This is a genomic window from Bacteriovorax sp. BAL6_X, assembly GCF_000443995.1.
GTDB lineage: Bacteria > Bdellovibrionota > Bacteriovoracia > Bacteriovoracales > Bacteriovoracaceae > Halobacteriovorax_A.
In genome coordinates this window covers 633198-690868 of sequence record NZ_AUMC01000010.1, presented here as the reverse complement: position 1 = coordinate 690868, position 57671 = coordinate 633198, and the positions used below count along the sequence as shown (strand labels likewise).

The 57671-nt window shown below is 37.1% G+C and carries 53 protein-coding genes (2 of these 53 cut by a window edge); 19 read left to right on the top strand and 34 right to left on the bottom strand.

The genetic code is table 11. The features are described 5' to 3' along the window. The 10 genes from M902_RS13970 to M902_RS13925 all read right to left on the bottom strand — a co-directional run. Positions 1-2259, bottom strand: partial view of an efflux RND transporter permease subunit gene (locus M902_RS13970; protein WP_021268658.1) — the 5' portion only. 858 nt of this gene lie to the left of the window's left edge; only the first 2259 of its 3117 coding nucleotides appear in the window; the start codon lies at positions 2257-2259; the stop codon falls past the left edge of the window. Continuing rightward, a complete protein-coding gene (locus M902_RS13965) occupies positions 2252-3601 on the bottom strand; it encodes an efflux RND transporter periplasmic adaptor subunit (protein WP_021268525.1) in 1350 nt (449 codons plus the stop codon). Before M902_RS13965 ends, M902_RS13970 begins: the two co-directional genes overlap by 8 nt. Continuing rightward, positions 3594-4802 (bottom strand): TolC family protein, encoded by a 1209-nt coding sequence (locus tag M902_RS13960; RefSeq protein WP_021267882.1) that lies wholly within the window; start codon positions 4800-4802, stop codon positions 3594-3596. The genes M902_RS13965 and M902_RS13960 overlap by 8 nt, the downstream gene beginning before the upstream one ends. A gap of 8 nt (positions 4803-4810) precedes the next feature. Further along, entirely contained in the window at positions 4811-5092 is a 282-nt protein-coding gene (locus M902_RS13955; protein WP_021267828.1) for a metal-sensitive transcriptional regulator, read from the bottom strand. After that, positions 5089-7287, bottom strand: a complete 2199-nt coding sequence (locus M902_RS13950; protein ID WP_021268341.1) for a cation-translocating P-type ATPase — start codon at positions 7285-7287, stop codon at positions 5089-5091. The genes M902_RS13955 and M902_RS13950 overlap by 4 nt, the downstream gene beginning before the upstream one ends. Before the next feature lie 8 nt (positions 7288-7295). Then, entirely contained in the window at positions 7296-7520 is a 225-nt protein-coding gene (locus M902_RS13945) for a heavy-metal-associated domain-containing protein (protein WP_198011909.1), read from the bottom strand. A gap of 161 nt (positions 7521-7681) precedes the next feature. Then, positions 7682-8098, bottom strand: coding sequence for a hypothetical protein (locus M902_RS13940; RefSeq protein ID WP_021267894.1), 417 nt, complete (start codon positions 8096-8098; stop codon positions 7682-7684). A gap of 144 nt (positions 8099-8242) precedes the next feature. After that, positions 8243-14398 (bottom strand): pyocin knob domain-containing S74 family peptidase, encoded by a 6156-nt coding sequence (locus M902_RS13935; RefSeq protein WP_021267928.1) that lies wholly within the window; start codon positions 14396-14398, stop codon positions 8243-8245. A 135-nt stretch (positions 14399-14533) separates the two neighbouring features. Further along, positions 14534-15994, bottom strand: coding sequence for a hypothetical protein (locus M902_RS16200; RefSeq protein WP_021268528.1), 1461 nt, complete (start codon positions 15992-15994; stop codon positions 14534-14536). Positions 15995-16123: 129 nt separating this feature from the next. Continuing rightward, positions 16124-18103 carry a BCCT family transporter gene (locus tag M902_RS13925; RefSeq protein WP_040314869.1) on the bottom strand — a complete coding sequence of 660 codons (1980 nt, stop codon included), beginning with the start codon at positions 18101-18103 and terminating at the stop codon, positions 16124-16126. Between the two features lie 190 nt (positions 18104-18293). On the opposite strand from M902_RS13925, the gene M902_RS13920 reads away from it, so the two are divergent. From M902_RS13920 to M902_RS13910, 3 genes are all read left to right on the top strand, one after another. Next, positions 18294-18734, top strand: coding sequence for a CBS domain-containing protein (locus M902_RS13920; RefSeq protein WP_021268542.1), 441 nt, complete (start codon positions 18294-18296; stop codon positions 18732-18734). 33 nt (positions 18735-18767) lie between these two features. Next, complete coding sequence (locus M902_RS13915) at positions 18768-20060, top strand: Na+/H+ antiporter NhaC family protein (protein ID WP_021268324.1); 1293 nt, start codon at positions 18768-18770, stop codon at positions 20058-20060. Between the two features lie 67 nt (positions 20061-20127). Next, positions 20128-21186, top strand: a complete 1059-nt coding sequence (locus M902_RS13910; protein WP_021268350.1) for a hypothetical protein — start codon at positions 20128-20130, stop codon at positions 21184-21186. Here the strand turns inward: M902_RS13910 and M902_RS13905 are convergent. Further along, complete coding sequence (locus M902_RS13905) at positions 21175-21969, bottom strand: hypothetical protein (RefSeq protein WP_021268409.1); 795 nt, start codon at positions 21967-21969, stop codon at positions 21175-21177. The genes M902_RS13910 and M902_RS13905 overlap by 12 nt on opposite strands. Before the next feature lie 99 nt (positions 21970-22068). Here M902_RS13905 and M902_RS13900 point away from each other — a divergent pair, with 99 nt between their 5' ends. Both M902_RS13900 and M902_RS13895 read left to right on the top strand, forming a co-directional pair. After that, positions 22069-22455, top strand: a complete 387-nt coding sequence (locus tag M902_RS13900; protein WP_021268147.1) for a hypothetical protein — start codon at positions 22069-22071, stop codon at positions 22453-22455. 32 nt (positions 22456-22487) lie between these two features. Continuing rightward, positions 22488-22847: a hypothetical protein gene (locus M902_RS13895; RefSeq protein WP_021268002.1), complete on the top strand. Its 360-nt coding sequence runs from the start codon at positions 22488-22490 to the stop codon at positions 22845-22847. A 29-nt stretch (positions 22848-22876) separates the two neighbouring features. Here the strand turns inward: M902_RS13895 and M902_RS13890 are convergent, their stop codons facing one another. Beyond that, positions 22877-23326 (bottom strand): CBS domain-containing protein, encoded by a 450-nt coding sequence (locus M902_RS13890; RefSeq protein WP_021268605.1) that lies wholly within the window; start codon positions 23324-23326, stop codon positions 22877-22879. Positions 23327-23508: 182 nt separating this feature from the next. Between M902_RS13890 and M902_RS13885 the strand changes: the two genes are divergently transcribed. Then, complete coding sequence (locus M902_RS13885) at positions 23509-24567, top strand: CNNM domain-containing protein (RefSeq protein WP_021268196.1); 1059 nt, start codon at positions 23509-23511, stop codon at positions 24565-24567. Positions 24568-24577: 10 nt separating this feature from the next. Here the strand turns inward: M902_RS13885 and M902_RS13880 are convergent, their stop codons facing one another. Beyond that, the gene (locus M902_RS13880) at positions 24578-25444 is read right to left on the bottom strand and encodes an MBL fold metallo-hydrolase (RefSeq protein WP_021268735.1); all 867 of its coding nucleotides are present in this window, start codon (positions 25442-25444) and stop codon (positions 24578-24580) included. Positions 25445-25549: 105 nt separating this feature from the next. Here M902_RS13880 and M902_RS13875 point away from each other — a divergent pair, with 105 nt between their 5' ends. Then, positions 25550-26287, top strand: a complete 738-nt coding sequence (locus M902_RS13875) for a sulfite exporter TauE/SafE family protein (protein WP_021268731.1) — start codon at positions 25550-25552, stop codon at positions 26285-26287. Here the strand turns inward: M902_RS13875 and M902_RS13870 are convergent. From M902_RS13870 to M902_RS13850, 5 genes are all read right to left on the bottom strand, one after another. After that, on the bottom strand, positions 26279-26785 hold the full coding sequence (locus M902_RS13870) for an SRPBCC family protein (RefSeq protein WP_021268572.1): 507 nt from the start codon (positions 26783-26785) through the stop codon (positions 26279-26281). The two genes, M902_RS13875 and M902_RS13870, sit on opposite strands and share 9 nt — an antisense overlap. A gap of 18 nt (positions 26786-26803) precedes the next feature. Then, positions 26804-27178 carry a hypothetical protein gene (locus M902_RS13865; RefSeq protein ID WP_021268526.1) on the bottom strand — a complete coding sequence of 125 codons (375 nt, stop codon included), beginning with the start codon at positions 27176-27178 and terminating at the stop codon, positions 26804-26806. Continuing rightward, on the bottom strand, positions 27175-27531 hold the full coding sequence (locus M902_RS13860) for a hypothetical protein (RefSeq protein WP_198011908.1): 357 nt from the start codon (positions 27529-27531) through the stop codon (positions 27175-27177). Before M902_RS13860 ends, M902_RS13865 begins: the two co-directional genes overlap by 4 nt. Positions 27532-27556: 25 nt before the next feature. Continuing rightward, on the bottom strand, positions 27557-28522 hold the full coding sequence (locus M902_RS13855; RefSeq protein ID WP_021267864.1) for a deoxyhypusine synthase family protein: 966 nt from the start codon (positions 28520-28522) through the stop codon (positions 27557-27559). 72 nt (positions 28523-28594) lie between these two features. Continuing rightward, a complete protein-coding gene (locus tag M902_RS13850; RefSeq protein WP_040314866.1) occupies positions 28595-29749 on the bottom strand; it encodes a hypothetical protein in 1155 nt (384 codons plus the stop codon). A gap of 136 nt (positions 29750-29885) precedes the next feature. Between M902_RS13850 and M902_RS13845 the strand changes: the two genes are divergently transcribed. The 3 genes from M902_RS13845 to M902_RS13835 are packed head-to-tail and all read left to right on the top strand — an operon-like array spanning position 29886 to position 32847. Next, complete coding sequence (locus M902_RS13845; protein WP_021267974.1) at positions 29886-30974, top strand: imelysin family protein; 1089 nt, start codon at positions 29886-29888, stop codon at positions 30972-30974. Then, positions 30968-32332: a di-heme oxidoredictase family protein gene (locus tag M902_RS13840; protein WP_021268402.1), complete on the top strand. Its 1365-nt coding sequence runs from the start codon at positions 30968-30970 to the stop codon at positions 32330-32332. Before M902_RS13845 ends, M902_RS13840 begins: the two co-directional genes overlap by 7 nt. Further along, the gene (locus tag M902_RS13835; protein ID WP_021267775.1) at positions 32332-32847 is read left to right on the top strand and encodes a hypothetical protein; all 516 of its coding nucleotides are present in this window, start codon (positions 32332-32334) and stop codon (positions 32845-32847) included. Before M902_RS13840 ends, M902_RS13835 begins: the two co-directional genes overlap by 1 nt. 28 nt (positions 32848-32875) lie before the next feature. Here M902_RS13835 and M902_RS13830 read toward each other — a convergent pair whose 3' ends face one another. After that, on the bottom strand, positions 32876-34777 hold the full coding sequence (locus M902_RS13830) for a sensor histidine kinase (RefSeq protein ID WP_021268226.1): 1902 nt from the start codon (positions 34775-34777) through the stop codon (positions 32876-32878). A gap of 42 nt (positions 34778-34819) precedes the next feature. Then, positions 34820-36706 carry a HAMP domain-containing sensor histidine kinase gene (locus M902_RS16195; RefSeq protein ID WP_021267895.1) on the bottom strand — a complete coding sequence of 629 codons (1887 nt, stop codon included), beginning with the start codon at positions 36704-36706 and terminating at the stop codon, positions 34820-34822. A gap of 265 nt (positions 36707-36971) precedes the next feature. Here M902_RS16195 and M902_RS13820 point away from each other — a divergent pair, with 265 nt between their 5' ends. After that, positions 36972-37604, top strand: coding sequence for a hypothetical protein (locus tag M902_RS13820; protein WP_021267813.1), 633 nt, complete (start codon positions 36972-36974; stop codon positions 37602-37604). Positions 37605-37623: 19 nt separating this feature from the next. Here the strand turns inward: M902_RS13820 and M902_RS16190 are convergent, their stop codons facing one another. The 4 genes from M902_RS16190 to M902_RS13800 form a co-directional block, all read right to left on the bottom strand. Then, a complete protein-coding gene (locus M902_RS16190) occupies positions 37624-38118 on the bottom strand; it encodes an Hsp20/alpha crystallin family protein (protein ID WP_021268632.1) in 495 nt (164 codons plus the stop codon). Positions 38119-38245: 127 nt separating this feature from the next. Beyond that, complete coding sequence (locus M902_RS13810) at positions 38246-39595, bottom strand: NAD(P)H-binding protein (RefSeq protein WP_021268523.1); 1350 nt, start codon at positions 39593-39595, stop codon at positions 38246-38248. A 14-nt stretch (positions 39596-39609) separates the two neighbouring features. After that, positions 39610-40077 (bottom strand): DUF4442 domain-containing protein, encoded by a 468-nt coding sequence (locus M902_RS13805; protein WP_021268487.1) that lies wholly within the window; start codon positions 40075-40077, stop codon positions 39610-39612. A gap of 40 nt (positions 40078-40117) precedes the next feature. Then, positions 40118-41413, bottom strand: a complete 1296-nt coding sequence (locus M902_RS13800) for a sensor histidine kinase KdpD (RefSeq protein ID WP_021268577.1) — start codon at positions 41411-41413, stop codon at positions 40118-40120. Between the two features lie 223 nt (positions 41414-41636). Between M902_RS13800 and M902_RS13795 the strand changes: the two genes are divergently transcribed. Further along, on the top strand, positions 41637-42659 hold the full coding sequence (locus M902_RS13795; RefSeq protein ID WP_021268245.1) for a hypothetical protein: 1023 nt from the start codon (positions 41637-41639) through the stop codon (positions 42657-42659). Positions 42660-42994: 335 nt separating this feature from the next. Continuing rightward, entirely contained in the window at positions 42995-43582 is a 588-nt protein-coding gene (locus M902_RS13790) for a histidine kinase dimerization/phospho-acceptor domain-containing protein (protein WP_040314865.1), read from the top strand. A gap of 5 nt (positions 43583-43587) precedes the next feature. Here M902_RS13790 and M902_RS13785 read toward each other — a convergent pair whose 3' ends face one another. Both M902_RS13785 and M902_RS13780 read right to left on the bottom strand, forming a co-directional pair. After that, positions 43588-44661: a hypothetical protein gene (locus tag M902_RS13785; protein ID WP_021268595.1), complete on the bottom strand. Its 1074-nt coding sequence runs from the start codon at positions 44659-44661 to the stop codon at positions 43588-43590. A 110-nt stretch (positions 44662-44771) separates the two neighbouring features. After that, positions 44772-45197 (bottom strand): OsmC family protein, encoded by a 426-nt coding sequence (locus M902_RS13780; RefSeq protein ID WP_021268473.1) that lies wholly within the window; start codon positions 45195-45197, stop codon positions 44772-44774. 220 nt (positions 45198-45417) lie between these two features. On the opposite strand from M902_RS13780, the gene hemN reads away from it, so the two are divergent. Next, positions 45418-46752, top strand: a complete 1335-nt coding sequence (hemN, locus tag M902_RS13775) for an oxygen-independent coproporphyrinogen III oxidase (protein ID WP_021268722.1) — start codon at positions 45418-45420, stop codon at positions 46750-46752. Here the strand turns inward: hemN and M902_RS13770 are convergent. After that, the gene (locus tag M902_RS13770) at positions 46747-47523 is read right to left on the bottom strand and encodes a ZIP family metal transporter (protein ID WP_021267853.1); all 777 of its coding nucleotides are present in this window, start codon (positions 47521-47523) and stop codon (positions 46747-46749) included. The genes hemN and M902_RS13770 overlap by 6 nt on opposite strands. A gap of 187 nt (positions 47524-47710) precedes the next feature. On the opposite strand from M902_RS13770, the gene M902_RS13765 reads away from it, so the two are divergent. Beyond that, positions 47711-47896 (top strand): hypothetical protein, encoded by a 186-nt coding sequence (locus M902_RS13765; RefSeq protein WP_021268045.1) that lies wholly within the window; start codon positions 47711-47713, stop codon positions 47894-47896. An 8-nt stretch (positions 47897-47904) separates the two neighbouring features. Here M902_RS13765 and M902_RS13760 read toward each other — a convergent pair whose 3' ends face one another. After that, entirely contained in the window at positions 47905-48867 is a 963-nt protein-coding gene (locus M902_RS13760) for an alpha/beta hydrolase fold domain-containing protein (protein ID WP_021267910.1), read from the bottom strand. 236 nt (positions 48868-49103) lie between these two features. On the opposite strand from M902_RS13760, the gene M902_RS13755 reads away from it, so the two are divergent. Beyond that, complete coding sequence (locus M902_RS13755; RefSeq protein ID WP_021268401.1) at positions 49104-49628, top strand: hypothetical protein; 525 nt, start codon at positions 49104-49106, stop codon at positions 49626-49628. Between the two features lie 136 nt (positions 49629-49764). Here the strand turns inward: M902_RS13755 and ahpF are convergent, their stop codons facing one another. From ahpF to M902_RS13735, 4 genes are all read right to left on the bottom strand, one after another. Further along, a complete protein-coding gene (gene ahpF, locus M902_RS13750) occupies positions 49765-51315 on the bottom strand; it encodes an alkyl hydroperoxide reductase subunit F (RefSeq protein ID WP_021268338.1) in 1551 nt (516 codons plus the stop codon). Between the two features lie 73 nt (positions 51316-51388). Then, on the bottom strand, positions 51389-51955 hold the full coding sequence (gene ahpC, locus M902_RS13745) for an alkyl hydroperoxide reductase subunit C (RefSeq protein WP_021268641.1): 567 nt from the start codon (positions 51953-51955) through the stop codon (positions 51389-51391). 170 nt (positions 51956-52125) lie between these two features. Next, entirely contained in the window at positions 52126-52752 is a 627-nt protein-coding gene (locus tag M902_RS13740) for a carbonic anhydrase (RefSeq protein WP_021268499.1), read from the bottom strand. A 57-nt stretch (positions 52753-52809) separates the two neighbouring features. Then, entirely contained in the window at positions 52810-53379 is a 570-nt protein-coding gene (locus M902_RS13735) for a manganese efflux pump (protein WP_021268393.1), read from the bottom strand. Positions 53380-53463: 84 nt separating this feature from the next. Here M902_RS13735 and M902_RS13730 point away from each other — a divergent pair, with 84 nt between their 5' ends. After that, positions 53464-54450, top strand: coding sequence for a hypothetical protein (locus tag M902_RS13730; protein WP_021268052.1), 987 nt, complete (start codon positions 53464-53466; stop codon positions 54448-54450). Here M902_RS13730 and M902_RS13725 read toward each other — a convergent pair. Further along, complete coding sequence (locus tag M902_RS13725) at positions 54447-55439, bottom strand: hypothetical protein (RefSeq protein WP_040314862.1); 993 nt, start codon at positions 55437-55439, stop codon at positions 54447-54449. The two genes, M902_RS13730 and M902_RS13725, sit on opposite strands and share 4 nt — an antisense overlap. 179 nt (positions 55440-55618) lie before the next feature. Here M902_RS13725 and M902_RS13720 point away from each other — a divergent pair, with 179 nt between their 5' ends. After that, positions 55619-56398: a TIGR02147 family protein gene (locus M902_RS13720; RefSeq protein ID WP_021267801.1), complete on the top strand. Its 780-nt coding sequence runs from the start codon at positions 55619-55621 to the stop codon at positions 56396-56398. Positions 56399-56526: 128 nt separating this feature from the next. Beyond that, a complete protein-coding gene (locus M902_RS13715; RefSeq protein ID WP_021268742.1) occupies positions 56527-57030 on the top strand; it encodes a hypothetical protein in 504 nt (167 codons plus the stop codon). Positions 57031-57152: 122 nt separating this feature from the next. Here the strand turns inward: M902_RS13715 and M902_RS13710 are convergent, their stop codons facing one another. Beyond that, a protein-coding gene (locus M902_RS13710) for a class I SAM-dependent methyltransferase (protein ID WP_021268612.1) crosses the window boundary here: on the bottom strand, positions 57153-57671 show its 3' portion. The gene runs 75 nt beyond the window's last position; only the last 519 of its 594 coding nucleotides appear in the window; its start codon lies beyond the right edge, outside the window; it ends in the stop codon at positions 57153-57155.

The window sequence follows — 57671 nt, the reverse complement described above, 5'->3', positions numbered from 1 at the left end:
ACCAATAGTCATACCCCCAACCGCAGTTTGAAGTATTTTATTAATTGTACCAGTGTTAATACCGTAACGGCTTGCTGCTACACGATCAATATCAAATTCAATATAAGGTTTACCTGTAATCTGTTGAGCATAGACACCACTTGCACCTTTTATACCTTCAAGAACTTGACCGATCTCTTGCCCTATCTTTTCTAATTTTTCAAGATTATCACCAAACACCTTAACACCAATTTGTGTCTTGATCCCAGTCGAGATCATGGCGATTCGATTCTCTATTGGAAATAGCCATGCATTTACTAGACCTGGAACTTGAAGCTGCTCATCAAGTTCGGCCATAATATCGTAAATTGAAGTGCCACTAGGCCACTGATCTTGTGGAATAAGTTTAATGACAGTCTCAAACATAGCAACTGGTGCAGGATCTAATGCCGTTTCTGCTCGACCTAGTTTACCAATAGCACTTGCTACGAGTGGATGCTTAACTAGCTCCTTATCTGTATATGCTAGGAGTTCACGTGCCTTTGTCATCCCGACATCAGCAGTTGTGACAGGCATATAGAGGATCTCTCCCTCATTAAGAGAAGGCATAAACTCTTTACCAAGTTGGGAGTACGCAATACCACCAAGTATAAATATTAGTGTTGGAAAGATTGCAAAGATTTTTCGATTATCGAGCATCCACCTAAGAACAGGTTGATATGTATTAACAATTTTTAAACTAACCGGATTCTTTTCGATTGGCTTAAGCTTTCCTTTTAAAAAGAAAACACTTAATGCCGGTACAAGAATAATTGCTACGACGACAGAACCAAACATTGCAAGTGTTTTTGCCCAGGCAAGTGGTCCAAAAAGTTTCCCTTCACTCCCCTCAAGTCCAAATACAGGAAGGAATGTAACAATTGTCGTTGCAACCGCCGTTAGAATGGCAGGTCCAACCTCACGGGCCGCCTTTATTACAATTTCAACACGCTCAGATTTTGATAGGTCACGATCTTCATTAGCAAGACTGGAGTATATATTCTCAGTCATGATAATTCCCATATCAACCATTGAACCAATGGCAATGACAAGGCCTGATAAACTCATAACATTAGAGTCAATACCAATGAACTTCATAAGTATAAAGCTTATTCCAACTCCAAACGGTAGAGTTAACGAAACAAGAATCGAAGACTTAAAGTGTAATAAGAAAAGAAGGATCACAATAACAGTGATAAAGATCTCTTGCGCAAGGGCCGAATAAACTGTTCCTATCGTTCTTTCAATAACTTCAGTTCGGTCATAGAAAGGACTAAACACAACCCCTTTTGGTAAGCCTGCCTTAATGATAGCAATTTTCTCTTTTACATTATCAATAACTTCTTTAGGGTTTTCTCCAAATCGCATGGTAACAATACCACCTACGGCCTCAGTACCATCCTTATCAAGTGCGCCACGACGAAATGCTGGCCCTGTCCCAACACTTGCCATATCTTTGATACGAATTGGAGTCTTATTCTTAACGGCAACAACAACATTTTCAATATCAGCAAGTGACTTAAAGAATCCTTTCCCACGTACAATAAACTCGCGGTCTCCATCTTCAATAACTTCGGCCCCAACGTCGATATTACTATCTTGGATAGCATTAATAATTGCGGTCAAATGAATATCATATGCTATCAATTTATTAGGATCTACATCGATTTGATATTCTTTTACGAAACCGCCAATACTTGCAACTTCACTAACACCCTCAACACTTTGCAGAAGGTAGCGAACATAAAAGTCCTGCAGAGTTCTTAGCTCTTCTAGTGATAAAGGCTTATCACTATCAGCGGCATTATCAAGAGTATACATGTAAACTTGTCCAAGCCCTGTTGCATCAGGCCCCATTGCAGGATTAACACCGTCAGGAAGTTCATTTTTAGCACTAGTTAATTTTTCTAAAACACGTGATCTTGACCAATAGAAATCAACTTCATCATTGAAGATTACATATATTGTAGAAAAACCGAAAGCAGACGTTCCGCGAATATTCTTAACTCCGGGAATCCCCTGTAGCATGACACTTAGTGGATAGGTAATTTGCTCTTCAATATCTTTTGGAGAACGACCTGCCCAATTAGTAAAAACGATTTGCTGATTTTCACCAATATCAGGGATCGCATCAATTCGAGCAGTTGATAAACTAAAAACAGAAAGTAGTGCTATTAAGATAAATAGAAGAACGACAGTTACGCGGTTTCGAATAGATAATTCAATAAGATTCTTAATCATTCATATCCTCATATCCACCAAAGAGTTGTGCTTGGGCATCAAGTAGGAAGTTACCTTCAATTACAACTTGATCACCATCTCTAAGCCCGGCCTCTACTTCAACATAACCTTCTGACTCGTGACCAGTCTTAATAACGACAGATTTAAATTCTTTGTCACTCACTTTAACCCAGGCAACCTTTCTCTTACCTGTATCGATCACAGCAGAGCGGGGAATAACAAGCGGCATACCTTCTAACTCAAATGTAATCTGAGCATTGGCAACCATTCCAGGCTTAAGCTTCCCTTCTTCATTTTTGATCGTAGCACGTACCTTTAATGTACGTGACTGCTGATCCAGAACAGGACTAACAAAATCAATCTCACCACTTGTTGTTTTCCCAGGTATTGCAATAAATTCAAGCTCAACTTTTTGTCCAAGCTGTACTAGAGCAGAGTCTTGCTCATAAACATCTAACTCGATCCAAACATCACTTAAATTTGAGAGTTCAAAGAAGTTTTGCCCTTCTTTAAAATATGTACCAACAGTGGCACTTCTCTTTTGCACAATACCAGTTGCAGGTGAATAGATTGTGATCTTATTTGGAACACTTCCTTTTTTTGACCAAGCTTCATATTGCTCTTTCTTGATTCCCCAAAGCTCTAGCCTTTCCTGACTTTGAATGTAAAGATCACGAAATTCACGGCCTTTATTCTTAAGGTAAGTCTTACGAGCAAGAATATATTCCTCACCAGCAGTAATTAACTTTGGACTATAAATATCAACTACAGGATCACCAGTTTTCACAAAACTCCCTGTAGACTTCACATAAACCTTCTCTACACGTCCATCGATCCGTGCAGGAATATTACTCTCCTTCTCTTCAGACTGAAGAACTTGGCCAAGAAGCCTAATTTTCTTTGTCATCTTCATCGTCGTAACAGGAAAGTATGAAGGTGAAAAATGTTTTAACTGAGACTTTCTAAGCTTTACACTGGCAACAACCTTCGCCGCACTTTCTTTTCGTGTATTAACTCTAACCATTGGAGTTCCATCCATTGGACAAACGTCTTCTATTTCACTTGTTACGTCTGGAAAATCTGCACAACGCCAAAGTTCCTTCTCTGGCTCTGCTTGTGTCATCGTTGAATGGTCGTGATCATCCTCGACTTCAACTTTTGTCAGGTTCATATGACAGATCGGACATTTCCCAGGCTTATCTTCTTTGATTTGAGGGTGCATTGAACATGTATAATATGTTTTTACCTTAGATTCACTCTGTGTACTCACATCTTCCTTTGGTGAGCATGCAACAAACCCAAGAAGTGTTGAGAATGAAATAATTTTAAGTAACTTATTCATAGAGAGACTCTCCAAGAGTATATTTATAATCAACCTTAGAAGTTGCTAACTGAGCTTCTAACATTACTTTCTTTAATAATATTGTTTGTAGTCTTAATTCACTTTGTAAGAGTTCAATGTAAGAACTATTTCCACGGCCGTAAGACTTGGATGTAATTGATCGTGAGTTTTGTGCAAAGTTCACAGATTTCTTTGTAATGATTTCTAATTCAGATTTTAATTTTTCGATATTATCTTGAATGATATTTAAATCGCGATTCTTTTTAAGTTTATAATCTTCAAGCTTTTTAATTGCAGCGTAGCGATTGGCCACGGCAGAACCCTTAGCACCTCTCTTGTCATCTGAGACAGGGATCGGAAACGTAATTTGAGCACCGATATAGTCACCATTATTGTCGATTTCATCGGAGCGAAATGTATAACCTAGAGAAACAGTGATATCTGGAATATATGCAAGACTAGCTTGCTCGACAGCAAACTCTCCAGCGATTTTACCTTCTTCAAGAGACTTTAGACGATTATCCTTAATCACTTCTTCATTTTTTAATTTATCCAATATATGCCAAGGAACACTTTTATAGTCGAGTTTTGCAGCTTGATCACCTAGTAAGTAGACAAGCTGGGCCTTATTCTGTTTTAGCTCAAATTTTTTATTACTAAATTCACTTTCAATTTCGGACTTTCTAATTTGAATATCAAGCAGTGCTTGTTGAGTGATTCTTCCATTTGAGTAAAGTTTTTTACTAACTTTTAGAATATTATTAATCCAAGCAAGGTTTTCTTTTAGGATAAAGAGTTCATTTTCAATTCTTCGATTTCCAATGACATTTCCCCACAGAGCCTTAATCAAAGCCTGCTCATAATCTAGTGCAGAATAATTCATCGCTCTTGCTTGAGCATTCACACTTTCCTTTGCTTTCCCATACTTATTTGAAAGAGCAATTTTTTGAGAAATTCCAAGCTCTAACCCCGTCATTGGAGTTTGATTATAATCTAATGTTTCAACTGGAAAATTTTTTGCGGCAATTTTAAACATTGGGTCGCCCCAAGAACTTTTCTGTTTTGAAGATTCAACAAGCGATTTTGCACTTCCCTTAATTGCCTCAACACTATTGTGTTTAGATAATTCACTAACGGCCTGTTTAAAACTAAATGCCATCGAGCTTGTTGAAATACAAATAATTAAAAATGACTTAAGCATAATAGTACCTATGACTTTGCAGACTTCTTTAATAATTCCATAATCTCACTGATTTTTTCTTCTGAATCCTTTTCTGATCCAGACTTTATTGCCTTCATTACACAACTATTTAAATGCGACTCTAAAATCACGTGTTCTAGTCCTTTTAAAGCGCTTCTAATCGACTTAATCTGAGTGAGAATATCCACACAGTACTTGCCATCTTCGATCATATTTTTGATACCACGTACTTGCCCTTCAATACGGTTGACTCTTGTTAGTGTTGCTTTGTGATCTGGGTGTTTACTCATATTAACTTCCTTATTCTTAAACTATTTGAAACAACTGAAATACTACTTAGTCCCATGGCCACACTTGCAAGAACTGGAGGCATTGTTGGACCACCAAAAATAACAAGGACACCGGCCGCAACAGGTATAAGTAGGGTGTTATAAATCATTGATAAAAAGAGGTTCTGCTTAATGATCTTCATTGTTCCCTTAGCAAGTTCAATAAACTCAACGGCCTTAGCGATATCCCCTTTTACAATCGTCACATCTGAAGTACTAATTGCAACGTCTGTTCCTGTTCCCATGGCCATCGATAAGTCCGCCTTAGCAAGTGCTGGAGCATCGTTTATTCCATCACCAATCATTGCTACTTTTCTCCCATCTTTTTGTAAGCGCTCAATTTGTGCTGCTTTTCCAAGAGGAAGTGCTCTCGCGATAAAGTGGTCGACGCCAACTTCTTCACTTACACTTTTAGCGACAACTTCATTGTCACCTGTAATCATCCAAGTCTCAATTCCAAGAGATTTAAAGTGATCGACTGCCTCTTTTGCACTAGGTTTAATTTCATCACCAACGATAAGAGTTGCCATATGTTCTTTATTTCGAGCAACAAAGATATAGCTTCCAACTTTATCAGACTCTAAATCAATATCTCTTTTGATTCGTAGATCATCTAATAAGGATTCATTTCCGATATGATATTCAAGATCATCAATCTCAGCGATAATTCCCTTTCCCTTGATAACTTCGAAGCTATCAGGCTCATTTAACTGAATTCCTTGTTCTTTCGCAAACTTTAGAACCGCCTTAGCAAGTGGGTGCTCAGAAAATTGCTCAATCGAAGCAAGATGTGCAAGAGTTTGTTTTGAATCTTCACCCTCTTTATAAAGAGCGTCGATGACACTTGGTCGTCCAAAAGAAATTGTTCCAGTCTTATCAAAAATTACGGTGTCAATTTCAACCGCTTTTTCAATAACTTCTCCACCGCCGATAAGTAGACCTTTTAAAGATGCTCTTCCAGTAGAGACCACGACGGCCGTAGGAGTAGCAAGACCTAGTGCACATGGACAAGCAATAACAAGTACTGCAATAAAATTAGAAATAGAACTTCCCCACCTCGGCTCTCCTCCATAGAAGTACCAAGCAAAGAAAGTAGCAATTGCAATTACAATAACAACAGGAGTAAAAACTCCACTTATTTTATCTGCATATTTTTGGATATTTGGTTTAGAGGACTGGGCCTCTTCAACGAATTTAATAATTTGAGAAAGGAATGTATCACTACCAACTTTCGTTGCCTTATAGTCAATAACATGATCCCCATTAATTGTTCCAGCAAAGACTTGTTCTCCTTCACCTTTGGTAACAGGAAGAGGCTCACCAGAGATCATTGATTCATCAATAGCACTACTACCTTTGATAATCTTTCCATCAACTGCAAATTTCTCACCTGGGCGAACTCTTATCGTATCGCCAACGACGACTTCACTAATAGCGACTTCGATAAAAGAGTCATCTCTTTGAATTGTTGCCTTCTTTGCAGATAACTTAAAGAGATCATTTAGAGCCTCTTTTGTTTTCTTCTTGGCCCTTTCTTCAAAGTACTGCCCTAAGAAGACAAAAGATGTAATGAAGCCAACAGCTTCAAAATACACTCTCGTAGTTAATCCAAGATCACGACTAAGCTCAGTAAAAAGAGTAATAAAAACACTGTATAGGAATGCTGCCGTCGTCCCAAGCCCAATAAGAGTATTCATATTGGAGCGGCCACTTTTTAGAAATTGTAGAAGTGAGCGTTGGAACTTTAGGCCAATCCATGCCCAAATAGGTGTCGTTAAAACTAACTGAATATACCAATTGGCCTTCTTTGATGGCCACCCTTTGAGTGGCCCCATTTCAAACATAAAGACCGCAATCGCAAGACTCATTCCGATAACAAATTTATGGAAATTATCTTTTTCGATTGATTTTTCTGGCGCTACAGCATTTACTATTTCTTCTTCAGATTGAATTGAATAACCAAGTTCAACGATTTTATTTTCAATATTATCTAAAACGTCTTTATTATCATACTCAAAGTGACCACTTTCAATTGCGTAATTTACACTTGAAAGCTTAACACCATCAATTTTTGAAACTTCACTTTCGATTGAAGCTGCACAACTTGCACAACTCATACCTGAAATTTTTAAGTTTACACTATTTTGTGTTTCCACCTAGTCTCCTAAGCCTCAAGCTTTTTCATACTTGTAACAGTAAATCCTATTTCCCCAAGCATTGACTTGATTAGCATATTTGAAAAACCGTGTTCACCACTTACAAGAACTTCTTGTTTTTCGATATCTACATTTATATTTACCACTCCTGAAAGATCTTTTAGCTGATTCACAACTTTACCTACGCATCCTCCACATTTAATTCCACTAACAGCAAATTTAACTTTTTTCACATTAACCTCATCACTAACTAAACCATATACCCCCATAGGGTATATGAAATAATAAGTCCACGAAGGAAATAAAGCAACTAAAGATTGGTTAATTGACATAGAAATGACAAAGACCCTCTCTTGAGGGCCTTAAGTATCTAAATTAATTGATAGCTAGTAATTTACTTCTTATTTGGTAGCTTTGGGCCAACAAAACGATCGTCGTTATAGACCATATCCACACTTGATGGGCCACGAACCTCATCGACACTCTTGTGTGCAATCAATGCCACGATCATATCATCAGGCTTCATCTGGTTGAAGATATGACCAACAATAGACTTTCTAAGGTTTTCATCATCCTCACAGCAAATAAGCTCCCTTATACTAGGTGAAACGACCTCGCTTACTTTGGCCTGAATAACGGTCTCATCCTGCAGCGGTCCAACAAAGTCTTGTCCATACTCTTGAACCTCAAGACAGCGAACTTGTGCAACTTCGCTACAACGTAGCAAGCTATCCAGTTGTGAATCTTGGGCGAAACCAATTGATGAATATATTAGTGCAAAATAAAGAATTGCGAATTTTATAAAGACCATACTTTCTCCTGACCAACGTACAACTAACAAACTAGCAAGACAGTCAATAATTCATATTGTACGACGTCTTTAATAATTAAGAAGATAAGTTTATAAATGTCTGAAATTACGAAAGGTCATGAGACAACTTAGTATTAATATTGACTAAATTTTCGGGCAAAGTGGCATATCAGGATCTTTCTGACATAAGTAGGCCTTAAGAACCTCATTCTCTTCTTTTAGAGTCTCAACTTGCTCTTCCAAAGAGGCCACACGACGAGAAATCCCTTCTTGCATGAGATTTAGCATACGCCTATTTTCATCAAGCTGAGATTGCTGCTCTTTTGTCGCATTAATTAAGGCCAAGAATATTGGGTCATTATCAACAGTTAAATAATCATCAGTCGTCTTTCTAACCGCTTCTGGAATAACTTTTTGAATATCTTGAGCGATAAAACCAGAGTGTTCTCTTTCATTGAGAATACCAAGAGCGTTATTGTCTTTATAACGATACTTAATTGTATCGATGGCCATAATAGCATCTAGGCCATAATCAAATTTGCCAGTAATATCTTTTAAGCGCGCATCAGAATATGTCGCCCAAGAACCACCACCTGGTTTTGCTGCCGTTCCGTTAACCACTAATCGCTCACCATTTTCAGAAAGTTGTACCCCAGCAGAAAGACCAATTGCGACCCCACGATAATATGAATCATCTCCCACATCAGGTTGAAGATGAAGAGTTGAAAAATAATGTCCATAAGTACTAGTTGTTGTATGTCTTGCTAAAATCCATGCTTTTCGGGCGTTAAGGACTCCGCTTGTCCCAATCTCAACGGCGTTATTACTATTTGAAAATTTAGAAACGATATTTCCTTGTGTTGTATCAGTAGGATATTCAGCAGTACTTGCACCACCATGGGCATGAAAAGTTGCTGCAGGATTAGTTGTATTAATACCAAGCTGCTTAGAGGAAGTTAGCGTCATTGCATACGCATCATCAAAGTTAGAGTTCAAGTCCTTAGCGTCGTCGTCATTAGTATCAAAAGTAAAATAAAGCTTACCTTCATCAAGGCCAAGTCTAAAATCATCTGCATTAAGAGATGCATCTTCAAGAACAAGACCTGGACGATATGCAATCATTTTAACATCAGATGTATTATTAGCGGCCGTAGCGTCTTGAAAGAGCACCATTGGGCTTCCGTTATCAGAAGTTCGTCTTACTTCAAGCTTTGAGGTAGGAGCTATTGTTCCAACTCCAATATTAGCTGCTTCATTAATATATAAGTCTGGATTAGCATCACCAAAAGTTGCAGAATTGGCCTTGAATCCCAGTCCCTTACTTAGACCTGATTGAATAAGTCCTGCACCATTTCCACCGTTAAGACTTACATCAAGGCCCATGTACAGTCCTTGGTTATTATCTCTAATAGAAATGTACTTATCATCTAAACTATTATCACCAAAAATTGCAACGTTACCATCAGTCCCAACATCTAGAGTTGTACGTGGTATTGCGACTCCAATCCCTACATTACCAATAGCAGGGTTTAAAAGAAGGTCGTGAACTGCCGCCCCGGAAGACTGAGTTTGAATAATTTTCTTCCCTGCAGAATCGATATAAACATCAAGATACTCATCATTTGTCCCGTCACTATTCTTATCAGCGATTAGTCGAATACCTTCATAATTATCGGCGACTCCATTTTGTTGAATTGAAAGACGTGCAGAAGGTGCTGTTGTACCCATTCCAATCTTTCCACTAGTATGGTCAACAACTAATGCCTTCCCACCAGCGAGATCGACTTTTTGTCCCGAATAGATTTTCACATTTCTTAGATTTGCATTAGCTCTAATTTTAAAATTTGAAAGCGGTAAGCTTCCTGTATCCACAGCACCACTTGATTGTGTATAAGCACCGTTGGGCTTTGTTATCTTCCACGTGATGATATTATTCGTGATATTAACATGACCTTTTAAACCTTTTTGACCTGAAACATAAGTATGCCCAACATTTCCAAGAACAGTTGAGGCACCAGCAATAGTCTTTCTTACAGTCTGCTCATTATCACTCTCGTGTGAGACACGATAATAATTGTCACTATCTAAGCCAAATTGAAATGGGTCAGAACCAGTACTATCAAAATCAAAAGTAATATTAATTCCTGTTGCTGTTGCACCATCAGAAAAGTCGTAAGTTGTATTACTCCACTCACTAGCTGCTACAAGATACATTGGATCAATTGATTGAACACTTGTTCCCTTAATAGTTCCCACGACATCTAAAGCCGTAGTAGGTGTTGTTGTTCCAACACCAACTCTACCAACACTCTCCGCAAGGATAACATCTCCATCACCTTGTAAAGTCATCGAACTTCCTGCACCAGCATCAGAAACGTCAAAGGTTGCATTTCCACCATCCATTGCAACAATAAGATGCTCATTTGTTCCACCTTGATCAGTATCCGTTAATCTAAATGTTGGAGCTGTTGAAGCAATATTTAAAAGAGCACCTGGAGCACTTGTTCCAATACCTACATTTCCAGTGTTATCAACCGTCATCTTAGTTGTGCCACCAGTTTCAAAATTTATAGCACCAGTTCCATTAACATCAGTATCAGCAGAGATTGTATTATCTGCGATATTAGAAGATGATGACGAGTTAACACCAGTTAAGCTTGAACCATCACCAATGAAAGCCGTAGCCTTTACGTTTCCACTAACTTCTAATTTTTCAGTAGGTGTTGTTGTTCCAAGACCGAGGTTACCAGCTTTTGTATAATAAAGGCTTCCACGAATACGAGAGTACTCTTTAACATTTAAAACAGCTGTTAAATCAGCATCGTCTTCATTAATGAACTTAAAGCCATCAGCATCTGCTTGAGATCGAAAACCTTGGAATCCAATATTATTAGCATGAAACGTACTGTCCGCATCGTAGCGTAGCGCCCACCATGTTTCACCCTTATAAGTAATTTCGGCCAGAGCAATCTTTGAATCAACTCGATAAGCATTTGTGATTTCACCTACATCGGCATAGACAGAAGATGTATCAATCACAACATCAACAAAGTAAGGACGAGGGATGGCCGTGGCACTTCCACGATGTCCGTAGATGCGTCCATAGACTTTGTCTTCACTAGATGTTTTAGCAAGTAGAAGATATGAAAGATTAGTATAATCGTAATTAGCGTAAGTGACCTGTTCATTAGTATAGAATCCAGAAAACTCTGCATCACCATCAACTGATAATTTTGCAGTTGGTGCCGTTATTCCAATTCCGACATTTCCGGTTTCATCAATTGTCATTCTCGTAATATTATTTGTTCTTAATCCATACTTATGGTTCGTCATGGAACCAGAAAAGGCTTCACCTGCAATACTTGTCCCCATTGCAAACTCAATATCATTTGCGACATCTCGACCACCATAAAACGCTCCGCCACTACCTTGAACCATTACCATTCGATCAGCGGCAATACCAACAGTCGCCGAAGCTTCAGGTGTAATCCCAGGCTCTTGAAATAAAGCGATAAAATCATTTCCGTCGACTGCATCATCAGCAACAACATGAAGTTTTCTTGTAGGAGATGCTGTACCAATTCCAACATTACCACCAGTGAATGAAATATCACTTCCACTAGTCGCCCACTGAGTTGCGCGATCATCAACATAAGTCTTTATCGAACTTACCGATGGAGCTTGCCCCGTTTCTGTTCCGGCCATTGAGTTAATGACAAGGTTTGAGTTTGCAGCAATGGAAGTTGAATGAGCATTTAATTGCCCTTGAACTTTTCCTAATGCTTCTAAGATTGTATCAGTTGCCGCAACACTTGAAGCGGCACCAGTTGAGAAGCCAGTTAAAGCAACATCAACTGCAGGGTTATAATTAATAATTGAATCCGCAAGCTTATCCCCTGCTCCAACTTGAGCAATCTTGCCATTTGTTGTCCCCACATCAACCGCAAGAGTTCCAGTTGAAGTAATGGTTCCACCTGTAAGACCTGTTCCACCGGTAACAGAAGTAACAGTACCACCACTTCCAGTAGGCCAAGAAGTTCGACAGTCACCACCGATACAAAGCTCTGTCCCTTTAACTCTTCCGACAACTTCAAGCATTTCAGATGGGTTTGTAGTTCCAATACCGACTCGTCCACTAGAATTTGTTGTTAGAACCTTGCTCCATCCAGACCAAACGCCACTATAGCGATAGCGCAGGTACATATCTGTACCATTGTAAGGAATCGCATATTGAGTCATATTCCCATTACCATTTTTAGAATTGTATTCATATGAGAATGGATGGAAGTAGTATGAAGGGCCTGGCCCATTTGGCGCATCCCCCATTAGAAGTGTGTAACCACTACCTGGCCTTGCGTTACTTGCATCATCCCAATCGAGAACTCCAGAAGTCGTTCTTGCACCAAAACCACCAGTGATTTGTCCATCAACTTCAAGTGCTGTTATTGGCGAGTTCGTCCCAATACCAACTCGTCCGCTATCAAAGTAGATATCACTTGCAGAATTTGTCCACTGAGACTGATTAACACCAGCTATTTCAGTTGTAACATAATTTTTCATGGCATTTACTGAAGCGGCTTGCCCAGTTTCATTTCCTGCCGTTGAATTAATAACCAAAGTTGAATTACCAGCAATCGAAGATGCGTGAGCATCTAACTGCCCCTGAATTTTACCAAAGGCCTCTAGAACCGTATCTGTTGCCACAACACTAGAAGCAGCTCCTATTGCATACCCTGTTAACGCTACATCAAGAGCAGGGTTATAATTAATAATTGAATCAGCTAGCTTATCTCCCGCCCCAACTTGAGCAATCTTGCCATTTGTTATTCCCACATCAACAGCAAGAGTTCCAGAGGAAGTAATCGTTCCTCCAGTAAGCCCTGTCCCACCAGTGACAGAAGTAACGGTTCCAGCATTTCCTGTCGGCCAAGCTGTGCGACAGTCGCCCCCAATGCAAACTCCTGTTGCTTTTATATTGCCATCAACATCTAATTTTTGCGTTGGTGCTAAAACGCCAATACCTACTCGTCCAGCATTTGTTACTGCTAAACTTTCAATTTGAGTTGCATCCACATCGCTTACAATTCTAAATGAATGATAAGCATTATTGACGCCTTCATTTGCAATAAGAAGACCCGACATGTTAGAAAGATTAGTAAGACTCGAGATATCAGCATCAGTTGCACCAAAGCGCATAATATTTAAATCGTTAGCACTACCAACAACATGTAAAGGCCCCAAAGGAGTATTCGTTCCTACACCAACAAAACCAGTATTAAAATAAATATCCAAACCAGAATCTGTCCACTGCGAAGAAGTGATACCACCAGTTTGTGCTGTCACATAATTCTTTACAGCATTTACAGAAGGAGCAATTGTCGTTTGCACTCCACTCATATCATCAATAACTTTCGCATCTGCCGCAGAAGTTGCAAAAGTATCGACGTACGTTTTAACGACATTCTCTGTGGCAACAGCAGAAGTCGTTCCAAGAGGGCCAGCACTATTTACAGTTAGGCCAACATCACTTGGAGTTGCCCCTGTCTTGTTAATCTTTGACCAAGAAATCGCTGCGTTCGTATTGATATCAGCATCCACAATTAAGTTGTCTTGAATATCACTTGCTGTCGTTGAAGGAGGAGTTGTTGAACCACCTGTCACTCGTCCATAATCATCAACTGTTACAGAATAATAAGTATCACTAGTCACAACGGCTGGAAGTCCAATGACTCCCGCATTATTCACAAGAGTTGAATCAACAGCAACTGCTGCTGTTTGATCCACACATTCAAATTCATTTGAAGCATTTACAGAAACAACCTGTCCTGTTGAACAAGAACCAGTGAAGTCAACGCTATCAGGAGTGACAGCATCGTTTGCAATCGTTTCAGCAAGAGCTGCATGATTGGCATAAACTGCAATTGGAGTTGCTAGAATATTTTGAGAATCATAGACAACTGGATTCATCGCATCCGTTATGTCTGTTACTTGAATCACTAAAGTTTCATTTGTTGGAATAGCATCGATCACACTTGCAATACCAGCAAAGTCTAACTCAACTGTGTAAATTCCATTTGAAAGTGGAACAGCACTAATTGTCTGAGTTCCCCTATTTATTCCAGTTGTGCCAGAATAAAAAAGATCAAATTTAAGATCGGGAGTTCCAGTAACTGGTGTGCCATTTGTCAGGACAAGACGGCCAGAGTAGCCAAGCTTTGTTGTCGACGCAAAAGCGCTTAGATTTAAGAATAGACCTAAACAAATTGCTAAAATAAATATTAATTTTCGACTAACGTACAACTAACTTCCTCTGTTAATACAGTGGTGTATCGACATTTTAAGTCAATTTATTAACTAAAAGAAATTTAATAACTTAGAGAGGAATAATTTGCACAACCTAAAGAAAGCTGCCAAGAATTAGTGTAACTTTCGGCCCTATTGATGAGTTATAGTATAGAGCCCTTGTTTATTTGAAGTAATCCCTTGCTCATTACTTAGCTGACCTGAATTAGAAGTATTTGGAGTTGCTTGGAAATGACCATAGCCAACAAAGCCTCCATAAGTAGTACGAACTCCAGAAATAACGGAAGTCTTTCCCGTCCCCGTAAAGGCCGCAATGGCAAAATCTCTTACCACAACATTTTGTACCTGACATGAAATGATCCCGAGATTTCGATCCTCGATAACTGTTGCAATATAGTTATCTCCTGTTACGAAGTCAGTAATTCCTATTAATTGATCAATCTGTTGAGTGGCCGGATCAAGGCCAGAGACATCAACATCCGATGCAATTGATGTAAAACCAGAAACATTATAATCATGATAAATTTGATCACATGTCCAATTAAGACCTCCTGCACCTGGATTTGTCCCTTTAAAGTTAATCTGATGATAATAATAGTTTGATTTACCAAAATCAGCGGACTGAGTGTAATTCGATACAGAATTAAATGTTGTTTGTGCGTAGACTTTTGGAAATGTTACCATTAAGTCTGGCGGAGTTGAGTCAATATGATAGGTCAATTCGGCCACCTCTGTTGAGCTCGTTGTACTCAATGATTCAGCAAAATATGACAGGCCAAACTCTCCATCCACAGTACCGACTGCAATTGGACCAGAGTATATTGTAGGTGTTGAGACAGGGTCACAAAATCCCCCACCAGCTTGTAAACAATATGATATTTTTGAATTCTCACTACAAGTGATTGTTACATTGATTGTTGCTGAATACATTCCCTCAGCACGATCCACAGAACATGTCACAGGAGTAATCACAGGATCACTTGAGCTTCCACTTCCATTTGATGATGACGAAGATGTATCAGTGTCATCCGAATCATCAGTTGTTGAAATTGATGAGCCACTCTTAACACCAAGATCATCATTTGATATTGAAGCAACTGAGTTAGTAGAACTTGTTCCACCACTATCAGAAGAAAAGTTATTTGTCCCAGAGCTATCGCCACCAGAATGGCCTGTATCTCCACCGCTATTTGAAGGGCCAGCATATGAGCCTCCTGCAGAAATACTTCCACGGCCACTGCCACCACCTAAATTTTCTTCATAGCTTGAGCCTTCTAATTGCTGAGCTTCATAGGCAGGATCTCTCACAACCTTGCCACCGACATTCACACGTGATGCTTCATTCTTTCTTTTTCTCGTAGGAAATTGTCGACTGATCTCCTCCTCAAAAGAAGAAGGTCGACGCTTTGATCGTCCATATTCATCTACTTCTTGCCCTTCGAATCTCTCTTGAGAGTCAAGAGAGTCTGAAAGCATTTTATCTTCAGGAGAAGTTGAGGACTCAGGAGCGAGGAAGCTAAAATAAGAAACAACTGCAGCTAATGCTCCAGCACCAAATATATTTCTTAAAAGTGAGCGAAATTCTGAACTCAAATAAACACCTTCCCCTACTCTTCTTATCGGTTAATTTTAATATATCTTTAAATAAATCAATAATTGAGTAGGAAAAGGCGCCAATATTAGTAAATAACTAAAATTATATGCCAAGTATTCTTGTCAGTGCTAAACAAGCTCCGAGTTCGTTAAATGCAGATACTGATAGTGCTTTTCGTATTGAGTTACAGCATCAGCAACAATTTGTTCTTTCGAATAACCATAGATATCGTACTCTTGCCCTCCACTAAGTAGGAAAACTTCTGCACGATAATACTTCTCTTGATTACCAGGTAAGAAATCAGGAACTTCGAAAGACCTTAGGTATACTTCGTACTTAAAGTCCTCAACTCCTTCCTTTTCAATAACAAGAGAGATTGCATCATCTTTACCATAGCGAATAACAGCTTCTAGTCCATTTTTGATAAACTCTTGCTGTAATTCTTTAAGGCCAGGCTCAACAACATCAGCTAAGAACTCTTCTGCAACTTTGTGCTTAGGGTGACTTAAGAGAGCGCTTAAGTGCTCCTTCCAAGTCATACTCGCCTTCTCATATTGAACAGAGCTTGTATGATTTAGAACCTGATTACGTAAGAGATAATCGCTACGTAAGGACTTTATTAAACAATAAACTGCGATTAACAACAAGAAGATCATCGGAAATGCTGAAGCAATCGTCATTGTTTGCAGGGCCTCAAGACCCCCTGAGTGTAGAAGTACAGCTGCGACAACACCTTCTGTTACTGCCCAGAAAACTCTTTGCCAAACAGGTGGCTCCTGCTTCCCACCAGAGGCAAGAGTATCAATTACAAGTGATCCTGAATCAGATGAACTAACAAAGAAAGTAACAACTAGGATAACACCTAAAATTGAAAGCACACTCGAGAACGGAAAGAATTCAAAAAATCGAAATAGAGCAACCGGAACGTTACCAGTAACAGCTGCAACAAATTCTCCCGTTGTATCTTTAAGTGCAATTGAGATCGCAGAGTTTCCAAAAACAGTCATCCAAAGGAATGTAAAACCTGCGGGAACAAATAGGACTCCAATCATAAACTCACGAATGGTACGTCCTCTTGAAATACGAGCAATAAACATTCCAACAAATGGTGACCATGAAATCCACCAACCCCAGTATAGAAGTGTCCAACCACCAATCCACTCTTCTTTCTTCTCATAAGCATAAAGATTGAAAGTTTTGTAGATTATGTCAGAAAGATAAGACCCAGTGTTTTGTACATACTGCTGAAAAAGATGGACCGTATCACCTAAGACCATGACTGCAACGAGAAGTAAAACAGCAACAGCAAGGTTAATATTTGATAATTTCTTAATTCCACCATCAAGACCTAGAACAACAGAAACAGTTGCCATTGCCGTAATAATAGCAATTAGTCCAACTTGAATTGTCTCTGATTGTGGAATACCTATTAAGTAGTGGAGCCCGGCATTAACTTGAGCAACACCAAAACCAAGAGATGTTGCAACACCAAACATTGTTCCTATAACCGCAAATGTATCGACAATATCACCGAGTGGGCCATGAACTTTATCTCCTAAAATAGGATAGAATGCCGATCTAGGAAGCAGTGGCAAACCTTTGCGATAACAAAAGTAAGCGAGGCAAACGGCCAAAAGGGCATACGCTCCCCAAGCATGTAGTCCCCAATGAAAGAAAGTAATCTTCATTGCCTCCCGAGCACTTTCAATACTCTGAGGATCCCCCACTGGTGGAGAATTAAAGTGCATGATTGGCTCAGCAACCCCAAAGAACAGTAGACCAATCCCCATCCCTGCCGAAAAGAGCATTGCAAACCAAGACAAGTTTGTATAACTAGGTTCTGAGTGGTCTGGGCCGAGTTTAATATCACCTAGACGGCTTACCATTAGCCAAAGTGATGTGAATAAAATGATTCCCATTGCTAAAACATAGACCCAACTGGCCTTAGCAATTAACCATGCTTGTATCCCCTTAAAAAATTGACTTAAGTGTCCTGGCCAAAAAGAGCCAACAGCAGTGATTAAGAGAATGAAGAAAGCTGAGGTAAAGAAAACATTCTTGTTAATTGTTGATTCGACGACTTCCGTCGATTTCGATTCCTTATTGATAACAAACTCCCCTTTAATTGGACCCGTACCGGGACCAACACAAAATAACGTATAAAAACCAATGTATTCTTATCGGCAGATCGATCAGTAATTTTAAAGTTAAATTTCTTTGATTTAAGTTAACAAATTAATTACTCACACAAACCATGTATTCCTCCGTTATACCTTCTGTTACAACAACGAGGAAAATATGGAAATCACAAAGATAATGACTAAGAAACCTATTACGATTACAGAAGAAAAGACAATTAGAGATGCTGCAAAGCTTATGTGTGATAATCGAGTTAGTGCTTTACCAGTTCTAAATAGAGATGGTGATGTCGTGGGAATTATTACAGAGTCAGACTTTGTTGGTAAAGAAGTTGAAATCCCTCACGCAATGGCAAAACTAAAACAAGCATTTGGACACAATTTAAATTTTACTCAACTTGAAAAAACATATGAGCGAATTAAAGAAGTAAGAGTTGGAGAGGTCATGTCAAGAAATGTGAAGTCACTCACAGAAGAGACTGATCTTGAAGGTTATATCCAATTTATGATTGAAAAACATATCAAACGTGTGCCTGTGATCAAAGATAATAAGCTAGTTGGTATCGTCACTCGAAAAGATATCATCAAGTCATTTCTCTAGACGCAATTTGGGGTGATATGGTAAGGTGATTTCATGTCTCATATAAAGCAAAAGATTTCACTTTTACCGCTATTATTATTTGTCATTATCTACTTAGGCGCTGGGATATATTTTCAAATAAAAGGTGTGAAACATGCCTTCTATCAGGTACCAGCTCCTATTGCGATCTTACCTGCAATCTTTCTTGCCTTCTTTGTTACAAAAGATACTATAAATAATAATGTTTCTAAATTTGTAAAAGGAATTGGACACCCTGATATTATAACAATGTGTCTCATCTATCTACTTGCTGGTGCATTCTCAACGATTGCTACAGAGACTGGTGGAGTTGATGCCATTGTTAACCTTGGACTATCAATCATACCAAACTCTCTCATTCTTCCAGGGGTCTTTGTTATCTCGGCCCTTGTCTCAACGGCGATGGGAACATCAATGGGAACTATTGGAGCGATCGGGCCAATCGCACTAACAATGGCAACCAAAACTGATATTAACTTAGGTGTCCTAGCAGGTGCAGTAATGTCTGGAGCAATGTTTGGTGATAACCTATCAATTATCTCTGATACAACTATTGCTGCTACAAGAACGCAGGGTTGTAATATGCGTGACAAGTTTCAGGAAAACTTTAAAATAGCATCATTTGCGGCCCTTATCGCTATAGTTATTTACTTCTTTCTTATATCAGCACCAAATGTTGCAGTAGAAAAACCAACCAACTTATATTTAGGGCTTCCATACTTTTTCATTCTCTTACTTGCGATCTTAGGAGTGAATGTCTTTGTTGTCTTATCTGGAGGAATCATCCTCGCTGGAACAGTTGCTCTATTTAATGGATTTGATTTCTCATCAATTATAGGACTGACTTACCGAGGCTTTAGCAATATGCAAGAGATCTTTCTACTCTCTCTTCTAATTGGCGGGTTAAGTGAGTTCATAAGATCAGAAGGTGGACTAGACTATATCTCTCATAAGATTCAAAGACTTATTTCAAAGCTAGCACACTTAAATAAGAATGCAGCCGATCAAATTGGTATTGGACTCTTATCAGCACTCACAAATATATGTGTTGCAAATAATACGGTTTCTATTATTATCGTTGGCCCTATTGCAAAAAAACTTGCTTTACAGGGAAAAATTTCACCTAAGAGAAGTGCTTCTCTCATTGATATTTTTAGCTGTGTGGTTCAAGGCCTACTTCCTTATGGTGCCCAGGCATTACTTCTAGGAGTAACATTTAAGATCTCACCTTGGGAAGTTGTCACAAACTCATACTATTGTATGATTCTGCCGTTTATCGCGCTAGGCTTCATCTTTACAAGACGTTAGACCGTATAATTATTGCGATTTCGCCTATTTCAATTGAGATCAATAGGGATTTTTGTCATAAAGAATTATGCAAAAATCCTTCATTAAGTGTTTATTATTTATTTCATTATCAATTCAAGCATACGCACTTAGTGAATATGCCGCTAGCTTTGAGACTGTAAATAGTGCGAAATGTAGCACCAAGGTACCAAGTAATTGGCAAATTACACAATTTGCAAGGCCATATCTTAATACAAAAATTGATGAAGCCTATTCACTACTTGTTAAGTCTTACGTCTATCGTGGCCTAAAAAAGAAAGCAGAATTTAAAAGTAAAATAGCAGCGGCCAATAAGTGCCAGAGTAAATCATGTAAACTTAAAGAGTTATTTGAAAGTGATGAACTCATTGAAAAATCAATCTACTTACTTTTTAAATATGGGCTTAATACTTCTCCATATGCAAATAAGGATGCGGCTTTACTTGATCTTGAACAAATGGATGCCATTATTAAAGGCGTTAATCTTCTTCCAGCTCATCTTCCAAAGCTTTGGGTAAGTAAAAGACTAGTTCGTCATATAAAGAATGATATTGGTTACGGCCATCGTGGAATGATCTTTGCGAATGCTTCAATTGAGCTTTACGCTCCTTGGGATCGTGAACTAGATGAAGATGGAAAGGCCTATAGTCTCTTTCATGAACTTGGACATAACCTCGCCTACTTCTATAACTTAAACTACTCATCTTTTTGGTGGGATATGTCTGGATGGATCGACCACCCTATGGGTTGGCGCTATAATCGCGATGAAATGGTCTCTCTCTATGGACAAACAAATCCAAGTGAAGATGCAGCTGAAAGTATTTCTGCTTACCGTTTAAATCCTACTCATTTAAAAAAAGTGTCTCCAAAGAAGTACGCCTTTATTCGTGACTATATTTTCTTAGGACAAGAATATCTTAATGGATCTAGCTGTTCTCATACTCCGGTAAAAAGCTACTTAGAGAAGTTAATCTTAAGGGCCCGTAAAACTTGCAGCAATAATGATTGTCTAATCACTAATATCAAAACAAAGATAAAAGATGACAAGCGCTACCCCTTATTCTTAAAGGCCAATGATGACTTCTTTAAAGTTTTTCTAACCAGGTAATTGTCCTCGATTAAGAGAAATATGAAGATGTAGAACTTCGTTATTATAACGATTATCAGACTCGTCTGATAAGCGCACAATATCTGAAATTGAATCGATCTGGTTCTTAATAAGAGAAAGATACCTAGGCGAGATCCTGCGAATCATCATCTTATTCACGAGATTTTGAAACTTAAAGTTTCTGCCAAATTCCATATCCCAATCATCAAACTTACCATAGGCTTTCTTAATCGTTTCACTCACCTCGTTTGGAAAGCGAAACTCAGTTGATCTTGCATAGATTAGGCCATCTTCCTCAAAGGCAACCTCGGCCTTGATAAGATCGTTGACGACACTTTTTTTAATGGCATAAGTTTTAAGCTCACTAATCTTCAAGGCACTTCTTGACAGGGTCAAAATAAGAAAGAGAAAGTAATGTGATTTCGTTTGAGCAAGTGAATTGATTTGCATGACAGATAAGTAACGTTGCCCTTGTTTGGCCTTGGAAGCGACTTCAATGACTTCCTCATCACTCTGATTGTCTTCTTTAAATAGGTAATCAAAAGAAGAGAATTGGTTTCGACAAAAACTCAAGATTAGAATATTGGCATCCTTGGTCTTAAGACACTTAGCAATTTGGTTAACAATAGCAGAAGAAGGAAAAGCAGCTCCCTTTTCAATCTTAACGAAATATTGATAATTGCACTCCAGGCCTTTCTTTGCCAATACTTCATAGAATGATTTCGCACTCTTATAACCATTTGCTTTTCTAATCTTAACCAAATCTTGACCAAAGTGATCCATATATCTCCTGACAGGCGATTGTCGCCCAATAGAATACTTTTCAATGAATTATCGGAATTATAGAACTAATTCATTAATAAAATTTGGAGATAATAATAAATGAAAAAGCTAATTTCTCTGCTACTAATTTGCCTTACGACCTATGCTGGGAATGGTGTTGAGCGCGGAAGAGTAATCTTAACGGGACAATTTAATATTCAAAAAGAAATTAGAAGTTATCTTTCTAAAGAGTTAACAAAGTGCTCACTGGGCTTAACTCAAGAGAGATTCGACATTAAGAATATTGCAATAACTAAGGATGAAGTTGATCAAGGGATCACTGACTTTTACTACAAAATTGAACTTACACACTTCGATAATATTGGAAATAATCTAAATGACATCAAAATTGAAATTGAAGATGCTGATTATAGTAACTGGCGCCGTTACGAAGAGAAGCTATCGATTCAATTACTATCTGATGTGAGAGGAAATTGTAATCTTTAATTAATAATACACTTACTAACAACGGAGAAAAAATGAAATTTATTCTAGTAGCACTTATGACACTTTCAGCATCAGCTTCAATCATCAACTCAACTTTTGAAGCACGTCACAATGACAAAATTATTGATGCTATCATTAACAATTGTAACGTTATGAAAGATCTTACTCTTGTTTCAACAAAGAAAGTAAAAGTAGTAATTGACCAAGGTATCGTAGACTACAAGTTCATATCAACTTTTACAGGAAAACAAAGATATGACCAAAATATGTTTGATCACTATGAAATTACAATAGAGTCTTGGCTATACGATGGTTACGATCAAGAAACTAAAAAAGCTAACTGGTACAATGTAGAATCAGTAAAATGTGAAATGACTGCAGAAATGCAATAAAAAGAAAAAAGGCCTCTAATGAGGCCTATTTATTTCATCCCTTCAAATGCTTTTAAAATATCTTTTCTTGTAATGATACCAACTAACTTATCCCCATCACAAACAGGAATTCTCTTTAGTTGTTTTTTCATCATAAGTTCAACTACAGCAGTTAGAGAATAATCAGAAGTAACAGTAGTTACATTCTTAGTCATAATTTCAGTTAATGGCTTATTCTTTGCTTTCTTGTAAATTTCTTCTACATCACCAAGATTATAATCCATTCCAAATAGTCTCTTAATAGAAGCAAGTGCATGTGGAATCTCAACTTCTCTACCGATAAAGTCAGATTGAGTTACAATTCCAACAAGCTTATCACCACTATCTAGAATTGGCATAACACTCACACCTAGATCAAGCATTGCTTTTGCAGCATCTGAAACAGTTTGAGTATCGCGACAAGTTGTTACATTTTTAGTCATAAAATCAGTTACTTTCATATAAACCTCAATTTTGTGTTAACCCTAAATATTTTAACTTAAACTTGGCCCCTAAGCTATCATAATGAACAGTACCCATAACTGACTAGAACGATAAAGTACCAGTATTTAATATATATTTTGTCTTATATTTGGCTGTTACTTAATTTGACACAAATTTAAGGCCCATTTAAAGTATAAAAATGCTAATAATCTATATTGTCATATCGATTGGTGTCTCCTTTCTATGTTCTATAATGGAGGCCGTTCTACTTTCCATTACACCAAGTTTCATTTTGGCATCTCAGCGCCAGAATCGTAGTTATGCACAAGCATTAAAAAAATATGCCTCAAACAAAGATGAATCCATCTCCGCAATTCTCACTCTAAATACATTTGCACACACTCTTGGTGCTGCTGGGGTAGGTTCAGAGGCAATACAAATATTTAAAGAAATGGGAGTTAGTGGCGTAAACTTAGAGTATTACTTATCGGCAGTTTCCATTGTTTTAACATTGGCCATCCTATACCTTTCAGAAATTATTCCTAAATCTCTAGGACATCACTATTGGAAATCCCTGACTCCATATTTACTAAGAATACTTCCACCTCTGATTTTTATTCTAAGGCCAATCCTATTCATATCAATGACATTAATGAGACTATTAAAAACAGAAACTGAACACAAGATGAGCCGAGAGGAAGTTGAGTCAATGATAGAGCTAGGTGTTCAAACAAAGGCGCTAGCAAAAGATGAGGGAGAATTCTTAAAAGAGTCTCTTTTGGCATCTAGAAAAGTCATCGAAGAAGTCATGACTCCAGCACGCAAGGTCTTCATGGTACATGTCGAAGATACTATTGCCTCTGTCTATGACCTAAAAGCTCCAGTAACTCGCATCCCATGTTATGGAGAGAATGTTAATGAAATTAGCGGCTATATCCACAAAGAAGATATAGCAAAATCAATTATTGAAAATAATAAAGACAAGAAACTTTATGAATTACAAATTATAAGGCCCATCGCAATTATTAATCGCCAAACCCCTCTTCGAAATCTATTTAAACGCTTTATTCGGGAAAATGAACATATCGCTATGGTAAGTGACGACTACGGAACAATTCTAGGAGTAATCACACTTGAAGATATTGTAGAGACATTTTTTGGAATTGAAATTATGGATGAGTTTGATGAAGTTGAGGACCTACAAGGCCAGGCCAAAGATGAAATCCTAGCTGAAGAAAAGAAAAGAGAGCACTTATAATACTCTCTATTTAATCTTTAAATGTTAGTGGCATTTGAAGGTATCTCACTCCATTATCTTGTGGCGCAGGCATATGCCCCCCACGAATATTTACCTGAATACTTGGAAGAAGCAGCTTTGGTGCTGCAAGTGTTTTATCGCGACTGGTACGAAATTTCACATACTCTTCACGACTTGTATCTGCACTAAGGTGTACATTACTCTTCCTATTCTCACCAATTGTACTCTTGTACTTTAACTCTCTTCCACCTGGTTGATAGTCGTGACCAGTGTAAACATTTGTCTCATCAGGTAACGTATAAAGTTTCTTTGTAATTGAATCATAAAGAGCGTTTGCATCTCCACCAGGGAAATCACATCTTCCTGTACCATAGTCAGGCATAAAAAGAGCATCCCCTGTGAAGACATTATTACCAATGATAAATGAAGTACATGCAGGAGTATGCCCAGGAGTAAAAACCGCTTTTACTTCAATTGATCCGGCCACTAGTAGTTCATCTTCATTTAAAAAGGTATCAAAGTCTTCAAGCTTAATCTCTTTTAAGATATTAAACTTTGTACCAAAAACTTCTTGTACGATTTTAATATTCTTATTAATCGCAACTTTTACATCAGGAAAAAAGCTCTTAAGTTTTAAGGCCCCAGTTAAATGGTCAGCGTGAGCGTGACTTTCTAAAATATAGTGAGGTTTAAGTCCTCTTTCCTTAACATAAATTGCAATTTTTTTGACTGACTCTGTCGTGATTGTTGATGACGCTTGATCATAATCAAGAACTGGGTCGATAATCACAGCATCTTTTGTCACCTTATCATAGACGATATAAGTTAGTGTGTAAGTTTGCTCATCAAAGAATGTTTCTACATTTAAATTATCCATAATTTCCTCCTAGTACAGAGTAAATAAATTTATGAGAAAAGACATTGACCCCCATCAATGTTTAAGAAAGATTAATCCTTTATTCTGACTTTAGGAGAAATATATATGGAATATCTACTAGCACTTATTGTGGGAATAACTCTTGGACTCTTAGGTGGAGGTGGCTCTATCCTCGTGGTTCCAATCTTAGTTTATATTGTCAAAGTCGATCCTAAAATTGCTATTACCATGAGCTTAGCAATTGTTGGCTTAACTGGCCTTATGGGAACTCTAAGACACCACAAGAATGGGAACGTTATGGTGAAATTAGCATTTCAATTTGGAGCAATGACAATGCTTTCAACCTATCTTGGAACTTACCTCGCATCTTTCATAAGTGGACAGCTTCAACTCTACATATTTGCGGGAGTCATGCTCTTGGCCTCAGCTTCAATGCTAAAGAATGGCAAAAAAATCAAAATTAAACCTTCATCAAATCTAACAATTTTTGGGGCCGCAAGTGTTGTCGGGATCGTGACTGGTCTAATTGGAGTTGGTGGCGGATTCCTCATTGTTCCAGCTCTGTTAAACTTCTTTTATATCCCGATGAAGAAGGCCATTGGGACTTCTCTCCTGATAATTGCAATTAACTCTTACATTGGATTTATGGGAAATATTATAAACTCTCCTAACCTAGAACTTGATTATCAATTTATTGCAATCTTTACAATTTTGGCCATTATTGGTTCAGTCTTTGGCGCGGCCCTCGCCCATAAGCTTCCACAAGAAAAACTTAAAAGGATATTTGGTTACTTTTTAATTGCGATGGGAATTTTTATGATTATTAGAGAAACTCTACTCTAGTTTCCTTTTTAACTTCTTCAAGTACTTCTTCATAAGAACACCATATAATTTTACCACGACCTCTGGCTTGGCATTAAAGCCAAAGGTCTCTTTAATCATACGACGATCAAAGTCCACCACATATGTAAAGATAGTTCCATTCTCACTTTCTTTAAACATACGATTACTTCTTAAGAAATATGGATTTGATCTTACTGTTTCAAATAAAGCTTGATGAGGAGCATTTAATTCAATTAGCTCAGTTGTCGTAATAAAGTGTTTACGAATACCAATCCACGCATCTTCTCTAAAAGTGCTCCCTATTTCAAAAGTACGAGAATTTGTTGCCATATCATTTACTTCACTACGCCAATGATGGTCGTTCATTGGATCGGCCACAAATTCAAAAACTTCTTCAATTGGTGTATTGATTTCAATACTGCCAGTGACTTGGACAGTTTCAATTGCGAAAGTGATATTAGAAATAAGTAGTGTAATTAGAAGTAAAAGATTTCTCATATAAAAATGATGGCAATCTTAATTTGATCTGGCAAGTTTACGTCCAAAATATAAAGCCAATTGGATGACTAAAACGCTCAGGAACGCACTCATTCCAAGTGCTCCCCCATATCCTTCAAGATATGGAACTAAGTATTGAAAGAAAAGAGCAAAGAAAACTGCGCCTATGATAATGGTATAATTATGCATTTTTACAGGACAACTCATTCCAACAAAGCTTGAACCAAAGAATATCACGGCCATCATTTCATAATCAGGAACAGTAAAATATAAGATAGTATAAGCAACTAAAGTTAAAAATGCGGAAGCTCTAATGGTTCCTATCTTATTAAATCGAGAGAGATGAAAAGTTGAAAGTGCACCGATAAGTGAAACGCAAATTGCAGTTATCATATGATGCTCCCCTTGATAAAAAAGAATAAGGCAACACTAACAAAGGCAATCGCTCCAAGCTTTCCACCAAAGCCTTGAAAAATTCTTAATGTATAAAAGTATAGAATTGCACCAATAAGAGAAATTCCTAAAATCTCCCAGTAGTTAGATACCAACGAACTAGAGCACATACCCGCAAAGCTTCCACTATAGACTGCCGCTTGTAGAGTTGTTCTCATGGGAATCAGACTAGCGATTAGGCCAATAATTGCTGAAGCAATCACTGGTGACCAGTCAAGTTGTGAATGTAGGATGAAACAAAAAAGGCATCCTAAAAAGAATGCCCCAAATTTGTATAAAAATTGTACTCTCATGTCCCTTTATCTTAGAACAATGAGCTTAGTTTTCCAATACGTATTGAAAAACTAGTGGTGCTACGATCGTTGCATCTGACTCAATAATGAATCTTGGAGTATTTGAAGATAGTTTTCCCCAAGTGATCTTCTCATTTGGAACCGCTCCTGAATAAGAACCGTAGCTTGTTGTCGAATCAGAGATTTGGCAGAAATACGACCATAGAGGTACATCGTCTTCCATATCTTGGTTAAGCATTGGAACAACGCAAATTGGAAAATCTCCAGCAATTCCACCACCGACTTGAAAGAAGCCAATACCACCGTCACCACAATTTTCAGGGTACCACTTTGCAAGAAACATCATGTACTCAATTCCATTTTTGACAAGTGAAGGCTCAAGCTCTCCAGTTAAGCAGTATGAAGCAAAGATATTTGCCGTTGTTGAGTCTTCCCAACCTGGAACGATAATAGGAAGGTTCTTCTCACAAGCGGCCATAACCCATGAATTGGCCACATCTGTTTCAAATTCTTTTGCAAAGTCTTCACGGCGAAGAATTCGATAAAGAAATTCGTGTGGAAAGAGTCTCTCTCCTGCTTTTGCAGCATTTGACCACTCTTCAAAGAGATACTTTTGTAATTTTCTAAAGGCCGTCTCTTCTGGAATACAAGTATCAGTCACACGGTTAAAACCTTGCTCAAGAAGCTCCACTTCTTGCTCAGGGCTTAAGTCTCTATAGTTTGGAATACGTTTATAATGGTTATACGCAATGAGATTCATAATATCTTCTTCAAGGTTTGCACCAGTACAAGAAATAATTTGAACCTTATTCTGGCGAATCATCTCAGCAAGAGAAACCCCTAACTCGGCCGTACTCATGGCACCAGCAAGAGTGACCATCATCTTCTTCCCACTATTTAAATGGTCGACATAGGCTTTAGAAGCATCAACTAGTGAAGCGGCATTAAAGTGTCGATAATTGCGACTAAAGAATTGGGCCATTGTACTCATAATAAATCTCCTGACATAGCCAAAATAGAACGAGACTTATTACACCACATTGTAGATCCAAGTCTACATAAATTAGTCAAAAATATTATAATTTGAAGAGTACATGAGCCCGACAACACTAGTGTCTGAACCACCGTCTTGATTCTGGTAATAAAGGCCGAAAATGGGGCTGGCCTTTCGATTGGTTAGCTTAAATCCCATGGATGCCTCATAGGTACGGGAGATTGTTTCAGGAAGCTCCTCTGAGACTTTATTTTCGACTTCACGGTACTGAAGACCAAATAAGAATGAATATGTTGTCCCCTTATAAAACTTAGACATCGTATACTCTGGTGTACTTAGGCCAAATCGAAGCCAAAAGTCGTCAGAAAAATTATTTCGATTCTGCTCCTGATTAGGATCAAACGAAATAATATCTTTCGAAATATCATAGAAGATCTCAAAAGAAGGACTCCAACTGACTGGTGACAGATAGCTATAACCAATATTTATACCTGGGTTACTCTTATAGTCAGGCTTGCTTACTTCTCTAGTAAACACCGCAGGATCAGCATCTATTCGATGGTAGCTCTCTTCGATACTTGTTGAAGAATACTTAATACCAGGGAATGCCAAGGAAGCGCTTAGGAAGTGCTCTCTTTCAATATAGGAAGCACTTAAGAGTGTATTAATAATAATATACTTTGTTCGATTATTTACTGTTTGCAAATAATCACTGCCCCCTATACTCCCATAGAAAGTAGAGAATGTTTTAGAAGATTGAATATTTAGATTTCCAGAAAAACCGATAGCGAATTTTTCATTCAATTTCTTAGCAGCACTTATGCCAAGAAGTGTTTCTTCAGCTTGAATGTTTACATTCCCCTTTAGTCCATTTGTGTTAAAGGAAAGTGTTCCATTATTTGTACCACTATACGTGACAAAATTTGTGAATGTTATCCCAAAAAGGTCCCCTGCGAAGCCGGTAAAGTATGGAATGAACTGACTTTCAAAATCACTCCCCTCAGATTCTTCAACATCAATATCTTGTCTAGAGTACATAAGGCCAAAGTAGATCTTGATTTCATCACGCTTCAGATAGGCCGTTGCAGATGGATAGACTAATGCCGCACCAATATCTCCTGGGCGAGATGTAGTATCCCCCAAAAAACCTGACTCATGGCCAATAGGTAATGCAAATAGACTTAGTGAAAATAGCACCAGCACTACAATTCGAAGTAAATACATGAGGAAAATTAAATCATCCTATATGAATAAAGTCTATTACCATAAAAAATGAATTTAATTGTTGATATTAACTTATGTTTGATGTATCAAACCAATGTTTCAATAAACGATCAGAAATATAACAAAGGACAAGAATATGTTAAAAAGATCTATCTTACTGATTTCATTAGGTTTAGGTATAAATGCATCTGCTGCTACAACAGCACAATCAGTAATCGAAGGTTACTCTAACCTAGTTCACAAAACTTATACAGAATCTCTTGATAAGGCGATCACTCTTCAAGAAGACGTTGAGTTCTTCATCTCAAACCCAGCGGTTATGACGCTTGAGATGGCCAGAGAGTCTTGGAGACAAGCAAGAGCACCTTACGGACAATCAGAAGTATTTAGATTCTACAATGGACCAATTGATAGCGATGAAGGTCCAGAAGGTCTACTAAATGCATGGCCACTTGATGAAGCTTATATCGACTATGTTGAAGGTGCCCCAAATGCAGGTATCGTAAATAACGTTGCAGACTATCCAGTAATTTCAAAAGAAATCCTTTCTTCACTTAATGAACTTAATGGTGAAAAGAATATTTCTACTGGCTACCACGCCATTGAATTTTTACTTTGGGGACAAGACCTATCAGTTGATGGTGCTGGAGAAAGACCTCACACAGATTATATCGTTGGTCTTGGAAAGAACGCTCAAAGACGTGCAAAATATTTATCAACAGCAACAGAGCTTTTAATTGATCACCTAACTGAACTAGTTGATGCTTGGGCACCAAACAAAGAAAACTATAGAGCAGCATTTGAAGCAAAAGACCAAAAAGAGGCCCTTAATAATATCCTTTCAGGAATGATCTATATGTCTGGAGATGAGCTTTCAGGTGAAAGAATGTTTGTTGCCTGGGAAACTCAAGGACAAGAAGATGAACACTCATGTTTTTCTGATATGACTCATATGGATATTCAGTGGAACTTCTGGGGTGTTGCAAATGTCCTTAAAGCAACGGGAATTCTAAACCTAACAGACAACACAATTCTTACGACAACAATTAATAACAGAGTTACAAAGATTAACAAAATGCTAGCAGGCCTTCCTGTACCATTTGATCAAGCAATTCTTGATGAGAATGCAAGGCCACAAATTCTAGCTTCAATCGAAGAGATGGAACAACTAGCAATTGAACTTGTTGAAATCTCTGAAGAACTAGAGACACCTGTACAATGGTAAGAGCTCTCGTTCTCACATTAGTTTCAGTATTAAGTTTTAATACATATTCCAGTGAAAAGTTCCCGGCCGGTGCCGGGACCACACTGGACTTTTCAGTGAATGCCTTCTCTCACCCAATGAGTGGAACACGTGGAATGCTAAGGCGCCAATTTCAAGTTGGAAATAGTTTTTTTAAAGGAGCTTGGGTAACATCTCCTTCTTCGACTCCTTTAAGAGATGGACTAGGGCCAATCTTTAATGCGACTTCCTGTACAGCATGCCACCTTCTAGATGGGCGTGGACGTGGGCTTCCTGAAGATGATGGTAAAACTGATATCTCCCTACTCTTTCGTTTAAAAACAATTGGAGAGGATGGGAAGTTACAGGCCCACCCTGCCTACGGTGACCAATTCCAACCTCACAGTATTGAAGGGGTCCAAGGTGAAGGTGAAGTCTTCGTAAAATTTGAAACGATCATAGGAAGCTTTGCCGATGGTGAAACCTATGAGTTAAAAAAACCAAATTACATTTTTAGAAAGCTTACTCATGGAAGCCTAGGAGATAATACAATTGTCTCACCACGAGTTGGGCCACAAATGATTGGGCTTGGTCTACTTGAAAATATTAACAAAGAAGAAATTCTTGCAGGAGAAGATCCTGAAGATTTAAATAATGACGGAATTTCAGGACGTGCAAATTACGTCTACTCAGTTATTGAACAAAGAAAAGCACTTGGTCGCTTTGGTTGGAAAGCTTCTCGTCCAAACCTCTTGGAACAAAATGCTGCTGCTTTCAATGGAGACCTAGGAATTACAAGTCCCCTTTTCCCAACTGAAGAATGTAGTCTCTTACAAATTGACTGCTTAGAGAAAAAAACACAGAAAGATATCTCAAAAGAACTTTTAGACAAAGTAACTCTATACACACAACTAATCGCTGTCCCGGCCAGAAGAATCTTTAATGACACAAGTATTAAGAACGGGCAGAAGATATTTCACCAAATTAACTGCCAAGCATGTCATAGGCCTGAATTTACAACAGGGTCAAACTCTAAATATCATGTCTTAAATAATCAAAAGATATATCCATATACGGACATGCTACTACATGATATGGGAGATGCGCTGGCCGATGATACACGCTCTTATGAATTTGAAGGAAACGCCACAACAAGAGAATGGAGAACTCCACCTCTTTGGGGCCTAGGGCTAGTAAAGACTGTAAATGGCCACACGCGACTTCTTCACGATGGGCGTGCGCGAAACCTTCAAGAAGCAATCCTGTGGCACGGTGGAGAAGCACAAAAGTCCAAAGACAAATTTATTAAATTAACAAAGAAGGATCGCCAAGATCTTATTAAATTTCTTAGGAGTCTATAATGAAAAGACTATTTCTACTAACAATACTTATAGCATCTTCAGTTAGTGCTCAAATTTGGCCACTACCAACAGGAACAACATATTTCGTTAAGGGAACAGGATACGACTGTGGTGAATTCATCAAACGCTACAAAGTTGAATATACAACAACACCAAAACTATTCTCTGAAAAAGGAATTAATTTTGACCTTTTAACTGCAGATAGTGACTTAAATGTCTTTTCTATTGAAACATCTTGGAACACAGAATCTGGTCAACATTGTCAATTTGGTCTTTTCTTTAATCGTGCAAGAGAGACGAGAACACTTGATCTTGATTATACAAAATCTAAATCTAATGGATCAGCTCAAGCGTGTCTAGAAAATGAAATGCTAATAAAAAGTAAGCTACAATCTGCAAAATATGAAGCTTCTAAAAGAGGTATTCGCTATATCGCTGTCGATATACTGAATGAAGAAAATGAAGTTTGTGATGGAACACGCGTAAGATTAATTTTTGATCGTCGAGCTCAGTAATATATACAGTGGCACACAAGTGCCACTATTATACCTTATGTGGAATGGTAAAAACAAAACGAGTCAAAGAAGAGCTTTCATCCAAATAAAACTCACCACCATGTTTTTCAATATGACTTTTAGAAATACTTAGACCAAGTCCTGTTCCTCTATTCTTTTTCTTTGTTGTAAAGAAAGGCTCCATAATTTTAGCTCGAATATCCTCCGGTATCCCTCTCCCAGTATCAGTAATTGAGATTTCCACATAATTCTTAATAGGAACGGCCTTTACATTGATCTTTCTCTCTCCTTTAACATTGATTAGTTCGTCAAATGAGTTATTTATTAAATTTAGAAGAACTTGAGCGATTTGAATAACAGAGCCATGAATTACAATTGACTCATCAACATTAATATTAAATACGATATCGTTCTCTTTAAACTTCTCATAACACAGAGATGTGACATCTTCTACGGCCTCAATTAGATGGAAATCAGTATATTTTGACTTATCTCCATCCTTGGCAAGATGTTTTAGGCCCTTAATAATTTTTGAAATTCTAAATGCTGTATTTGAGATTCGGCCTGCATTCTTGATGATATCATCAGAGCCTGTACGCTGAGAGATTCGGTTAGCACTCAGGTCGATAATTGTTAACGGATTATTAATCTCGTGAGCAATCCCACTGGCCATCTCCCCAATTGAAACGAGACGGGCAGAGTTAATAATTTGTGACTGTTGTTGTACGAGCTGTACTGTACGGTCATGGACACTTCTTTCAAGCTTCTCATTCACTCTCATGAGAGAGTCTTTATAGCTACGCTGCTTCTCAAAAAAGTATAATAAGATAAAGAAGAAAATACACAGGCAAACAAAGCATGCAAAAACCACTAAAAGTTCTGACTTATACTCATGATAGAATTGAAAGAAACTAGATGAATAACTGATGACCCTAGATTTTTCAGGTAGCGTATTGATATCAATATCATATCTCTTTAGTTGATCAAGGTCGAAAACAAGGTCATTTATCGATTCAATAATTAATGGAATCTCTGATATTTTCTTTTCGCCAGAAAGAAACTCATCTGCCATTCGAGCTATCTCTCTTCCATAAATCGATCCATCAGAAACATTACCTCCGACGATCCCCTTATTTAAAAAGACTTTATTAAAACCATAGATTGGTTGGGCTGAAACTTTACTAAGATTCTTAATGTTTTCATCTAATTCAAAGTACTTTCCATCTCGATCCCTTGCATAAACACCAAAGAGAACAATCGAATCATCCTCAAACCCCTTGGCCATTTCATAAATTTCTTCCATATTGTAATTTTCAATATAGATAATTTGTTGCTTGAGCTTCATTTTTTTAAATGAATTTTCAAATTGTTTCTTAAGATAACGGCCAGTTGGAGTAAATTGAGTATTTATCACATAGATCTTTTTGGCCATAGGGTTCATATCAAGAGCCCCCTTAACAGTGGGAATAACATCAAAAGTTTCAACGACACCCGTAAAGTTCTTTTCTGTTTGATAGAGATCACGCTTAAACTTATCATAGCCATTTACGCCACTAAAAATGATAGGCGCATCATTGAAAATCTCTTTTCGATATTTAATAGCAAAATCAAATGCATAATCGTCAGTTGTTACAATAAGGTCAATTTTATGCGTGCTAAACTTTGTCGCGTATAACTTCGCTAAGATCTGATCATATTCTTGTCCAAAGAATCTTTTAGAGTCCATATACTCTGTATAGAATTTCATTGAATAATTACTGCGTCGGTGTAAATGAAAGCGAAAGGAGCTATCAAGTTCTTCAGTCCACACATTCCCTTTTTCATAAGAGTGCAACACAAGAATCTCAAATGTTTCTGAAGCTTGGACAAGTGAACTTAATAAAAAGAATAAAAATACAATGGTACGACCAATGGCCTTTAAGCTTATCATTATAAATAAATATCACTTAATCCCTAAAATGCAATTATTTATTTACGCAGTAGGTAGTTGAATAACAAAACGAGTGTTCGGACAAGACCTATCGACAAAGATGCGGCCCTTGTGGTGCTCAATAATATTCTTACAGATACTTAGCCCAAGGCCAGTACCTCTTTGATCAACCTTAGTTGTAAAGAATGGCTCCATGATTTTTTCAAAAATCTCGTCAGAGATCCCCTTACCTGAGTCCGTTACAGAGATTTCAACAATATCCATCTCTTTTTTACCTTCAAGCTTAATCCAACGTTCAGTATCACCCTGCACTAATTCATCAAAAGAGTTATTAAGAAGATTTAAAACGACCTGAGAGATTTGAACAGGGGCGCCGTGAACTTTTAAATTTTCATCGACATCAATTTTAAAATGAATTTCATTCTCTTTAAATTTTGTCTTACAAATTGAGATGACATCTTCAATCGCTGCCTTAATATTGACAAGCTCACTTGTAAGACTAGCGTCTTCCTTGGCCAGTTGTTTAAGCCCTTTTATGATTTTAGAGATACGATCAACTGTAAGCTTTATCTTCTGAGCAGACTTTAAAACAATTTCATTATCCGCCATTTGAACGATTCGATAAGCACTCAAGTCAATGATTGTAAGAGGATTGTTAATTTCGTGAGCAATCCCGCTGGCCATCTCCCCAATTGAAGCAAGCTTGGCCGAGTTAATCAGTTTTGACTGTTGTTCAATTAGCTGTCTTGTTCTCTTTTCGACTCGTTCCTCAAGTTGTTCATTAATTCGAAGAACGGCCTTCTTATGTTTCTTCTGTTGTTCAAAATGATAAGCAAGAACCACCAGGCTAATAAATAGACACGCAAATGAAAATAGAATAAACCAAAACTCAAAGGTATATTCTTCATAAAAACGAAGTAGCTTATTATTGCGATTTATAATCTGTGCATTTACCGGTAGCTTGTGAAAGTCTAGGCCATACTTAACAATCTTTGCGTAATCAAAAATTATCGGAGCATCCACGTTTTCAACAATTGGAATAGAATTTATATCTACACCCGAAATGACTTTATTTGCAATAAGAGCAGCTTCCTTTCCGTATAGCTCACCACTTGTGAAGTAGCCCCCTGTCAACCCGTACGGAAGATAGTATTTTAAGAAGCCGTATATAGGCACATTCGAATGTTTTGCTAACTCGCTAAGATTCTTTTCAAAGTCTAGAAAATTTCCATCACGATCACGAGAAAAGCCACCATAAAGAGCAAATGAGCCCTTTTCTAGTGTTTTGACTTTTTTATAAAGATCGCTTGCACTTAAATCTTCTAAGAACTCAACTTTGTCCTCTAGTTTCAACTCAATAATAGACTTTTGGAACTCTTTCTTTAGGTACTGACCACTTGGAGTATGTATTGTGTTGATAATATAAAACTTATTTGCCTTGGTGTGTAACTTCTGAGAAAGTTCAAGCATTTCTTTGATCTTGAAGCTCTCAACTAATCCCGTATAATTATTCTCATTTCGATACTTCTGCTTAAACTCGTTATGATAACCATTAACTCCTGCGAATATAATCTGACTATTCTGAAATAATGTTTCACGATACTTCATCGCGAATGCAAAAGCATTATCATCAGAAGTGATAATTAATTTAATATTTCTGTCGGAGTATTTAATTGAGAATAGGTTATATAATTTTTCACTATAGTCCTGGCCAAAGAAACGCTTAGAATCCATATACTCTGTATACACATCTAAGTGATTCCTATCACTATGAAGATACTTCTTAATTGACTGATCAATAAGGTCCGTCCAAATACTATCACGCGAGTAAGAATGAAGAATAAGAACTTCATATTTATCTAATGCGATGCTTGGAAGCGCAAAGATAGTAAGAGTAAATGTAAAGATTATTGCCCTAACCCAATTCACTTTTTCAAATTATCATTATATAGCTAAAAAGTATTGAGAAAATTTATCAATTTAGCAAAAAAGCTTCATAATTCCCCGAAATTACTTTAAAGCACCACGTAAAACTTCAATTGGCCCAAGAGGCCATTTACGAAATAAGTTAAAAATAATTCAGTTGTTATATAGAAAAATTGTCTCAGTGAATTTTCCAAATTCTTTTAGAGCATATTTTAGTCATCGATGCGGTATGATATAACTTGTCTTAGGAACAAAGAGAAAAATTTTAATGAAGATAGAAACTTTTAAACAAGAGCTTAAAAAAACAAATAAGATTACAATTATTGGGCCAATGGCCTTAACTCTTCCTTATATAATCGATTCTCCTATTATTTACGTTGATGGCGGACTTAATCATAGGCCAAACGATGACCACGCCTACCTCTCAATTGGAGATGATGACTCAAACCAAACAAGTGATAGTCTTGATATCAAGTTAGAAGTAAATAAAGACTACTCTGACCTCACCTTTGCTCTAACGCTGATACCAAATAATATCACCGAGATTAACTTATTTGGCTTCTTAGGTGGACGGCTCGATCATCAAATGATTGCACTCGGCTCAATTCATCATTTTTTAAAAGTAAGGAAATTACAGACAAAGTGTAATTTTGAAAAAAAACTTCTTGTAAGCTCAAGTGGTGATTTCTCATTTACTCACAATGGTTTATTTTCACTCATAAGCCTTGAGGAACAAGACCTTAAAATCAGCGGCGCATGTGACTTCCCTCTTTCTTCGGAAAAGAAAGTTAGAGCTCTTAGCTGTTTGACCTTATCAAATAAAGCTTCTGGAGAAGTTCTAATAACTTCCACACTACCGATATTTATCTACTTATTAGATTCAGAAACACTAGGCCATTAAGCCTAGTGTTCTATGAAATTTAATGTGATGATTTACTCTTATCATCTGAAAATAATTTAACAAAGTTATCAGAAGCATCTGAAACTTCTATCTTATGAGACTTCTTCTCTGCACTTTTTGGTAATGCTAAATAGAGAATACCGTCTTGAATTTGGGCCTGAACTTCATTTCGATTGATAAAATGAGGAACTGTTATACTGCGAGAAATACGTCGAGTTTCTCCGCCACCACCTTCAAAAAGAGTTTTTCGTTCGGCTTCAATAGTAACTAGGCCATCATCAACTTGAATATTGAGGTCTTCTTTCTTAACACCAGGCATATCAATACTTAGCAGAAAAGCATTGTCTGTTTCCTTCATTTCACCAAAGGTATTACTGCTTCCACTTCCTCTGCCCTGCCAGATATCCTCTAGGCCAGTAATAATATCCCTAAACTCATTGTCAAAATTAGCAGAACCAAAAAAATCTGAATTTAAATTTGAACTTTTTCGGGGAACAATTGAACGTCTAATCATGGAAATCTCCTTTAACCCTTATGTGTCTTGTAGAGAATACATAACGACGTCAATAGATAAACATCGTCATCTATCTCTTGTTAATTAAGATAATGCCATCTTATCATTGCGAAAGAGTCGGATAAACTTAAGATATTTTAAAATGCTTTAAATAAGAACTAAAAGATCTCATGACAAAGAGATGTATTGGAGCCTGCGTATAGCAGTAGATATACCAAGGGAGCGAAGGACGAAAATTATTAATTGAAACTAAAGTAAATTTTCCATTTGCAACACTTCTAAACTCCAACCAACCAGTATCTTTGGATGCACTTAAAACTCCGCCAACAATATGAAACTTTGCCCTTCTTAAATTAGACTTATTTTCGATAAACTTAAGAATAAGTAATGGTTTTTTAAGCCCAAAAATATTGAAAGTAATAGTCCCTTCTTCTTCATGGACATGAATAATAAATCGAATAAAGCGTGGAAGCCACTTCATATAAGAATTCGCAAGCTCTCGCATTTCAAGAGAGCTTGGATTTTCGAGTCGTTGTATGGAGCGAACAGTTTTCTCTTCTTTTCGCCTTGCTTTATGAGATGCTTTTTTAGTTTTTCTTAAATTAATCAAATTTAACATTTCATCATATGATCTTAATTTGATTAGGTCTCTGATATCTTTTTCGATCTCAACTTTTGGAAGGTGACATTTTAAGCTATCGACTAAAGGAGAAACTAACTCAAATTGTGATTCACCAAAAATAGTCACCCACCATTTTGATAATTTTAAATAATTAATTGGAACAGGAATCATGGGACAGAATTTTCTAAAACGGTGAGAAGTCTTCTTAATCAAGTCCTCGTAGGTAACATCCTCTCCATTAACAATATTAAGAGTTCGATTAAAGAATTTTTTATTACCGATCAAATGCGAGACAACACGTAGCAAGTCATCTATGTAGACCATTTGAGTGCGGCTTTTTGTCCACTTAGGTAAAATCATTGCAGGTAAGTTAATTACAAGGTTCTTCAATATCTCAAAAGATGATCCTCCGTCTCCAACAATCATCCCCGCTCGCAAAAGTGTATAAGCAATACCTGAAGACTTAAAAACCTCCTCTACTTCAAGTCGACTTTTTAGGTGTTCACTACTTTCACCTGTCGGAACAAGTCCTCCCAGATATATAATATGTTTTACACCATTGTACTGACATGCCTTTGCAAAGTTATCGGCCAAAAGAAGATCTGTATCACGGAAACTTCCTTGAAATAGACGTGATGATGGTAGCATTGAGTGAACAAGATAAATTGCAATATCAATATCTTTTAAGGCTTCTTTAGTGCTGCGATAAGAAAAGAGGTCTGTTTTTGAAAACTCAATATTCTCGTCTAAATAGGACTCACTACGTCCCAGGGCCCTAATATGATAGTGGCCTTTGATCTTTTGAATGAGATTACGACCAATAAAACCATTGGCACCAGCAATTGCGACTTTCATAATAGAAAACTGACTTAACCTTTATTTTTTTGACGAACATATAGAGTTTTTTTAACTCTTGCCACTTTTACTCCGTCTTTATCATATATATAAGTCTCAAATTCAGGATGAATTCTTTTTTCCTCGCTGGCCTGTTTATTTATTCTTTCGATTTCTTCCATTGTAATTTCAAATTCGGCCTTAACTATACCCTTGCCCGGTCTTAAGAATTCAATCTCCGCAGACTTATCCCAAATGATATGCTCTTTCCCTAAATGAAAACTTAACAATAGCATATAGAATGGATCACACATTGAGTATAAGCTTCCCCCAAAGTGAACTCCAACATAATTTGTATTAAGAAATGTTTGTTTCATTTGAACACAGATCTTTGTGCGTTCATCATTGATTGATAAGACCTTAATTCCCGCACCAAGATAAGGTGGCCAAAAGTTAATTAGCTTAATGGCCTTTTCTGGTGCTATTTTTTGCCAAAAGCTCATGGCGAATCCTTTTTAAATTAATAGATCAATAAAGTACTTATTATATCACTGGAAATTTTAAAGTCACGCGTGAGCCACTATTTGGCATATTCTCGATTAGTAAATCTGCACCATGTTTCTTTAGAAAAGAATGAACTAGTTTTAGACCAACCCCTGTTCCTTTCTCTCCCATTGTCCCCTTCTTTACATGGAAGGTCTGCCCACTTTGAATCCCATCAATAACAATATCAGGAACCCCTTCTCCTTCATCACAAACTTGGATTTCGTAACCATCTTCGATGGCCCCCTTGACGACAATCCTCTTTCCTTCAGGAGAAAATTTAATAGCATTTGAAATAATATTACGAACACAAGTTTCAATCATATTACTATCGTGATTAAAGATGTAGTCCTCTAAATCAACTTCAATTTCGAGGTCTTTTGTTTGTGCTAACTCATAAGCAAATTCAACAGCACTTGTAATTGTATCCTTTATATTAAGCTCTTTTGGAGTATAACCTAAGCTTTCATTACTCGTTAACACCCAAGTAAGAAGATCCTTTAAAAGTGCATCTGTCTTCTTCGCTGATTTAATAATTCGATCTTGGTAAATCTTAATTCTCTCAACAGACAATTCTTCATTTCTTCTCGACACAAGAGATGCTGACGTTAGGATTACTTGTAGTGGACTTTTTAAGTCATGAGCAATCGTTGAAATAACATCGTCTTTAGTTTTATTAAGCTCTTCTAGACGGCGATTCGATATATAGAACAGCCTCCACGCTCTATTAAACATTGACCTAAAGGCAAAGAGAACTATATTTAACGATAGAAGAATAAAGGCCTTATAAAAATGTTTTTCTAGATCAACTGATTCATTTAAAATTGGAACAATAATAAATAATGTAAAAAGAAGTACACAGTTTACAATGATTCCATTTAATCTTCCCGGTAACATCACATAGAATGATGTAGTCATAATCATTACTCCAGCAAGCAATGTAGTACTAGTTCCCATAATCATAAATGTCATTAGTGTAACAATGGCGACTGATGCCAACTTAATAAAGAATAAGTGGATTTCAATATTGTCACTATAATCACTTTTTCTAAATGTAATAAAAAAAATAAGGCCATAAGCGACAAGTAAAGCTCTAAAGAATGTAAGAATATTTGCTGATCCAAAAGTATAGTAACGTTGATAGTCAGCAAGTATTCCAGCAAGTAAGAGTAGAACACAACATACTAAATACGACAATAGTGTATATGTACGATCCTTTGGCCAAGATGTTTGAAGATAGTTTCTCTCTTCACAACGAGACTTAAACTCGCCAAAAGAATTAATTAGGGCTTCCAATAGCAATTCCTTTAAATATTAAACGTAAACAATTAGTCTTTACTATAATTTATATCGAGATTCGAGAAAAAAAATTGTGATGTACAATTTTACAGTCCACCAAAACTTGTAAAATCAACAATTTAAAAATATTAAACAAGTGATTATTGTGTTTCATATTTAGACGCACTAGAAAATCTTTCAATTAAACAAAATTCCTTCTTTGGAAGTGATATTTATAAATATGAAAAAAATCGCCCCTCTCATTCTCACTTTATTTGCCTTTAATGCCTCAGCAATTGACATCAAGTCGAGACTACTAGACTTTCAACAGATTCAAGAAGAGTTAAAATGTAGTACAGAGTACAAGTACGTTGCCTCAGCTTTTAAAGTAAAACATAGAGAGACTATTAATTGTAGTGATGTAGATTGGGCCGAGAAAGCACTAAGTAAAGTTGCAAATCTTAAACCTGATGCACCAATGGTTAACTTAGAATTACTAACAAGGGATAATGGAGCATCTTTTGATATTGGAGAAACAGTACGCATTCCTCTTCATTTAACATTTACGAATCAATGGGGACAAGTGTTTAATTCTTATGCAATTGGAACCGACGCGATCCTTTACCATGAGTACTCTCATGCCATTTTTGGAAAGAGAATTGGAAAACTATTCTATCCAAAGCTCAAGGCATTAGCAGAAAGACTCTCGCGCTTTAAAATTTATCGTCAAAAGGCATACGCTGAAGGAAACCCGAGAAATGTTGTTGAATACTACACAAAGCAAATCGAGTCCATAGAGGAAAGGGTCAAGACCCATAATGAGCTAGAAAAATATCATCTTTCATCTCCATATAACGAACTCTTTGCTGATCTCATGGCCGTTCTTGTAACAAATAACCGCAATGCCATCTTTAATGCTCTTTACTATGACGAAATGACAGATGAAGCCTATCAGTTAATCAAACTTAGATCTTTTGAGGATCAAAATACAAAGTATGATAACCGCGGACTCTATGAAGAGCACGGTGAGTTGGCCCTAGTTCGCCAATATATAGGAGAAGAAATTCTTCCAAAAATTTTTAAAAATAAAAATGAAGAAGAACTAAAAAAAGAATTAATAAAAATTGTCCTAGACTCAATTGAGGCCCAAATGGACGAGAGGATTAGAAAGAACGCTTTTAAAATCTCCCCTATGCATAGCAACACTTCTCTAATTGAGGAAATAAAGCAACGCTACCTCAGAAAAACAAACTTTATTGACTGAGTAAAAGATAAAACCTAATATTAATTGAGAGCGACTGAGTAAAACAGAGGTGGATCATAATCGTCGATTTATTCAAATACTTTTATCCAAATTCTGTAAATGATGAAAATGAACTTGTAGCTATTGATAAACGTTACGAGGCTCGCTTAATCGCGTTCACTCTTATTTCTATCGTTTTAATTTTTATTATAATGGTTGGAGTGTTCTCTTATAACGTCGGAGTATTTAGTAAGTACAATGCTCCCTTTCTCCTTTTTATTCCTATTGCGGCATATTCCCTCTTCTTTTACAAAAAGTACGACAATACTCTTCTCTTTAGAATATTAATCTTAAGCATGAGCTACGTTATACTAAACTTAAGGGCCTTTGAGCTACAATCTCATGCAATTGTACTAGTACCATGGATGCTTGTGGTCTTTTCTCTAATTTCTTACACCGTTTCTTTTCGAGTTGCCTTTGTGGGAATACTTCTTAACTCCGTTGCCATCATTTATAACTCTTATACAGGAGATAGCTTTTCGGGAATATTAGATAAAGAGCTCCAAGTGATTATTAATCAAGGAATACCAATTTGTCTTTTTTCATTAGTAGTCTATTACAAGCATATAGTTGATCGCGAAAAATCAAAAGAACTTAAACGATTTCAAAAAAGAGATGCCATTTCAAAGATGATTATCACCTTATCTCATGAGATTAATAACCCTCTTACTGTTTCAAAATTATGCTTAAGTAGATTAAAGAGAGGTTTTGATAACGAAACGTTAAATCGCTGTGAAAAGAATCTTGATCGCATTTCCAAGATTACTCACATTATTAAAGATATTCATGACTTTAAAGAGGTCGATTACGGGACAAATAGCAAGATGTACGACCTTTACGAGGCCATAAAGAGCCACGAAAGGTCAATCGATGACATCCTTTAATTATCTTAGTTCTCAAGAATTGAAGTCAGATATAATAAGTCATAATAAGAGGCCAAGAATAGATCAGGATCCCTATCCGCAAGTCCCTTATAGTAATCGAGGGTTTCTTCTCTTCCATCCTTGAAGTATTTTACAAAACCTTGGAAACTTCGTGAATTTATCGAATGATGTTCAACAATAGTTGCCGACAACTTCAGGGTTTCATCAAGATCGTATTTTAAAACATCCTTATCGAAATTTTCAATTTCTCTTTGTGCTGCAATAAGAACAGGTGAAAGAAAATAGACTCCTCCCCCTTGCTTTACAACTTCACCGGCATATGGGCTAACTTTATCACTTGCGAGATAAGGCCCCATATACTTACTATAAGTCTTTCTTAGAAGCGCCCTATTGATTCCTATGCGCTTTAATCCTTTCTTTTGTGCCATAAGAAATAAGGCGTTCACCTCAGCAAATGATTCAGATTGATGAATTCCATGACCACTAGCTGACCCTTGATAATTCTCAGGAAGATAAATATCATCCAAGCAATGCGATAATTCGTGGTAGAGAGAATAGTAGTGCAATTCCTCTAATGAAAACTTTTTTTCAAATTGTGAAAAGTCAAAGTTCTTATACACATCAACTTCATCACTATGGCCGAGAACCCTTCTTACTTCGCTTGGCAGATCATTCATAACTCCATTAGGAAGAACTGCACAAAACTTAAATTCACGACTCCAGCCACCTTTCATGAAAGGGAGGGCCGAGGCTGAACCATTTAAAATACCAAAATATGGAATAAGATTTATCGCCTCATTTCTTTCTAAGACGATATTAAATTTTTGAAGCATATACTCGCTTAAAAGCTTAACCTGCTCTTCTTCACTATGACCTTTGAGCAAAGGAACCACTTCACTCTTATCAAAGATTACAATTGGGTAGTCTTTCACATTCCCATATTCAGCATTTAGGACTTTTATTTCTGACGATAAGTCAGTTGCTAAACTTGTGGCTAGAGCACTCGAGCTCATCAAGCAAGAGAGTATGATTAAATCGAATAATTTCTTCATTAGTTGGCCTTGATAAATTTTTTCCATTTAACCATATTCAAGCTAATAAATGAGGTTAAACAGTGGTTTTTACAAGGCCGTCGATAAAGTAGACATTCTATAAGTGGGGTGTTTCCCCACTTATAGATGAGGTGTAACTAGGCTACTTTAATTTTAGGATTTAGCGTGAATTTACAATTCATTGAATTTGTAACCAGGCATTTGTGTTGAGTCTCTTCTAATAATTTTAGATAGTCCTCAACATTCTCCTTACCATGGACAACTAGACTTGGTTGAATCTCTACCGTTGTGAAAGTGAGTTTTCCATCCTTTCTTTCTAGCTTAGCATCTGCTTTAACATCAAGTGTTTCCCAATCCATTTTTCTTGCTTGGGCCAACGCCTTGAAGCTGAGTAAGTAGCAACTTGATATACTAGCTGAGAATAGATCTTCTGGAGACCACTCTCCTTCTGGCCCTTTAAACTCGGGAGGTGCCGTCGCTGCCAAATTCTGCTTACCTTTAGAAGAGATTTTCATTCTTCCATCATTTCTTTCGCCGTGGGTGTTGGTACTATAGATACTCATATATACTCCAATGTTCTCGTTATTTTGCTATCTTAAGGGTTTTTATAGTACAGCAGCTTTAAAGAAATCCTTATTTTTGTTTAATAACTAAAACAAGGCCATAATCTTTAAAGCTTGAAGAACACAAAACACATTCAACTTGCAATTCAAGTAAAAACCTAAGCTACATCATCTTTTTTTTGCTCCAATTCTTCTAAGATTGCCCTTAGGAGATAAAAAGATGATTAAAGACAGTCTTGTTCAAAAATATAATGTACCAGTACCTCGCTACACTAGTTATCCAGCTGTTCCCTATTGGACGGGGGCACCATCACAAGAGATGTGGTTTGAGCACCTTAATGAAGGTTATGATAAAGCTCAAGGTATTGAACTATATATCCACGTCCCGTTTTGTGAAAAACTTTGTTACTACTGCGGTTGTCACCGAGTTATTTCAAAAAATAAAAATCGTGGAATTGAATATATTGATTTCTTACTAAGAGAGTGGGATCTTTATCTCGAACAGATGGGAGATATTAAGATTTCATCAATTCACCTTGGAGGAGGAACTCCTAATTTTTTAAACGAAGAGGCATTTTCAACTCTTTTAGATAAGCTAAGGGAATCAATTGATTCTAAAGATTTTAAAGGATCGATTGAAATTGATCCTCGTACTTGTTCAAAGTCACAATTAGACCTTTATAAAAAATTGGGTTTCAGCCGCCTATCGATGGGAATTCAAGATTTTGATCCTACTGTTCAAGAAGCAATCGGCCGCATACAACCCTTCGACAAGGTAAAAGAGCTTGTGGACTATTGCCGAGAAATTGGCATTAATGATATCAATTTTGATTTAATCTATGGCCTACCTTATCAAACATTAAAATCAGTTGAAGAAACAATTGAGAAAGTTTTTTCACTTGGCCCACAGCAGATTGCTTTTTATAGCTATGCTCACCTTCCGTCAAAAATAAAAAATCAAAAACTGATTCCAGAAGAAGCTCTACCTGAAGGTGCCGTAAAAAGAGCATTATACGAACACGGAAAGAAGTTACTTGAAAACCATTCATATAAAGAAATTGGACTCGATCACTTTGCAAAGTCGAATTCGCAACTCTACCAAGCAAAACAAGAAGGAAAACTTAGAAGAAATTTTATGGGGCACACTCATAAGAGCTCTCCGATAATTATCGGTCTCGGTTGCTCTTCAATTTCATCATCTGCTAAGAGCTTTGTACAAAATGAAAAGGATGTTAAGGCCTATTATGAATCAATTAGTAATAGGAAGCTTGCTATTACAACTGGTCATATTCACTCTCAAGAAGATATGGCCGTTGAAGAAATCCTACAAAACTTCTTTGCAACAAATAGTGTTTCAAATAAAGCATGGCAGGGCCTAAAGAATGCTTCTCTTATTAGACATAAGATTTGTGAGCTTGAAGAAGATGGCCTTATTACAAGTAGTGATAAGATTATTGTCACAGAAGAAGGCAGGCCATTTATGAGAAATATTGCGAGTATTTTCGACCACCATTTAATGAAGGCAAAACAAAATAGTGGATCACGTTCTCTATAGGTAAAAATCGATTGCAAGCATTGTCATCACACCAATAATTACACCAAGAGTTGCATTTCTCTCATGCCCTTGCCTAAATAGTTCAGGAAGCATCTCTTGGCAAATTACAAATAACATTGTTCCTGCTGCAAAACCTAGTGCAAGAGGAAGACTTTGTGAAGATACACTTGTTGCCAAATATCCGAAACCTGCAGCAATTGGTTCAACAAGGCCAGAAAGTAAGGCCATAAAAAAAGCACGATTCCTAGTTGCACCTTCATTTAAAATTCCAAAAGCAACTACGAGGCCTTCGGGAATATTTTGTAAAGCAATAGCAATAGCAAGGGCCATCCCACCGGTATGGTTTCCACCACCAAAGCCCACTCCAACAGCAAGCCCCTCTGGTATATTATGAAGCGCAATGGCCATAGTGATTAACATAACCCGACTTAGTTTTTTCTCATGGCCACCAAGCTCCATATCACTTTTCTTATTTAGATGCTTATGGGGAATAAAATCATGAATAAAAATGATAAAAACATAGCCTAAAAATAGACTCAGAAGAAATAGTGGCATGGCCAATGTTGCAGAATAAAGATTTCTGGCCTCTTGCATACCAGGAATAATTAGAGAAACAAAGGATGCAACTAGCATGATTCCGGCACTGAAGCCCATTGCAATATCAAGCATCTCCTTTGAGTAGTGTCTTTTTAAATAAATTGGTAATGCACCTAAACCAGTAGCAAAACCAGCAATTAAAACACCGGAAATGGCCATATAATTTGCACTCATAAACTCTCCTTTCCCCTCTCTTTAAGGAGAATATATTTATTTTACGGAAATTCTACGCCAGATAACATTCGATTGAACTAAAGATTTGATAGCTATAAACTATCAAACATAACGCCTTGATAATTTGCATATTTTTCCAATCTAATAGATAATTTAAGTCACACAACACACAATATAGGGAGAATACATGAGTCAATTGACGCCACAACAAAAAGAAGAACTACTTGCTGAAATCACACTTCTAGAAGGGCAACTTACTGGAAATATGATGGAAGATATGGATATTCGTGGCAGAATTCACAATATAAAAATGAAACTTGATGGCGTAAAACCACCTGAGAGCTTTATCGACTGCATCGGTTGTGGTTCATAGAGAAATCTTCAACGATCAAATTCACTCTTTAGTAAAAAGATAATCTGATTAATAGCAAATCTAGACTCCCTAAGATGAGGCATCTCTATAAATCCATGCATCATCTTGGGGTATTCAAAGTAGCGATAAGGCCGACTTTCTTCCTTCAAACGGTTTTTTAATTCCTTTGCATCAGGATGTAGAATATCGTGAGTTCCTGTAAAGATATTAATCTCAGGGAGATCATCTAGCTCTCCTCTTAATGGACTTATTCGGTAATCATCTTCAGGTAAGTCATCTGCAAATATTTGCCCTAATTCTCTAATCCCTTTACGATCTAAGATCATTTCATGTTCATCAAAATTTTCAATTTCAGGATTACTCATGCTGATATCAAGCCAAGGTGATAAAAGTATAATTGAAGAAGGAAGTGGATATTTTTCGTTTCTTATTTGTTCACAAAGAGCAAGAGCAAGACAGCCTCCTGCTGCATCTCCCATAACAATAATATTTTCAGCACCAACTCTTTGCGCTGTTTTTTCAAAAGATTCTCTTATCATCGAAAGAGCATCTAAAACGCTTCCATGAGGAACCAAGGGATAGTCTGGAACAATAATTTCGATATCTATATTTCGCATCAACTGTGTAAGCAAGTGGAATTGGCCAACATTCATATTATAGATAAATGCTCCTCCGTGAATATAGAAAACTGTTTTTGCACACTCCTTACCTATAGGCCTAAATTGGAAGAGGTTGCGATCTTTTATCTGCATACAATGAATATCAAATTCATGATAGAAAGCACGAGGTATACTCGTTTCATTTGGAATGGGATCTTCTTTCTTCTTTTCAACAATCTTAGAAAAGATCTTTCTAAGTTGTAGAATTCTAAGACTTCCCTTTGAAACGAATGAGCCAAAGCTTTCCTCACCTTTGTAACGAAATTCAGTCTCAATTGGATAGCGATCTTTTTTTAGTCCTTTATTTCCCATAGAACTTATATCGGAGCTCTGTATACTGGGCCACAGAAAAGAATGGCCAAATTCTTTTTAACCGCCCCTTAAGACTCGACGCAGCACTACTCATAGAACTCCACAAAACACAAATATTTCAAAAATATTGTCCTAAAACTAAGTAAATTGTATCTAGTGTCACAACTTACAAAACACAATGTTTTGTCAATTTAAACCCGCTGTACTATGTAGAGTAGTAACTTAGGAGCATATCTATGAAAACTTTATCGCTAGTTGTTTTATCAATGTTAATTCCTACTTTTGCCAACGCAAATACTCCAAAACTAAAGAGCTACTTTAATGATCTAAGAAATGACTACAAGCTCTTCAAAGACTGTAACCTCTATGACATTTATGATAATCAGGACATTAATACAGGAAATGATGCCTATAAGTGCTACGAGTTTAAGGTGACAAAGATAACATTTAAGGTTGCTGAGATCATCGGTGGAGAATTTGAGCTTATTAATATCCATGATGACACAAACTTTGATATGAAGTTTACTTTGGCAAAGGCACTTCGCTCAAAGGACTATATGGGCGGACGCTACACTTCACCAGATGGTGAATACGGAACATCAACAGGTTTTAAAAATGCATATAAGGTTGGAAACCTCTATCTTTTTCAATACGAAACAGTTGGTGGAGAATGGGATAATATGCACATAACAACGAAGTACTTTCTACTTAATAAAGCAGGTGAACTACTTGGAAGATATGCCGTTAGTGCTTCAATCTAACAAGAGCTATATCCTGGCCTGTAAAAACGAATGTACTAAAATTTGAATTAAAAAAGCCCCTCACGTATGAGTAGAAGATGAGGGGCCCCCTAGGTTAAACTAGATTATTTATGTAACGCAGAGAGAGTTGTTGCGCTTACACAAGCATTAAATCTTCAAAGGCAGTGAGACCAGCTTTGGCCCCTTCTCCCATTGCTATAATAATCTGCTTATACGGAACAATTGTTACATCTCCAGCAGCATAAACACCTTTCTGATTTGTGCGACACTTATCAGTTACAATGATTTCTCCAAACTTATTTTTTTCAACTAGATCCCCTAGGAATTCACTATTTGGCACAAGTCCAATTTGAACAAAGACGCCATCTAGGTCGACTTTCTTCATCTCACCAGTTGCACGATCCTCGTACTCAAGACCGATAACTTTTTCGCCGTCACCAACAACCTTATCCGTACGTGCATTTTTAACGATTGTTACATTCGGTAGAGACTCAAGCTTCTTAACAAGAACAGAGTCTGCTTTAAGTTCTGGTGCAAACTCAAAGAGTGTCACTGACTTTACAATACCGGCAAGGTCAATGGCCGCTTCAACACCAGAGTTTCCTCCACCAACAACACTTATATCTTTGCCTTTATAATAAGGGCCATCACAGTGAGGACAATAAGCAACACCACGACCGACATACTCTTTCTCACCGTCAACACCAAGCTCACGCCACTTTGCACCTGTTGCAATGATGAGGGCCTTTGTTTGAACAGTTTCTCCACTATTTAAAAATAAAGTTTTAACATCACCGTTTTCAATATTTTCAACACGACGATGTTCAAGGCTCTTAATATCATATTCATCCATATGCTTATTAAGGGCCGCAGATAAATGCGGACCTTCCGTATATGGAATTGAGATGAAATTTTCGATGCCTTTGGTATCTTGCATTTGACCACCAATACGATCAGTGATCACGGCAGTCTTAAGTCCCTTACGTGCTGAGTAGATCGCTGACGAAACACCAGCAGGGCCTCCTCCAATAACAATAACATCATATAGACCTAGGTCTTTTGCTTCGCCAGAAGACTGTGTCTCTTCTTTTCCAAAGCGTGCTTCTAGCTTTTCTAATAAATCAACAAGTGAAGACTTTCCAGAGTGAACTAATTCATCTCCATCAATCACACTTGGGACTCCCTGAATCTTAAGTCTAGAAATTTCATCCTGCTCAAACTCTCCATCAATCATTTCGTGAGTGAAGTCCTCATTGAAGATGGACATTAGATTAAGTGCTTGGACAATATCTGGGCAATTCTCACAAGAAAGAGAAATATATGTCTTAAGGTTTATCTCACCTTTTAATGCTTTAATTCGGTTAATAATCATCTCATCAGGAAGTTTTCCTTTAAGATCACTATTTAGGATAGCAAGAATAAGTGATGTAAATTCATGACCTCCTGGAATACCAGAAAACTTGATTCCATTTGCCTTGCCATTCACATGAATTTCAAAATGTGGGTAATCGTAATTTTGGCCGCTAGACTTTGCCACAATCTTTGGAGAAGTAGTCGCGATACTCTCAATCATCTCAACAAGCTCTTGTTGTTTAGTATGACTTGATTCATTGTAAACAAGCCCAATCTCACTCTCCAGTTGAGCGTAGACAGACTTTAATTGTTCAATGATTCCACTATCTAACATAATTACTCCAATAAAATTCTAGGACAGGCCCAAGCAATAAAGCTCGGGCCCAAAATATCGTTGAGGATAAATCTTAGATTTTTCCTACAAGGTCTAAACCTGGCTTAAGTGTTTCGGCCCCTGGCTTCCACTTAGCTGGACATACTTCATTTGGATTTTCAGCGATGAACTGAGCAGCTTGAACTTTTCTCATTAGCTCATCAGCATTACGACCAATTCCATTGTCTTGAACTTCAGCAAGCTTGATTTCTCCAGCAGGGTTAATTAAGAATGTCCCTCTATAAGCAAGGCCTTCTTCTTCAATATGAACACCAAATGCTCTAGTTAGTTGACCAGTTGGGTCTGCAAGCATTGGGTACTTGATTTTCTTGATAGTATCTGAAGTGTCATGCCATGCTTTGTGTGTGAAGTGAGTATCTGTTGATACAGAGTAAACTTCGACACCCATTTTTTGGAATTCTTCATACTTATCTGCCATGTCTCCAAGCTCAGTTGGGCATACGAATGTAAAGTCTGCTGGATAGAAGAAAAGGATTGACCATTTACCTTCTAGATCATTAGCAGTAACTGTTTTGAAGTCTTCATTGTGGTAAGCTTGTACACTGAAGTCTTGTACTTTTGTGTTGATTAAAGTTTGCACTATTCATCTCCTTTAGAAGTTTTAATAAGTGATATTCTACTTATAAGATTCTTCCATCAGAGGTGATTTTTATCTAATATTTATTATCTAATGCCTGATAGATGCCACCTATGACACCGCAAGGCATCATAGGTGTATATACGATTACTATTATTGAAATATTAATTTATTTAATCGAGGTGGTAGATTTCCATGATATTTTCTAGAGTTTTTTCAAAGTCAATCTTGAGATCTTTAAGCTCCCCTGTGTGAACATCAAAGACCCAGCCATAAACTTTTAGGCCTCTTTCACGGTTTGCTTTTTGTACGGCAGCTGTCTTAATTGCATTAATACATTGCTCTTGAACATTTAGCTCAACTAGACGCTCATAGCGCTTATCTTCATCTTCAATTGCATTAAGTTCTGTCTTGTGAGTACGATACACATCGCGAATATTTCTAAGCCATGGGTTTAAAATTCCAAGGTCTTGGCTTTCCATTGCGGCCTTTACACCACCACACCCGTAGTGCCCACAAACGATAATATGATCGACTTTTAAGTGATCAACTGCGTAGTTTAGAACACTCATTACATTAAGGTCGATACTGATAACCATATTGGCGATATTTCTGTGAACGAAGATCTCACCTGGTCCGGCACCCATTACTTCTTCGGCCGTAACACGAGAGTCTGAGCATCCGATATAAAGAAAATTAGGGTTTTGTCCTGCCCCTAGTTTATCGAAGTATTTTTCATCTTGGTCTAACTTAGATTGAACCCATTCTTTGTTATTTTCAAAAATTTTTTTGATATCCATTAATTTCACCTATGTTATTTTTTGCAAAATCATAAGTGAATAAATTGAATTTGCCAATTATAGGCCTTCGAGTAGGAATTTCACTGCAAGGCTTTGTAAAATAATCGCGGCAATGATGCTAAAAACAGGTCCTAACTTATCAGAAGCACGTTTAGCAATGCTCATCCCCACTATTGTCGAACAAAATGCCCAAACTCCAATCGAAGTAATGTATGGAGTCAGCATTTTACCCGATGCACCAATTGTCACCCCAACTGCAAATGCGTCAAGGCTTGTGGCAAATGAAACCAGGATTACTTTTAATAAGCTATGAAATTGCTTTGGCCTCTCTTCTTCATCATGATTCTTTCCACTAAGCTCTTCATAACCCTCATAGGCCATATGAATAGCAACAGCTGTTAAGAGACCAAATGAAATCCAATGATCAATATAATCAAATTGTGCAATAACTTTCGCGCCGGCAATTGCACCTAAGAAAGCAACCAGTGCTTCAGCTCCCCCCGATGAGAATGCAAATTTCAGAGTATCGCTAAATTTATGAGGTCTGGCCCCCATGGCAACAGCGGCCGAGAAAGAATCGGCACATAGAACTAAGCCAATAACTATAACTTCAAAATAATTAATCATAAAGCCTTTATAATACGTAGACCAATTACAGGCAATTATTAAAAAACTATTCGATTTGTTGAATATTTACTATTGTCTCTACAGATGAAAATAATAATAGCACTGCTTATCTCAACATTCTCATTCGCAACAAATTCATTTGTTGATGAAGTTGATACTTACTTTCAAAGTAATGAATTAACTAAAGTACGAAATCAATCTGAGTTTCAAATCGATAAGTGTCACCTTCAACTAGAGAATCAAAATACTTTTGGTGAATCACTCCAATACTTTATTAATGAGCTAGCATCAAAGAGGTCGACATTTATTCATGTTAGCACTATTTATAAAATGCCAGTTAGAATGGAAGATCAAGAAAAGGTCGGTCTATTTAGCCACCCATTATGTTCCGTGACAAAAGAATCTCTTTCAAAGACGATTAAGAATATGCCAGATGAGATGACGATTGAATTGGCCAATCGTTTTGCTCGTGAACATAATGAATATCGAGCACAGGACAATCACGAAGAACTTCAACAGCTATGGGGAAAGTTCTTTGGGTGTTTAGCATACACAGAAAGCTTAACAACAGCAGACTTAGCGGTAAGTGAGAAACTCGCAAAGAAGTATGCTCCAAGAAATTACAAAAGACCTCAAGGGGTAAAATTCTATTACGATAAATGGCAGCCAAAAGTGAGTCGATTAAATATTGGCCTCTATCAATTCACGCCAAACTATGGTGGAAATATAAAACCTTGTGTAGATTCATGGAATCATTATTATTCAAATGAAAGTTGTCAGATAACGAATAAAAAGAAAGATGCATTGATTAAAGGTTTCGGCTCTACTGCCCAACATTTCAATGCTTATTGTGGAGTTCATAAAGTCATTGAAGCATTTTCCGTACAATTAAATACTTCAGAAAAAAGATTCACTCATCCACAAAATCAAGAAGGTGGAAAACTTGAGAGCTCAAGTGACAGATGTGTTACCCCTCACTTCTATGCAGGATGGTCATACAATCACTTTGGGCCACTACAGAACTCGACAAAGAATAATCTAAAAAAGCTTATGTCTTGTCTCTATAATTAAACACCGGTACAGCTTATAACAAGCTTACCTTTATCAAACTCAATTGACTTACGCCCTTCTACAGCTCCATCAAAAACGATAACTTCAGGAAGAATTGGTTCCACTTCAAATTTAGGCATTACTGAGTTTGCAAAAGGCTTTCCTTCTCTTAATTCAATGCGAAGGTACCCAGTTGAGATGACATAAGAGATCATATAATTGAAATGATTTCCCATCATCAGAGGAACTCCTCCAGAGAGAATGCTATGCTTTACACCAGAAGCGGCACCTGAATGGAGACGGTTTAACTGATCAATATATGAGAAAGAACAAGATACATTATTAAAAGATGATTGCTCTTTTGCATCGACAACGAGAAGAGAGCTTAAATTATAAGTTCCTTCTTCATGCCCTAATAAGCCTAAGTATTCATGAAAAACAATCTTTAACTTTTCATGATCAGTAAGAGACTCCCAACGCTGTTGATTAACGTGAATTTCTAAGGTCTCAGGAAAATTCTTTGCAACAAAGCCACGCTCATTACGACAACGGTAATCACCGACCCTTGAGCAAAGTTTATAATTTACAGAGAAGACTGCTGTCTTTTCAACAATTAAATCCAATAGATCAAGATTGATATCATCAAAGATACTATGCTTTGAGAAAAGAAGTGCCTGTTGCCCTTCAATTTGATCACGAAGCTTCGCTCCAATTTCAAAGAATTCAGCTGCGATATCATCACCACCATTTCCTTCTCTGCCAAGGCGTAATGCCTGATCAAGAATATTTTCGTCAATATTAAAATCTTCTGGACGATCTTTTAAAATCTCTAAAACTTGAATTCTTTCTTCGATACTTTTCTTTAATAGAAAGCTCTTATTAATCTTTGTTTCTTGTAAATTAATCTCAGGCCTTGCAACCCTTAGACTTGCACGAATTTGATTTACCTTGTCGTTTGCTGAAGCAGAAAGCATCTGAGTTAGAAGAATCGATAAAATAATAAGTTTCATTTTCATAAGCTAAAACATATCGGCCAACTAAGAGATTTTAGGCCCTTATGTAAAATATCTCCATGGTGTCCATATCTTAAGCAGACGCCAAGTTACTGATTTCAGGGACTTTTATTATCGAATTTGTGACGATAACTTTATCTGGAACTTCCTTCAAAGATGCCTCATACTTATAGCTAATGGATTATTTAGATTTACTCACAAATATACTTGAAAAAAAGAAAGCAAAGAATAAGCGCTTTTCGATGCGATCTTTTGCTAATTACCTCGATATGGACCCAGGTCTTCTTTCTAAATACTTGAATGGTAAACGTGAAATTCCGGATGCCTTCATCGAATCAAGAGCGCAACTCTTAGGGATTACAGATGAAGAGCTTTCCAAGATAAAAAAAGAAGTAAGATCTAAAGAGGTTATAAAGTCATTTCGTCTTAAAAATCCAAAAGAAGAATATACTCGTGTCGATATGATTCACCAAGAAGTCATAAAGAATTGGCAGTATTACGCTATCCTAGAGCTAATGAAAGTTAAAGGCTTCGATCCAACAGCAAAGTGGATTGCGGAAGAACTCCACACGACAGAAGACTATGCACAAAGCCTAATTGATGACCTTGTTGAAGCAAAGTTATTAGAAATTCGTGAGGATGGTGATTGGCTCGATCTTACGGAAGGAAGCTCTACACATGCTCTTAGTGATGAAGATATCAATATGGCCAATAAAGAATCTCAACGTCGTATTCTTGATCTTGCAAAGCTTGCCATTGACGAAGTCACTCCCGAGTTTCGTGAGCAATCATCAATGATGATGGCAACTAATAAGAAGAAAATTGTTGAGGCAAAGGTGCTGATTAGAGACTTCAGGCGTAAGCTTTGTGATTTTCTAGAAGATACAAATGAATATGATTCAATCTATCAATTAAGTCTTTCACTTTTTCCGCTCAGTGGGAAAAAGAAGAAATAAATCCTTAAAATTATTAAAAGTTGTAGTATTTATATGATGACAATCGAGGGTCAACACATTGGCCCCTGCTCATATTGAGCACAGTCCTCCTTTCGATTACATTGGCAAAAAAACAAAAGGAGAACAATATGAGAACTTTAATTTTAATCGTAACTTTAATCCTATCAATTCAGTCATTTGCTGCTAGAACAATTAAACATGAAACTTGTAATGTAGTGATGGCAAAAGGTCCTTACTACGGAACGTTTGCAAACTATGATATGCCAAAGGATTACTTTGATAAATTTAGAAAAGCATTCGAAAGCAAAGGGTATAATGTTGTCGATCAAATGAGTATTGGAACTTATCTTGATCATCCATATGTTCATCAAAATGCAAATGATCAAAGAGCGATGGCATTTTTCTACCGTGCAACATACCAAATTATAACGGGCGGTTTAAGAGGTGAAAAATCTGATGATCACCTATGCCGTATGAATATAGAGCTTTATAAAAATAATTATAAAGTGATATCTAAGGAAGTAACAACAAGTACAGAAGTAAGCTTATTTAAAAATCAGTACAGAAAATCAATTTGTAATAAAGTATTTAGAAATTTCAAAAAATCGATTCCAAAATGTGAGATCAAATAAGAAAGGGCCTCTAAGGCCCACTTCTAATTAACTGTATTCTTATAGTATTTGATATTACCCTTCATTCCAAAGATTAAATGAGATCAAGATCGTAAACTCCACTACACCTATTTTCATATTACCTACTTATAGAATACTGCTAAGAACTGATTATACTCACGGCCATTTTTTGTACGTGAGTTAATTGTTTCTATCTTCACATTAAGATTCGCTTTGTCTGCCCATGAAACAATTTCTTCATTAGAGAAACCAAAATGCTTCACACCCATCCCCTTAGGATCAGGATGAAAACTTCCATCTTCTGACTCAAGATCGACGATGGCCATCTTTCCACCTTCATTTAACATTCCAGCAAGTTTCAGTGTCATTTTTTCAGGTGAATTAAGATGATGAAAAGTCATCGAACTTATGATTAAATCAAATTTCTCATTGAGTTCTTCATTTTCTAAATCAGTATTGATTGATTTAATATGATCATAGACAGCTGTTTTCTTATCGAAAACTTCGAGCATACCTGTGGAAGTATCCACACCTGTAATACTTTTAGCATCATCAATAAACTCGAGACAAAAAAGGCCTGTTCCACATCCAAAATCAAGAAGGTCGACTTTACTAGAAAGTTTAAGACGATCTCTAGTTTT

Coding starts and splice junctions, on each gene's coding strand:
- M902_RS13845 (WP_021267974.1), top strand. CDS start 29,886: ATGTTAAAAAGATCTATCTTACTGATTTCATTAGGTTTAGGTATAAAT.
- M902_RS13875 (WP_021268731.1), top strand. CDS start 25,550: ATGGAATATCTACTAGCACTTATTGTGGGAATAACTCTTGGACTCTTA.
- M902_RS13765 (WP_021268045.1), top strand. CDS start 47,711: ATGAGTCAATTGACGCCACAACAAAAAGAAGAACTACTTGCTGAAATC.
- M902_RS13855 (WP_021267864.1), bottom strand. CDS start 28,522: ATGAGTACAATGGCCCAATTCTTTAGTCGCAATTATCGACACTTTAAT.
- M902_RS13725 (WP_040314862.1), bottom strand. CDS start 55,439: ATGAAACTTATTATTTTATCGATTCTTCTAACTCAGATGCTTTCTGCT.
- hemN (WP_021268722.1), top strand. CDS start 45,418: ATGATTAAAGACAGTCTTGTTCAAAAATATAATGTACCAGTACCTCGC.
- M902_RS13885 (WP_021268196.1), top strand. CDS start 23,509: ATGCTAATAATCTATATTGTCATATCGATTGGTGTCTCCTTTCTATGT.
- M902_RS13795 (WP_021268245.1), top strand. CDS start 41,637: ATGAAAAAAATCGCCCCTCTCATTCTCACTTTATTTGCCTTTAATGCC.
- M902_RS13835 (WP_021267775.1), top strand. CDS start 32,332: ATGAAAAGACTATTTCTACTAACAATACTTATAGCATCTTCAGTTAGT.
- M902_RS13910 (WP_021268350.1), top strand. CDS start 20,128: ATGCAAAAATCCTTCATTAAGTGTTTATTATTTATTTCATTATCAATT.
- M902_RS16190 (WP_021268632.1), bottom strand. CDS start 38,118: ATGATTAGACGTTCAATTGTTCCCCGAAAAAGTTCAAATTTAAATTCA.
- M902_RS13805 (WP_021268487.1), bottom strand. CDS start 40,077: ATGAGCTTTTGGCAAAAAATAGCACCAGAAAAGGCCATTAAGCTAATT.
- M902_RS13730 (WP_021268052.1), top strand. CDS start 53,464: ATGAAAATAATAATAGCACTGCTTATCTCAACATTCTCATTCGCAACA.
- M902_RS13770 (WP_021267853.1), bottom strand. CDS start 47,523: ATGAGTGCAAATTATATGGCCATTTCCGGTGTTTTAATTGCTGGTTTT.
- M902_RS13865 (WP_021268526.1), bottom strand. CDS start 27,178: ATGATAACTGCAATTTGCGTTTCACTTATCGGTGCACTTTCAACTTTT.
- M902_RS13905 (WP_021268409.1), bottom strand. CDS start 21,969: ATGGATCACTTTGGTCAAGATTTGGTTAAGATTAGAAAAGCAAATGGT.
- M902_RS13735 (WP_021268393.1), bottom strand. CDS start 53,379: ATGATTAATTATTTTGAAGTTATAGTTATTGGCTTAGTTCTATGTGCC.
- M902_RS13740 (WP_021268499.1), bottom strand. CDS start 52,752: ATGGATATCAAAAAAATTTTTGAAAATAACAAAGAATGGGTTCAATCT.
- M902_RS13880 (WP_021268735.1), bottom strand. CDS start 25,444: ATGGATAATTTAAATGTAGAAACATTCTTTGATGAGCAAACTTACACA.
- M902_RS13870 (WP_021268572.1), bottom strand. CDS start 26,785: ATGAGAAATCTTTTACTTCTAATTACACTACTTATTTCTAATATCACT.
- M902_RS13785 (WP_021268595.1), bottom strand. CDS start 44,661: ATGGAAAAAATTTATCAAGGCCAACTAATGAAGAAATTATTCGATTTA.
- M902_RS13820 (WP_021267813.1), top strand. CDS start 36,972: ATGAAGATAGAAACTTTTAAACAAGAGCTTAAAAAAACAAATAAGATT.
- M902_RS13830 (WP_021268226.1), bottom strand. CDS start 34,777: ATGATAAGCTTAAAGGCCATTGGTCGTACCATTGTATTTTTATTCTTT.
- M902_RS13915 (WP_021268324.1), top strand. CDS start 18,768: ATGTCTCATATAAAGCAAAAGATTTCACTTTTACCGCTATTATTATTT.
- M902_RS13890 (WP_021268605.1), bottom strand. CDS start 23,326: ATGAAAGTAACTGATTTTATGACTAAAAATGTAACAACTTGTCGCGAT.
- M902_RS13780 (WP_021268473.1), bottom strand. CDS start 45,197: ATGAGTATCTATAGTACCAACACCCACGGCGAAAGAAATGATGGAAGA.
- M902_RS13715 (WP_021268742.1), top strand. CDS start 56,527: ATGAGAACTTTAATTTTAATCGTAACTTTAATCCTATCAATTCAGTCA.
- M902_RS13720 (WP_021267801.1), top strand. CDS start 55,619: ATGGATTATTTAGATTTACTCACAAATATACTTGAAAAAAAGAAAGCA.
- M902_RS13755 (WP_021268401.1), top strand. CDS start 49,104: ATGAAAACTTTATCGCTAGTTGTTTTATCAATGTTAATTCCTACTTTT.
- M902_RS13895 (WP_021268002.1), top strand. CDS start 22,488: ATGAAATTTATTCTAGTAGCACTTATGACACTTTCAGCATCAGCTTCA.
- M902_RS13790 (WP_040314865.1), top strand. CDS start 42,995: ATGAGCTACGTTATACTAAACTTAAGGGCCTTTGAGCTACAATCTCAT.
- M902_RS13760 (WP_021267910.1), bottom strand. CDS start 48,867: ATGGGAAATAAAGGACTAAAAAAAGATCGCTATCCAATTGAGACTGAA.
- M902_RS13860 (WP_198011908.1), bottom strand. CDS start 27,531: ATGAGAGTACAATTTTTATACAAATTTGGGGCATTCTTTTTAGGATGC.
- M902_RS13920 (WP_021268542.1), top strand. CDS start 18,294: ATGGAAATCACAAAGATAATGACTAAGAAACCTATTACGATTACAGAA.
- M902_RS13940 (WP_021267894.1), bottom strand. CDS start 8,098: ATGGTCTTTATAAAATTCGCAATTCTTTATTTTGCACTAATATATTCA.
- M902_RS13810 (WP_021268523.1), bottom strand. CDS start 39,595: ATGAAAGTCGCAATTGCTGGTGCCAATGGTTTTATTGGTCGTAATCTC.
- M902_RS13840 (WP_021268402.1), top strand. CDS start 30,968: ATGGTAAGAGCTCTCGTTCTCACATTAGTTTCAGTATTAAGTTTTAAT.
- M902_RS13960 (WP_021267882.1), bottom strand. CDS start 4,802: ATGCTTAAGTCATTTTTAATTATTTGTATTTCAACAAGCTCGATGGCA.
- M902_RS13850 (WP_040314866.1), bottom strand. CDS start 29,749: ATGTATTTACTTCGAATTGTAGTGCTGGTGCTATTTTCACTAAGTCTA.
- M902_RS13955 (WP_021267828.1), bottom strand. CDS start 5,092: ATGAGTAAACACCCAGATCACAAAGCAACACTAACAAGAGTCAACCGT.
- M902_RS13900 (WP_021268147.1), top strand. CDS start 22,069: ATGAAAAAGCTAATTTCTCTGCTACTAATTTGCCTTACGACCTATGCT.
- ahpF (WP_021268338.1), bottom strand. CDS start 51,315: ATGTTAGATAGTGGAATCATTGAACAATTAAAGTCTGTCTACGCTCAA.
- M902_RS13965 (WP_021268525.1), bottom strand. CDS start 3,601: ATGAATAAGTTACTTAAAATTATTTCATTCTCAACACTTCTTGGGTTT.